This is a genomic window from uncultured Comamonas sp. (genome assembly GCF_964277875.1).
GTDB lineage: Bacteria > Pseudomonadota > Gammaproteobacteria > Burkholderiales > Burkholderiaceae_C > Comamonas > Comamonas sediminis.
Genome location: NZ_CAXYJV010000050.1, coordinates 55,736 through 110,903, shown reverse-complemented (window position 1 = coordinate 110,903; position 55,168 = coordinate 55,736). Strand labels below are relative to the sequence as shown.

Below are 55,168 nucleotides of genomic sequence, written 5' to 3'. Positions count from 1 at the left end.
TGCTCATGGGGCGTAACGGCGGCCAGCGCGTCGTCGACCATCACGGTGGCGTAGTCCAGCATCATCGCGTCGCGCGCAGTCGATTCGCAGCAGACATTGGTGACGGTGCCGCCGATCAGCACCGTGCGCACGCCCCGTGCCTTGAGGACGGCGTCCAGGTCCGAGGCGCCGGGGGCGAGGGCGCTGTAGCAGCGCTTGACGACGGTGAGATCGCCCGGCATTACCTCCAGCGCTGGCGGCATCGCAAAGCCGGCGTGGCCACTGCCCAGCTCCCGCAGCCGGCGTGCGCTGCGCTCGGGCGTCAGCATATGGCGGTGGTGGTGGGACCAGAACTGGTCGGCGCCGTCGGCACTGGTCTTGATCCACACGACGGTGCCGCCCTTGGCGCGCAGCGCCGCAGCCAGCTTGTTGACCTGGCCAAAGATGGCGCGGGCCGGTGCGCATTCGCCCTGAAAACCGGGCTGGGTGTAGTAGTTCTGCAGATCCACGATGACAAAGGCCGTGGTCGCGGCATCGAACTGGTCATAGGGGTGGAGCACCCCCTGGCGGGCCAGCACGCGTTCTTCAATCCAGGGTTCAAACTGCATGGGTTGTCGTTTCTTGAAATGGGGGATCATGATCAGCGCTCAGGCGTAGCGGTGCTGCACGCTTTTCTCCAGCCGGGTGACCGCCATGTACATCACCGCTGACAGCAGCGCCAGCACGACGATCGAGGCCATCACCACATTGAGCTTGAACACCTGGCTGCCATTGACGATCAGAAAGCCCAGCCCGGCGCTGGAGGACTGGAACTCGCCGACGATGACGCCGATCAGCGACAGGCCGATGTTCATCTTGATCGCGGCGATCACTGCCGGCACGCTGCCCGGGAAGACCACGTACTTCATCACCTGGAACTTGCTCGCGCCCAACGTGGTGGCCAGCTTGATCTTGTTGGGGTCGATGGCCTGAAAGCCTTCATAGACCACCATGATGGTGATGAACAGCGAGATGGCAACGGCCATGCCGTAGACCGAATATTCCGAGCCCAGCCAGATGTAGAAGATCGGGACAAAGGCAATCTTGGGCATGGCGTTGGCAATCACCAGGAAAGGATCCAGTACCTTTTTGACAAAGCTGCTCCACCACAGCAGGGCGGCCATGCCGATGCCCAGCAGCATGCTGATCGCAAAGCCGATCACCGTGGCCTTGAAAGTGACCCAGGTGTGGCCCAGCAGGTCGCCGCTGCGGGCCAGATCGACCAGGGTGGGCAGTACCGCAGACGGGTAGCTGGTGAGCATGGGGTTGAGGATGTGGCTGCGCGCCAGTACCTCCCAAATCAGCAGGAATGCCAGCAACAGGCCGGCGCGGCTCAGCGCCACCAGGCGCTTGCGGCGCTGGATCTGGGCCAGCCACTGGCGGTATTCGGGGCTGCGGGTGTCGGCCTGGGCCGGGGCCGCCGTGTTGGTGGTGTTCATGACGGTGCTCATGCTTATCCTTCCACGTGGGCGTCGATCTCGTCCCACAGCACATTGAAGTAGTCGTTGAATTCCGGGCAGCCCCGGGCCTCGAAGGGCGTGGGCCGTTTGCCTCCCTGCGAGGGGAAATCCATGTGGTGTACCGATTTGATGCGCCCGGGCCGGCGCGAGAGCACGATGACACGGTCGGTCATCGCAATGGCCTCGCCAATGTCGTGTGTCACCAGGATCACCGACTTGCCTTCGTCGCGCAGCACATCGACCACCTCATCGGCAATCGACAATCGGGTTTGCGAGTCGAGCGCGGAGAACGGTTCGTCGAGCAGCACCACATCCGGGTTGGTGACCAGGGTGCGGGCCAGCGCCACCCGCTGGCGCATGCCGCCCGAGAGCTGGCGCGGGTAGTGGTGCAGGTAGTCGCCCATGCCGCATTTGTGCAGCAGTTGCGTGGCGCGCTTTTCGGCGGCGGCCAGGTCCTTGTTCTGGATCTGGGCGCCCAGCAAGGTGTTCTCCAGAATGGTGCGCCATTCGAACAGGTAGTCCTGCTGCAGCATGTAGCCGATGCGCGGGTTGGGGCCGATGATGGTCTGGCCGTCCACCAGCACCGAGCCGCTGGACGGCGGCAGGATGCCCGCCAGGATCGACAGCAAGGTGCTCTTGCCGCAGCCGGACTGGCCGATCAGGCTGATGAATTCCCCGGCCTTGACAGAGAGGTTGATGTTCTGCAGCGCCTGGGTTTCGCCCTGGGGCGTGAAGTAGCGCAACGAGACGTTGTCGACATGGATACGGTAGGGGTGGTTCATCGCACTTCCTTATTTTTGGGCCAGGCTCTGCACCAGGCCCATGTCCACAAAACGCGCGTAGTCGACTTTCTTGCTCGCCTCCAGCACACCGCCTTGCACCAGCATCTCTTGCAGCTGGTCCATCGCCTGCTTCTCGACCATCGGGGTTTTCTTCCACAACTGCAGTTGCTGGTAACGCTCGATCGCACTGACCAGTTCAGCCTTGTTCACGCCGGTGAAGTACTCACCCACCAGGTCCGCCAGCTCGCCTGCTGGAGCGGCCGCGGTGTACTGCTGGGCCTTGGCCACCGCCTGGGTCCAGGCCTGCACGGCGGCGCGGTTTTTCTTCAGGTAGGCATCGGTGGTGGTGAACACCGTGTAGTCGACCATGCCGGCTTCCTTGCCCACCGACCCCAGCGGAAAAGCCTTGCCTTGCTTCTCCAGGCTGCTGGCCTCGGGCTCCAGGAAGGTCGCATAGTCGTTTTGGCCGGCCAGCCAGGCACCGGTGCGGGCGGCCGGGCCGATGTTGCTCACGAGCTTGACATCCTTCTTGGGATCCAGCCCCTTCTTGCGCAATGCCGCTTCCAGAAAGATATCGGGGTTGGAGCCTGGACGGAAGGACATGATCTTGCTGCCCTGGAGCTGCTTCCAGTCAAAGTTGGGCTCGGGCTTGCGGCCCATCAGCAAGAAGCCGTCGGTGGCGGTCAACCCGGCAAAAACAATGGGTTTGACGGGCGACTCGCTGTTGGCGACATAGATCGAGGCCTCGGGTCCTATCAGCACAATATCGGCGCTGCCCGAGAGCAGGGCGGCCATGCCCTTGTCGGTGCCCTGCGAGGTTTTCATGCTCATCTCGATGCCGGCCTCCTTGAACATGCCTTTCTGGATACCCACATACATGGGAACATAGAGCACGGAGCGCACCACCTCTTCGTAACGGATCTTGTGTGTTGCCTGCGTCTGCGTCTGGGCCTGGGCCTGGGACAGCGGCACCAGTGCTGCCAGCATGGAAGCGAAGACGGCCGCACGGCGGCTGAACATGAACGTCATAACCCACTCCTTGTATACAGAAAATGCAAACTGACGAATGAAAAACAGTTCCATGCAAGAACAGTGCCTAAATAATTGCTAATAATTTCGGTTCAAAGTTCTTTTATGTATTCAGTATCCAATTTATCGTGCTGCCCGAGGATCGGTGTTAACCAGCAGCCGGATTACCCAGGGCGGCTTTGGCGGGCTGGCGCAGAGCGTTCCAGCAGGAGCGCCTGTTGACCGGGGCACGATCGACCCGCGCATGGCTGCCAAGGCTGCGGCGCGCACTGTTTTGGTCCCGGCCGCTGAACGCGGCGGAATGGGCGCTGCTGGCGCGCTACTTTGGCCAGCCGCAGCACCCGGGCTGGGCGCGCATGCGGCTGCACCTTCGCCGTCTCGGCGATACGCGGCGGGCGCTGTCGTTCAATGGCGGCTTTGTGTCGATGCCGGCCAGCTGCTTTACCAGATCGGACCCCCGGCAATGCCTGCGCCTTGACGAGCCACTGATGGCCGGATGGCTGGCCCATGAGGCTTTTCACCACTGGCAGCGGCTGCAGGGCCGCGCGGTGACCCGGCAGGCGCTGCATCTGCAGTGGCGCTTCTGGCGCCATGGCATCAACCCCTATGCCTACACCCCGGGCGAGTCGCCAGCGGCCTTGCTGGCCCAGTTCCAGCGCGCCCAGGTGGAGCAGCAAGCGCAGATGTGGCAGGACGCCGTGATGGCCGACATCGCCTGGCGCCAGGCCGACCCCGGTGCGGACCTGCAGCGCCTGGCCGCCGCCGCCCGGCGCTGGCATGCGGTGTTGCATTGGGTGCAGATGCAGGCGGAGCCCCCGCTGGTCCCCTAAGCGACGGGGTGCTGCCCCGGCCGCTGGGCATACTGGCCTGAACCTCGCTTTTCGACTGTTCGGAACACGCCATGACCTCTGCTGCAGACCTGCCTGCACCGACCTCCACTTCCCCGTTCTGGCCTGGGCGCGTGCCCCGGCGGTTGACGGTGCCGGCCACCTCGGTCTGGGACAACCTGGCCGTCAACGCCCGCCGCTATCCGGACCATGCCGCACTGGTGTTTTTTGACCAGTCCATCAGCTATGGCCAGATGTGCGAGCAGACCGAGCGCCTGGCCGCCCATTTGCACCAGCAGGGCGTGCGCAAGGGTGACCGGGTGATCCTGCTGATGCAGAACTGCCCGCAGCTGGTGCTGGCGCACTATGCCGTCCTGCGTGCCAATGCGGTGGTGGTGCCCGTCAACCCGATGAATACCGCCGCCGAGCTGGCCCACTACATCAGCGACGCCGATGCACGCGTGGCCATCACCACCGCCGATCTGGCGCCTGCACTGTGCGAGGCCAGCGCCAGTCTGCCACCTGCGCAGCAGCTGGTGCATATGCTCATCAGCCATCTGTCAGATACGATGCCCGCAGATGCCGCAGCGCAGCCGGATTTTCCACCGGGCTGGGTGCCCTGGTTGCTGGGCAACCCGCCTTTGCCAGCTGCGGACCGGCTGGGTGCGACCACCGTCAGCCGCTGGCGGGATGCGGTCCAATGCACTGCCGAGCCACCGGCGATCGCGGTGGCGGCGGGCGACATGGCCATCCTGCCCTATACCAGCGGTACCACAGGCCTGCCTAAGGGCTGCATCCATGCGCACAGCCATGTGCAGCATGCGGCGATGGCGGGCGTGCTCTGGGGCCGGCAAAGCACCGAGAGCGTGAACCTGGTGGTGGCGCCGATGTTCCATATCACCGGCATGGTCTCCATCATGCATGTGCTGGTCTGTGCCGGGGCCACCTTGGTGATCATGCCGCGCTGGGACCGGCAACTGGCGGCTGCACTGATGGCGCGCTACCGGGTAACGCACTGGGCCAATATCCCGACGATGGTGGTCGATCTGCTAGCCAGCCCGAACCTGGCGCAGATGGATACCCGCAGCCTGGTCTACATGGGCGGCGGAGGCGCGGCGATGCCGCAATCGGTGGCGCAAAGGGTCAAGGAGGTCTGGGGCCTGGACTATATCGAGGGCTATGGCATGACCGAGACCTGTGGTGCCTCCCACGCCAACCCCTATGAGCACCCCAAGCAGCAGTGCCTGGGGCTGCCGCATATCGGCATGCAGTCATTGGTGATCGACCCCGAAACCGCGCAGCCCATGGCCGACGGCGAGGTGGGAGAGATTGTGGTGCAGGGCCCGCAGGTGCTGCAGGGCTACTGGAAGCAGCCTGCGGCCACGGCCGCCAGCTTTGTCGAGGTGGCGGGTCAGCGCTTTTTCCGCACCGGTGACCTGGGTTACCGCGATGCCGATGGCTATTTCTTCCTGACCGATCGCTTGAAGCGCATGATCAACGCCAGCGGCTACAAGGTCTGGCCGGCCGAGGTCGAGAGCCTCATGTACCGCCACCCGGCGATCCTGGAGGCCTGCGTGATCTCCGCCCGCGATGACTACCGGGGCGAGACCGTCAAGGCCGTCGTGGTATTGCGGCCAGAGCAGCAGGGCATGGTCAGTACACAGGACATCATCGATTGGTGCCGCGAACACATGGCGGTGTACAAGGCGCCGCGCCTGGTGCAACTGGTGGACCAGCTGCCCAAGAGTGGCAGCGGCAAGGTGATGTGGCGCCTGTTGCAGGAAAAGGAGCGGTGACTGGCGGGCAGGCGGCCCGTCTGCGCATTGGAGGAATGCGCTACCACCAGCGCATCAGCTACAGCGCCCTGTGCCAGAAACCATCGCCATAGTGGAGCGCGAGCCAGGCGCAAACCGCTGCGCAGATGACGCACAGCAAGGCCCATGCCGTCCAGCTGGGTTCGGCATGAAAGCCGATGACAGCGGCAATGAACAAGCCCAGCAGGCTACCAAAAAAGAGGCGTACGTTGCGCTCGCTGCTGTCGCGGGGTGGGTCTTCATGCATGGCTTGGAGAGGCAGTGCCGGGCCTGGCAGTGTAGGCGGATGCAGTCTGCGCTGCCAAGCCTGACGTAGGGTGCAGGCTACACGCTGCCCGCCTTTTCAATCACCAAGATGCGTGCCTCGCCCTGCGGGTGGGCCACATGCTCGCAGCCCACGCCAGCGTGGAAGATATCGCCGGCCTGCAAAAGCGCTTGCTTTTCTTCGCCGGCCTCGCGCCAGTGCATCACCACCTGGCCCTGCATCACCGCAAAGACTTCCTCGCCGTCGTTGACATGCCAGATGTAGGGCTGGTCCGTCCAGTGCAAACGGACGCTGGTGCCGTCCATCTGGGCAATGTCCTGGGCGCCCCAGGGGCGTTCGGCAGTGAAGTCCTGGCTGCGGATGATGCGTTGCATGGTGTCTTCACGCCCTTTACGCGGTCGCGTTCAGCTCCTGGCTGATCGCCTCGATCTGCTCGGACAGTTCCAGCCAGCGCTCTTCGAGCTGCTCGATCTCGCCATTGACGGCGCTCAGCTGCTTGCCGGCGTCGACGATGTCCGCGCCCGACAGACCGGGGGTTGCCAGCTTGGTCTCCAGCGCATCGCGCTGGGTGTTGAGCTGGGGCAGCTTCTTGTCGATCTGTTCCAGCTCTTTCTTGAAGGGCTTGGTCTTGTCGGCCAGTTGCTGGCGGGCCAATGCAGCGAGGCGGCGCGCTTCCTTGGGGTCGCCCACGGGCTCGGCCTTGGCGGGGGCAGGCGCGGGGGCGGGCGCGGGTGCTACTGCCACCGGTGCGGCGACAGGCGCAGCCTGGGGTGCGGGTGCTGCATCCTTGCTGCGCGATTGCATATCGGCCTGGCGGGCCTCTTCGCGCAGGCGCTTGGATTCGTCCAGCAGGTAGCGCTGGTAGTCGTCCAGGTCGCCATCGAAGGGGCCGACCTGGCCCCGGCCGACCATCCAGAAGTCTTCGCAGACGGCGCGCAACAAATGGCGGTCATGGCTGACCAGCATGACGGTGCCGTCAAAGTCGTTCAGTGCCATCGCCAGCGCTTCACGGGTGGCCAGGTCCAGGTGGTTGGTTGGCTCATCGAGCAGCAGCAGGTTGGGGCGCTGCCAGACGATCATCGCCAGCACCAGACGGGCTTTTTCGCCACCGCTCATGCTGCCCACGGCCTGCTTGACCATGTCGCCGCTGAAATTGAAGGTGCCCAGGAAATTGCGCAGATCCTGCTCGCGGGCGCTGTTGCCTTCGCTGCCGATTTCCTTGGCCAGGCGGATCATGTGCTCCAGCGGGTTCTCGCTGGGGCGCAGCACGTCCAGCTCCTGCTGGGCAAAGTAGCCGATGTTGAGGCCCTTGCCCTCAGTCACGGTACCGGCCAGCGCCTTCATCTCGCGGGCAATGGTCTTGACCAGGGTCGATTTACCCTGGCCGTTGGCGCCCAGAATACCGATGCGCTGGCCTGCCAGCACCGAGCGGTTGACACCTTGCAGAATCGTGGTCTGCTTGCCGTCCTCGTCCTCGTAGCCAAAGGCGGCATCGGTGATGGCCAGCATCGGGTTGGGCAGGTTGGCCGGTTCCTTGAACTCGAAGGTGAACTCGGCCTCGGCCAGCACCGGCGCAATCTTTTCCATGCGGTCGAGCTGCTTGACCCGGCTTTGCGCCTGCTTGGCCTTGCTGGCCTTGGCCTTGAAGCGGTCAATGAACTTCTGCAGATGCGCCATCTTCTCTTGCTGCTTGGCAAAGCTGGCCTGCTGCAGCTCCAGCTGCTGGGCACGCAGCTCTTCGAAGCGGCTGTAGTTGCCGCCGTAGCGCGTCAGCTGCCCACCCTGGATCTGCAACGTGACATTGGTGATCGCATCGAGAAACTCGCGGTCGTGGCTGATGGTGATCAGGGTGCCGGGGTAGCGCTTGAGCCAGGCTTCGAGCCAGACGAGGGCGTCCAGGTCCAAGTGGTTGGTCGGCTCGTCGAGCAGCAGCAGATCGCTGGGGCACATCAGCGCGCGGGCCAGCTGCAGGCGCATGCGCCACCCGCCCGAGAAGCTGTTGACCGGGTGTTCCAGCTCCTGCACCTTGAAGCCCAGGCCCAGGATCAGCGCCTGTGCGCGGGGCACGGCATCGTGGGCACCGGCATCGGCCAGGTCGGCATAGGCCTGGGCCAGGGCCATGCCATCGCCAGAGGCCTCGGCAGCCTCCAGCTGGGCCTGCACTTCGACCAGACGGGTATCACCTTCCAGCACGAACTGGGTGGCTGATTCATCGGTTTCGGGCATGTGCTGGGCCACCTGGCCCATGCGCCACTGGGCGGGGATGTGGAAATCGCCACCGTCCTCCGTCAGCGAGCCGTTGAGCAGCGCAAACAACGTGGACTTGCCGGCGCCGTTGCGGCCGACCAGGCCCACCGATTCGCCCGGGTTGATGGTGGTGGTGACGCCGTCAAGCAGCACTTTGGTGCCGCGGCGCAGGGTGATATTTTTCAGCGTAATCATGAATGGCTCCGATTATCGCCGCCCTGGGCTTGGCCCAGGGGCTTGGAGGGCATAGTCGTTGGTGGGCCGGCCCTAGCGCTGGCGCTTGCAAAATGCGTGTAGGCCGCCGCCTCGACCTGTTGTCAGTGGAAATGGGAGTAGGAATCAGTCACATGCTCAGGCTATCCAAGCGGCTGCAGCAGGGCCATACTGCCATGTGCAAACGCCATATTTCAGCGATGGCAACCACAAGGACAGTGCTATGACGACAGCCTCTGAAATACATGGACGGTCCGCCGATGGCCACCAGGATGCAGGAGAGGCGGTTTCCGCCCGGCACCACTGGCGGCTGGCCGACATTGACTATGCGCATATCGACCATGCTGCGGTCGCGCAGGACGAGGACATGTTCTACCTGCTGATGAGCGCCTCCTTTGTCGAGACCGGCTCGGACACGTATGCGGCCAACCTCGGCGCGCACTACGCCCGCTACCCGGACATCCAGCACTGGCTGGAAGACCGCTGGGAGCATGAGGAACTGCAGCATGGCGAATCGCTGCGGCGCTATGTGGAGACCGTGTGGCCCAGTTTTGACTGGCAAAAAGCCTATGACAGCTTTTTTGCCGAGTATTCACTGCTGTGCACGCAGGAAGCGCTGCTGGAGGATCCGCGCCTGGAGATGGTGGCACGCTGCGTGGTGGAGACCGGCACTACCGCCTACTACCATACCCTGCGCTCGCTCAGCAACGAGCCGGTGCTCACGGGGCTGCTGGGCCATATCCGCAATGACGAGGTCGGGCACTTCAAGCATTTCCTGGCCTACTTCAAAAGCCTGCAGGCCCAAGAGCCCGTGGGCCGGTTGCGCATTGCCCAGGCGCTGTACAGCCGCCTGAAGGAATTGCGCGAGAGCGACTCGGACGTTGCGCTGCGCCATGTGTATGCCAACAAGGGCCAGCTGTTCAGCGACCGGCAGCGCAGCTTCGATGCGGTGGCCCAGCGCATCTACCACCTGATCAGCACCGGCCTGCCGGCCCAGCTGGCGGTGCAGATGCTGCTCAAGCCCATGCTGCTGCCGCCCAAGCTGGAATCCTGCCTGCACCGGCCGATCAGCCGGCTGGCCTGCCGAATGCTGGCTTACTAAGGGCCGCTAACACAACCCTTGATACATCGTTGCCTCGCCGGCCGCGCCAAGCCTTGTCGTACGTCTGTACTGCCTGCGGCTTGACACCTCGTCTCAATCGCAAACCTTCGGTTTGCTGGGTCGTGTTAGCGGCTCTAAGGCAAACCTGGATCCGATTAGAGCTGCGTGGGTTGCTCCTGCGACCAGTGCATCAGCGCCTCGCGGGTCAGCAGCAGCACCTGGTCGTCGCCGGCGCTGGTGTCCATCCAGAACACCGGCAGGCCGGGAAAGGCGGCCTCGAAAAAAGCACGCTCGTTGCCGATCTCGAGCACCAGCACACCGTCTTCGCTCAGGCGCTGGGGCAGCTCCAGAATCAGGCCGCGCACAAAGTCCATGCCATCCTCGCCACCGGCCAGCGCCAGCACAGGCTCGGCCTGGTATTCCAGCGGCAGGCTCGCCATGCTCTGGGCATTGACATAGGGCGGGTTGCAGAGGATCAGATCCCAGGGGCCGTGTGCGTTGGCCATGCCGTCCGACTGCACCAGCTGCACACGCTCCTGCAGGCCATGCTGGTCCACGTTGATGCGGGCCACGGCCAGCGCATCGGCCGACAGGTCGGCGCCGGTGACCTGCACATCGGGGTAGGCCATGGCCGCCAGGCAGGCCAGGCTGCCATTGCCGGTGCACAGGTCCAGCACCAGGCGGGTCTTGTCGCTCAGCCAGTCGTCAATGCTGCCATCGGCCAGCAGCTCGGCGATCAGGCTGCGCGGCACGATGGAGCGCTCGTCGATGTAGAAGGGCACGCCCTGCAGCCAGGCCTGCTGGGTCAGGTAGGCGGCGGGCTTGCGGCTGCGGATGCGCTCGGCCACCAGTTGTTCGAGCTTGACGCGCTGTTCATCGCTGACCGCCTGGTTCGCGACCGAGTCGGCGCCATCCGGGCTGGTGTCGCTGTCCACCGGCAGGCCCAGCGACCAGAGCACCAGCCAGCTGGCTTCGTCTTCCGCATTGGTGGTGCCATGGCCAAAATGCACACCAGCAGTGCGCAGTGCATCTGCGCTGTCATCAATCAGGGTGCGGATGGTGGTCATGGCTCAACTCAGGCAAAAATCAAAGACCGCCATTGTAGGCTTGATGACAGCCGCAAGGCGCCACGGCTATCCGACTGCTGGCTTAGCGTGCCAGGTTTTCCAGAATGCGGCGGTAGATGTTTTTCAGCGGCTCGATATCGGCCACGGCCACGCACTCGTCGATCTTGTGGATGGTGGCGTTCGACGGGCCGATCTCGATGACTTCCGGGCAGATGTCGGCGACAAAACGGCCATCGCTGGTGCCGCCGGTGGTCGAGAGGGCGGTTTCCAGACCCACCTCGTCGCGGATGGCCTGCTGCACGGCAGTCACCAGCACGCCTGGTGTGGTCAGAAAGGGCTTGCCGCCCAGCGTCCATTTGAGGTCGTACTCGAGCGCATGGCGCTCCAGGGTGGATTTGACACGGGCCTTGAGGTTCTCGGCCGTCGATTCGGTGCTGAAGCGGAAGTTGAAGTCCACCACCATCTGGCCCGGGATCACATTGCCAGCACCCGTGCCTGCATGGATATTGCTCATCTGGAAGCTGGTGGGCGGAAAGAAGGCATTGCCTTCGTCCCACACCGTGGCGGCCAGCTCGCCCAGCGCGCCCAGGCCCTGGTGGATGGGGTTGCGGGCCAGCTGCGGGTAGGCGATATGGCCTTGCACGCCATGGATGGTGAGCTTGCCGGTCAGGCTGCCGCGCCGGCCGTTCTTGACCATGTCCCCCAGCTTCTGCACCGCAGTGGGTTCGCCCACCAGGCAGTAGTCCAGCACCTGGCCGCGCTGGCGCAGCTGCTCGACGACCACCGCCGTGCCATCCACGCTCGGGCCTTCTTCGTCGCTGGTCAGCAGCAGCGCAATATCCAGCGGCGCTGCAGCGTTCTGGGCGACAAACTCCTCGGCGGCCACGACAAAGGCGGCGATCGAGGTTTTCATGTCGCTGGCGCCACGGCCGTAGAGCTTGCCATCGCGGTGCGAGGGGGTGAAGGGGTGCGAGTTCCACTGTTCCAGCGGACCGGTGGGCACCACATCGGTATGGCCGACAAAGACCACGGTCTTGGCGCCCGCCACGCCGCTGCGGCGCAGCGCCCAGAGGTTGCTCACCCGAAAGCTGTCGGGGCCGCTGTCCATGCGCTCGCAGGCAAAACCCAGCGGTTGGAGCAGGTCGGAAATCATTTCCAGACAGCCCTCGTCGTTGGGCGTCACGGAGGGACGGGCGATCAGTTGCTCGGTCAGTTGCAGGGTGCGGGACATGGCGTCAAAAGGGTGGGGCGGAGAGGTCAACAACAATGCGGCCCGCAGGCCGCATTCAAGGCGTATTGCCACGGGGGCGTGGTGCAGGGCAACGGCCGCTATCTTACTCTTGGTTCACGTCGAGCACGATTTCCGTGAACGAGGCCGCGTCGTCCAGCTCGGGCTTGGCGGCCACCTGGGCCTTGGCCGCATTGGCCGCCATCTGGAAGTCGTTTTGCAGGCGCCACATCAGGTTGGTGGGCGAGTCGGAATTGGCCAGGCCTTCCTCGCGGCTGATCTTGCCACTGTGGATGAGCGCGGCCAGCGCGCCTTCAAAGGTGACCGAGCCTTCGGCCATGGACTTTTCCATCGCCTCGCGCACGGCCGAGAAGTTGCCTTGCTCGATCATCTCGCCCACCAGCTTGGTGTTGAGCATCACCTCGATGGCCGCGGTGCGCTTGCCGGTGACGGTCTTGACCAGCCGCTGCGACACGACGGCGCGCAGCGCCGATGCGAGGTCGCCCAGCATCGTGGGCCGGACTTCGACAGGGTAGAAGCTCAGGATCCGGTTGAGCGCGTGGTAGCTGTTGTTGCCGTGCAAGGTGGCCAGGCACAGGTGGCCCGATTGCGCATAGGCAATGGCGGCCGACATGGTTTCGCGGTCACGGATTTCGCCGATCATGATCACGTCAGGCGCCTGGCGCAGTGCATTCTTCAGCGCGGTTTGCAAAGAGGCGGTATCGCTGCCCACTTCACGCTGGTTGATGATGGAGCGGCGGTTGGAGAACTGGTACTCGATCGGGTCTTCCACCGTCAGGATGTGGCCGCTTTGCTGGCCATTGCGGTGGTCGATCATCGCCGCCAGCGAGGTGCTCTTGCCCGAGCCGGTGGCACCGACAAACAGCACCAGGCCGCGCCGGGCCATGATGAGTTCCTGGAAGATCTCGGGCAGCTCGAGCTGCTCCAGGCTCGGAATGTCCTGCGGCACATAGCGGATGACGACGGCGCAGCTGCCGCGCTGGTGCATCGCGCTGACCCGGAAGCGGCCCACGCCTTCGAGTGGCACACCGATGTTGAGCTCACCGGTTTCGTCGAGCTCTTCAATGCGCTCGGGCGGTACGATCTCGGCCAGCAAGGTGCGTGGCGCATCGGGCGTCAAGGTCTGGTTGTTGAGGGGAATGCACTCGCCCTGGATCTTGACCAGCGCGGGCGCATTGGCTGACAGATAGACATCCGAGGCTTTGTTGTCCGCCATCAGGCGCAAGATTCGCTCCATGGTTCCCATGTCAGATCCCTCCAGTGATTTGTGCTTAGAACGTGTTTACAAATTCACTCCAGTCCGCAGGGACCGTGGCGTTGAAATGCCCGGCCAGGTGCCGCCCGAGCGTGTCCCATCCCGCAAAACTGCTGTCGCGGCGCGAGGACATCGTAAACACGATCTTGGATTGTAGGCTTAGCCAGGCGCTGAATAAACGATGTTGCATCCTCGCCGCAGCCTGGCGGGGCGCAAAGCGGCGACAAAAAAGCCCTGCAGCGCAAAGCTTGCAGGGCTGGTTGATCGCCTCGGCGGCAGATCAGTCGCGCAGCAGGTCGTTGATGCTGGTCTTGGCGCGGGTCTCGGGCGTCACTTGCTTGACGATCACCGCGCAGTACAGGCTGTGGCTGCCGTCCTTGGCAGGCATGGAGCCGCTCACCACGACCGAGCCTGAAGGCACGCGGCCGTAGCTGACTTCGCCGGTCATGCGGTTGTAGATCTTCGTGGACTGGCTGATGTACACGCCCATCGAGATGACGGAGTTTTCTTCGACGATCACGCCTTCAACGATTTCGGAGCGGGCGCCGATGAAGCAGTTGTCTTCAATGATGGTGGGGTTGGCTTGCAGGGGTTCGAGCACGCCGCCCAGGCCCACACCGCCCGACAGGTGAACGTTCTTGCCCACTTGTGCGCACGAGCCCACGGTGGCCCAGGTGTCGACCATCGTGCCTTCGCCCACATAGGCGCCGATGTTCACGTAGGAAGGCATCAGGATGGCGCCCTTGGCCACAAAGCTGCCGCGGCGTGCCACGGCAGGCGGCACCACGCGCACGCCGGTGGCGGCGATGTCGGCTTCGGACATGCCGGCGTACTTGGTCGGCACCTTGTCGTAGAAGTTCAGGTCGCCGGCCTGCACCAGCGCGTTGTCCTTGAGGCGGAACGACAGCAGCACGGCCTTCTTGATCCACTGGTGCACGGTCCATTGGCCCACGCCTTCACGGGTGGCCACGCGCAGCTCGCCCTTGTCCAGGGCGTTGATGACATGGTCGACTGCATCGACGATTTCTTTGGGTGCCGAGGCAGGCGAGAGCGTCGTGCGGGCTTCCCAGGCGGATTCGATGATGGTTTGCAGTTGTTGCGTCATGGTTTAGGCTTTTTTCCAGGATTGAATGAATTGGGCAATGCGCTGGGCGGCTTCCAGGCATTCGGCGGTCTGGGCGACCAGGGCCATGCGGATGCGGCCAGCGCCAGGATTGCTGCCATTGAAGTCACGGGCCAGATAGCTGCCTGGCAGAACCGTGACATTGTATTGGGCATAGAGTTCGCGCGCGAACTCGGTGTCTGACAAGCCCATATGCGCGGGCACGCCGGCCCAGAGGTAGAAGCTGGCATCGGGCAGTTGCACGTCCATCACTGCTGACAGCACCGGCGTGACTTCGGCAAATTTGCGGCGGTACTGCTCGCGGTTGTCCTCGACATGGCGCTCGTCGCCCCAGGCCGCAATGCTGGCCGCCTGCACCGGCGGGCTCATCGCGCCGCCCTGGTAGGTGCGGTAGAGCGTGAAGGCCTTGATCAACTCGGCGTCACCGGCGACAAAACCGCTGCGCAGGCCCGGCACATTGCTGCGCTTGGACAGACTGGTGAAAGAGACCAGGCGGCGGAAATCGCTGCGGCCCAGCTGCGCTGCCGCCTGCATGCCGCCCAGCGGTGGCTCGTCGCGGAAGTAGATTTCGCTGTAGCACTCGTCCGAGGCAATGACAAAGCCATAGCGGTCGGAGAGTTCAAACAGCTTTTTCCACTCGTCGAGCGGCATCACGGCGCCGGTGGGGTTGCCTGGCGAGCAGACAAAGATCAGCTGGGTGCGCTGCCAGATGTCCTCGGGCACGCTGGCCCAGTCCACCGCAAAGTTCTTGCTGGCGATACTGGGCACGTAATAGGGCGTGGCGCCTGCAAGCAGGGCCGCGCCTTCGTAGATTTGGTAGAAGGGGTTGGGGCAGAGCACGACCGGGTCGGGCTTGCTGCTGTCCACCACCGTTTGCGTGAAGGCAAACAGCGCCTCACGGCTGCCATTGACCGGCAGGGTGTGCTTTTGCCCATCGACCTGCAGGCCGTAGCGGGTCGATAGCCATTTGGCAAAAGCCTCGCGCAGTGCCGGCGTGCCAGCGGTGGCAGGGTAGACCGACAGGCCGGCCAGGTTGTCCGAGAGCGCTTGCTCAATGAAGGCGGGGGTGGGGTGGCGGGGCTCACCGATACCCAGGCTGATGGGCGACTTGTCTGCGGACGGTGTCACACCGGCAAACAACTGGCGCAGGCGCTCAAACGGGTAGGGCTGCAGTTTCTGGAGCAAGGGGTTCATAAGCCAGCCATTATGGTGCAGAGGCGCTCGTTTTTTTTGCGCCGTTCTGTCATGCCCGGTAGGGGCTTGGCGGCCTTTGCCAGGCCTCCAGCGCCTTGCAGCCATTAAGACGAGGGCTTGCCGCCTTGTTGCTGCTTGGCTTTGGCCAAAATGGCGGCCAGGATTGCCTTTTTGTCGGCTGCGGCTGGCGCTGCGAGGTTGGCCTTGCTGGCCGCGTTATTTTGCGCTGCCGCCGCACTGACGGCAGCCGCCTGAGCCGCTTGGGCACTTAGCCCTGCAGGGGCAGCGCGCGGCGCGCTGGTTGCGCTGGCCGCTGGGGCGGATGCCTGCGGGCGGTAGGCGCCGTCCAGGCGCTGCTGGTGCCTGTGGTAGCGCAGCCGGGCCTCGTCGGCCTGCGCCGGGCTCCAGGCGGCCCAGCCGGTGGCATCACCGCTGGCATTGTCCAGCTCGATGCAATCCACCGGGCAAACCGGCAGGCAGAGCTCGCAGCCGGTGCAGGCCTCGGGAATCACGGTGTGCATGCGCTTGTTCGCGCCCAGGATGGCATCGGTCGGGCAGGCTTTGATGCACAAGGTGCAGCCGATGCACCAGTTCTCATCGATCCTGGCGATGACGCGCACGGATTCCAGCCCGTTGTCGGGGTTCAGCGGCAGCGCGGCCTGGCCGGTGATGGCCGCCAGGCGTACCACGCCTTCCTGGCCGCCGGGCGGGCATTGGTTGATCGGCGCCTGGCCCTGAGCAATGGCCTGGGCATAGTGGTGGCAGTCGGGGTAGCCGCAGCGCGTGCACTGGGTCTGCGGCAGGGCCGCATCAATGGCGCCAATGAAAACAGCCAGCGCAGAGGCTGGCTGGTGGCTTGTTTTGAGAAAGTCGGTCACACCGTGTGCAAGGTATTTTGCTTGGAAGTCGCCGATTTTACGTTGCCTGGGCGCTCCTCGACACGGTTGTTGGCGAGGATGAAGTCCTTGAGCATCGGGTAGACCATGGTGCGCCAGCGCTTGCCGCTGAAGATGCCGTAGTGGCCCGCGCCCTTGACCTCGAAGTGACGGGTGTCGACCGCCTTGAGGCCGGTACACAGATCATGCGCCGCCTGGGTCTGGCCGGAGCCGGAGATGTCATCGAGCTCGCCTTCGACCGTCAGCAGCGCGCTGTGGCGGATGTCCTGCGGCTTGACCAGCTCCAGGTTGCCTTCGGGGGAGCGCACCTCCCAGGTGCCCTTGACCAGTGCAAAGTCCTGGAACACGGTCTTGATGGTTTCCAGGTAGTAGGCCGCATCCATGTCAAGCACGGCGTTGTACTCGTCGTAGAACTTGCGGTGGTGCTCGGCGCTGTCTTCGTTGCCCTTGAGCAGGTCCTTGAAGTAGTCGTAGTGGCTCATCGCATGGCGGTCGGGGTTCATGCTGACAAAGCCCATGTGCTGCAGGAAGCCGGGGTAGACCAGGCGGCCGGCACCCGGGAAGTTGCCTGGCACCGGATGGATCACATTCGACTCGAACCACTGCAGGTCGTGCGTGGTGGCCAGGTTGTTCACCGTGGTGGGCGATTTGCGGGCATCGATGGGGCCGCCCATCATCGTCATCGACAGCGGTGTCTTCTCGCCACGGCTGGCCATCAGCGACACGGCAGCGAGCACCGGCACCGTGGGTTGGCAGACGCTCACCACATGGCAGTTGCCATAGATACCCTGGATGTGGCGGATGAACTCCTGCACATAGTTCACATAGTCATCAAGGTGGAAGATGCCTTCGCTTTGCGGCACCAGGCGCGCATTGGTCCAGTCGGTGATGTAGACCTTGTGGTCCGCCAGCATGGTGCGCACGGTCTCGCGCAGCAAGGTGGCGTAATGGCCCGACAACGGTGCCACAACCAGTACCACGGGCTGCTGCTTCATCGCCGCCAGGCTGGTCTGGTCATCGGAGAAGCGCTTGAAACGGCGCAGCTCGCAAAAGGGCTTGGTCAGCTCGACGCGCTCGTGGATCGCGATCTCATGGCCATTGGCCTCGACAGTGTTGATGCCGAAAGCGGGCTTCTCATAGTCCTTGCCGAGCCGGTAGAACAGGTCAAAGCCCGCCGAGGCGCGCTGGGCCGTGTTGGTCTGGCTGATCGGCCACAGCGGATTGCTCAGCATCTTCGATGTGGCGTGGGCGTATTCTGCGAAGGGCTCCATCAGGGCCCGCTGGGTTTCATACAGTTGGTACAGCATCAAAACTCCGTGGATGTTGCGTTGCAATATAGCAGTAGCCTGTGTCAAAAAGCACGGTCGTGCATGCTCGTAAACACGGGGAGGGGGCTGAAAACCGGGTTCTGCGCCTTTGTCTGCATTGTGCTAACCGCGCCTGGCAGCCGCATGGCCGCTGCAATGCGGCAGGGCGGCTGGCCCGGTTGACAAAGATTGACTTTAGCTAATGGCTGAGGGCCTTGCTAGAGTATTGTTCCGGCGTATGCGTAGGCTCCTGGCGCACGGCCTGAGGCGGCCAGCGCTGCGGTGCTTAATCTTCGCTGGTGCTGTTGGCCGGCTGCCGCTGCAGCCACTCTTCAAAGGCCTCGCGGGCGGAGTTGCGCAGCGTTTTGCGAAAGCGCTGCTTGTCTTCCAGATAGAGGCAGTGGCGCATGACCGTGAAGGGGTTGAAGCTGCTGGATGGATAGCGGTGCTGGAAGTCTGCCTTGTAGTGTCGCACTGTGGTGACATGCTTTTGCACCACGGCAAACAGCCAGCCCGCGTGGCGCACGGCAAAGTCATGCAGCAGCTCGTCGAGGAAGAACTCCACCTTCTGCGGGTCGAACTCATAGCCCGGAAAGTGCTTGTGGCCAAAGGCGACAAAGCTGAAGGCATCGAGCGGTTCGTTGTTGTCGCTCAGTCCGTCGCCAAAGGCGCCCTCGGCCTCGTCCTCGGCCCGCGAGAGCGCCAGGGCCTGGCTGGTTTCGTTGCGGATCTGCAGGAACTCGCGGTCCGCCAGTTCAAACAGCGCAGACAGGATGTTGATGCGGCGCTTGAGATTGGTCGGGATGGACTTCTTGTACTTGATCTTGTGGTCCAGCTCGCTCCAGGAGTCCTGGATGATCGTGCGGATCTGCAGCTCGAACGCCTGGTCGGCATAGGCCTGGTGTTCGGTCAGCTGCGCTTGCTGCGCATTGAGCCGCAGGTCCATGTGGATGCCCTTGTAGCCAAACTCGGACTCCGAGTCTTCCATTGGCGAGGTCTTGTCGGTGATCTCGATCACATCAAAGTACTCGCGCACGCGGGACATGATCGCCGGTGGTTCGTCCTCATAGAGACAGACCACGCGCACGCCGATCAGGTCGGTGATGTAGTCCTGGATGGCATAGTCTTCGGACTGGTCTTCGACGAAGTTGCGGTACTTGCGCTTGAACTTGCGCACGCATTCGTCGGCAGTCTTCACCCGGCACTCGAACTTGGCGATGTTGACGCCTTCGAGGTTGCTCAAAATGGCGTGGATCAGCGCATTGAACGAAGCCGCCGCTGCCTTGAGGGTGGGCAACTGGGCGGCATAGAAATCCAGGAACTCCTGTTTGCGGGATTCAAAATCGCGAGCGGGCATGGGTCGGGGCAGCAAAGAAAGGGCAGGCGCCGTGCGCCCACCAGAAGAAAAGGTTACCTGGCGCTATTGTCTACCTCTGCGGAATCGCTGATGTGGGCCTGGGGCGCAAAAAGATCCCAGACGGCAATGAACAGCGCGGCAATCAGCGGGCCGATGACGAAACCGGTGAGGCCGAACAGCGACAACCCGCCCAACGTGGAGATCAGGATCAGGTAGTCGGGCATCTTCGTGTCCTTGCCCACCAGCAGCGGCCGCAGCACGTTGTCGACCATGCCCATGATGCCGGCACCGTAGGCCGCCAGAATGAGGCCTTCGGTCGTGGAGCCTGTCGCAAAGTAATAAATGGCGACGGGGCCCCAGACAATGGCTGCACCGACGGCAGGCAGCAGCGACAGGAAGGCCATCACAACGCCCCACAGCAGCGATGCCTCAATGCCCAGAATCCAGAAAATGATGCCGCCCAGCGCGCCCTGGGTGGCAGCAACGGCCAGGTTTCCCTTGACCGTGGCGCGCACCACGGTGATGAATTTGGCGCCGAGCTTGCGCTTGTGCGCATCATCGAGCGGCGTGGCGGCCAGGATCTTGCGGATCAATGTCTTGCCGTCGCGCAGGAAGAAGAACAGCAGGTAGAGCATGATGCAGAAGCTCACCAGGAAGCCCATCGTGTTCTGGCCGATGGCCAGCACCTTGGTGGCCACATACTGGCTGGCCTGCACCGAGATGCCCGAGACCTTCTCCTGCACGACCTTGGGATCGTTCAGGTTGAAGCGGGCCAGCAGGTCCAGCACCCACTGGGGCATGGCGTTGTAGATCTGCTGGAAGTACTGGCCGAAATTCATTTCGCCCGAGTGCACGCTTTCATAGATAGTGGCCGCTTCCTTGGCCAGGGAGATGCTCAGCAGGATCAGCGGCAGGATCACCAGCACCAGGCACAGAATCAGCGTAATCAAGGCCGCGATAGTCGGGTATTTGGGGAGGCGAACCAGTATTTTTTTGTGTAGAGGCGTAAACACAACAGCGAAGATCACGGCCCAGAAAACGGCGCCCTGAAAGGGGAAAAGCACGGCAAAAAAAGCAATGCTGACGCCTATTAGCAGCAAGATGAATGCTTTGTCGTGAAGAGAGTGGTTGTTGAACATCGAGCGCATCGGTGTGAATGGATAGCGCAAATGTATCTGGTTCCTGCATAAACCTACGCTATTCCAGGCCTGTGTCCGCTGGCGCAAGGCCTTCGAAGGACAAGCCCAGACGGAAGTGGCACAATACCGGTTGATCGGCCCTTCCCAGCCACAGTCGCATCCGCCAATCGGTTCAGCCGTGTCGCGGAAGGTTGTTTATATGCACCAGCTAATGCTTTCCAGAGGAAAGCGGAGGTCAGCGGAGAAAATGAGCGATACAAACTCTGTGTATCAAGCCTACCAAGGCAACACCTATCTTTTCGGCGGCAATGCCCCCTATGTCGAAGAGATGTATGAGAACTACCTGGCCAATCCAGGCAGCGTACCAGACACCTGGCGCGCTTACTTTGATGCACTGCAAAACGTCCCCGCATTGGACGGCAGCAACGCCAAGGACGTCCCTCATCTTCCCGTAGTCAATGCCTTCGCCGAGCGCGCCAAGCAGGGCGTGACCAAGGTGGTGGTAGCGTCTGGTGCTGATTCGGAACTGGGCCGCAAGCGCACCGCAGTGCAGCAGCTGATCGCTGCGTACCGCAACGTCGGCGCACGCTGGGCCGATCTGGATCCGCTCAAGCGCCAAGAACGCCCCGAAATTCCTGAGCTCGATCCCGCCTTCTACGGCTTCACCGACGCCGACCAGGAAACCGTGTTCAACATCAGCAACACGTTCTTCGGCAAGGAATCGATGACGCTGCGCGAGCTGCTCAATGCACTGCGCGAAACCTACTGCGGCACGCTGGGTGCGGAGTACATGTACACCGCCGAGCAGAACCAGAAGCGCTGGTGGCAGCAAAAGCTCGAAACCATTCGCAGCAAGCCCGCCTTCAACGCCGACCAGAAAAAGCGCATTCTCGATCGCCTGACGGCGGCCGAAGGCCTGGAGCGTTTCCTGCATACCAAGTATGTGGGTCAGAAGCGCTTCTCGCTCGAAGGCGGCGAGTCCTTCATCGTTGCGATGGACCAGCTGATCAATGCCGCTGGCCAGACCGGCGTGCAGGAAATCGTCATCGGCATGGCCCACCGTGGCCGTCTGAACGTGCTGGTCAACACCTTGGGCAAGATGCCCAAGGACCTGTTTGCCGAGTTCGACCACACCGCTCCTGAAGAGCTGACCGCGGGCGACGTGAAGTACCACCAGGGCTTCAGCTCCGACGTGTCGACCGTGGGCGGCCCCGTCCACCTGTCGCTGGCCTTCAACCCCTCGCACCTGGAAATCGTCAACCCCGTGGTCGAAGGCTCGGTGCGCTCGCGCATGGACCGCCGCAACGATCCCCAGGGCAAGCAAGTGCTGCCCGTGCTGGTGCACGGTGACGCGGCCTTTGCCGGCCAGGGCGTGAACCAGGAAACGCTGGCACTGTCCGAAACCCGTGGCTACACCACGGGTGGCACGGTGCACATCATCATCAACAACCAGATTGGTTTCACGACCTCCGATCCCCGCGATCTGCGCTCAACCACGTATTGCACGGACATCGTCAAGATGATCGACTCGCCCGTGCTGCACGTGAACGGCGATGATCCGGAAGCGGTGGCGCTGGCGATGCAGATGGCTTTGGACTTCCGCATGGAATTCTCCAAGGATGTCGTGGTCGACATCATCTGCTACCGCAAGCTCGGTCACAACGAGCAGGACACCCCTGCGCTGACCCAGCCGCTGATGTACAAGAAGATTGCCCAGCACCCCGGCACGCGCAAGCTGTATGCCGACAAGCTGGCCACGCAAGGCCTGGGCGAGACCTTGGGCGACGACATGGTCAAGGCCTACCGCGCTGCCATGGATGCGGGCAAGCACACGGTGGATCCGGTGCTGACCAACTTCAAGAGCCAGTACGCCGTGGACTGGAGCCCCTTCCTCAAGCAGAAGTGGACCGACAGTGCCGACACCGCCATTCCAGTGGCCGAGTGGAAGCGTCTGGCCGAGCGTGTCACAACCCTGCCTGACTCGGTGAACCCGCACCAGCTGGTCAAGAAGGTGTACGACGACCGTGCAGCGATGGGCCGTGGTGACATCAACGTCGACTGGGGCATGGGTGAAACCATGGCCTACGCGTCGCTGGTGGCGTCGGGCTACCCCATCCGCCTGTCGGGTGAAGACAGCGGCCGTGGCACCTTTACCCACCGCCACTCGGTCGTGCACGACCAAAAGCGTGAAAAGTGGGACGAAGGCACCTACATCCCACTGCAGAACGTGGCCGACAACCAGGCTCCGTTCACCGTGATCGACTCCATCCTGTCGGAAGAGGCAGTGCTGGGCTTCGAATACGGCTACGCGTCCAACGATCCCAACACCTTGGTGATCTGGGAAGCGCAGTTCGGCGACTTCGCCAACGGCGCCCAAGTGGTGATCGACCAGTTCATCGCCTCCGGTGAAGTCAAGTGGGGCCGTATCAACGGTCTGACTCTGATGCTGCCTCACGGCTACGAAGGCCAGGGCCCTGAGCACAGCTCGGCTCGCCTGGAGCGTTTCATGCAGCTGTCGGCTGACCAGAACATGCAAGTGACCCAGCCCACCACGGCTGCGCAGATCTTCCATTTGCTGCGCCGCCAGATGGTGCGTCCGCTGCGCAAGCCGCTGATCATCATGACCCCCAAGTCGCTGCTGCGTAACAAGGACGCGACTTCGCCCGTGTCGGAATTCACCTCCGGTGGCTTCCAGACGGTGATCGGTGAGCGCGATGAGGCCATCGTCGCCAATGCCGCCAAGGTAAAGCGCGTGATCGCCTGCTCGGGCAAGGTCTACTACGACCTGGTCAAGAAGCGCAGCGAAGAAGGCAGCACCGATGTGGCCATCATCCGCGTCGAGCAGCTCTATCCGTTCCCCCACAAGGCCTTTGCCGCTGAACTGAAAAAGTACAGCGCCGCCAAGGAAGTAATGTGGTGCCAGGACGAGCCGCAAAACCAGGGTGCATGGTTCTTCGTGCAGCACTACATCCACGAGAACATGCTCGACGGCCAAAAGCTGGGCTACTCCGGCCGCGCCGCTTCGGCATCGCCTGCAGTGGGCTATTCGCACCTTCACCAAGAGCAGCAAAAGGCGCTGGTCGAAGGCGCATTCGGCAAGCTCAAAGGCTTTGTGCTGACCAAGTAAGCACGAGTTCAGCATTTAACGAATACAGAAAGAATTGTTATGGCAATCGTAGAAGTCAAAGTCCCACAGCTGTCCGAGTCGGTCGCTGAAGCCACCATGCTCACCTGGAAGAAGAAGGCCGGTGAAGCTGTTGCTGTCGACGAAATCCTGATCGAGATCGAAACCGACAAGGTCGTGCTCGAAGTGCCAGCCCCCGCCGCTGGCGTGCTGACCGAGATCGTGCAAGGCGACGGCGCTACCGTCATCGCTGACCAGCTGATCGCCAAGATCGACACCGAAGCCGTGGCCGGTGCCGCTGCCGCCCCTGCAGCCGCAGCGCCTGCCCCAGCTGCCGCCGCTCCCGCCCCCGCCGCTGCGCCTGCAGCTGCCGGTGGCAACAAGGGCGACGTCGCGATGCCTGCCGCTGCCAAGCTGCTGGCGGACAACAACCTGTCGGTCGGCGCCGTGGCCGGCTCCGGCAAGGATGGCCGCGTCACCAAGGGTGATGTGCTGGCCGCTGTGGCCGGTGGCGTCAAGTCCACTGCTGGCGTGATCCCGACCGGCGCACCGACCAAGTCGCTGCCCCAGGTGGCATCGCCCGCCGCTGCCCAGGACCTGGGCGAGCGTCCAGAGCAGCGCGTGCCGATGAGCCGTCTGCGTGCCCGTATTGCTGAGCGTCTGCTGCAATCGCAGTCGACCAACGCGATCCTGACCACGTTCAACGAAGTGAACATGGCACCGGTGATGGCGCTGCGCAAGAAGTTCCAGGACGACTTCACCAAGGAACACGGCGTCAAGCTGGGCTTCATGTCCTTCTTCGTGAAGGCCGCAGTGCACGCACTGAAAAAGTACCCCGTGCTGAACGCCTCGGTCGATGGCACCGACATCATCTACCACGGCTACTTCGACATCGGTATCGCCGTGGGCTCGCCACGCGGTCTGGTGGTGCCCATCCTGCGCAATGCAGACCAGATGAGCTTCGCCGACATCGAAAAGAAGATCGCCGAGTTCGGCAAGAAGGCTGCTGACGGCAAGCTGGGCATCGAAGACATGACCGGCGGCACGTTCTCCATCTCTAACGGTGGCACCTTCGGCTCGATGATGTCCACCCCCATCATCAACCCGCCCCAATCGGCCATCCTGGGCGTGCACGCGACCAAGGACCGCGCTGTGGTCGAAAACGGCCAGGTGGTGGTGCGTCCGATGAACTACTTCGCGATGTCCTACGACCACCGCATCATCGACGGCCGCGAAGCCGTGCTGGGCCTGGTGGCGATGAAGGATGCGCTGGAAGATCCATCGCGTCTGCTGTTCGACCTGTAATCGGGTCGCCGGGCAGTGATGCTACGTGTTCTGGTGGCTGCAGCGTCCGCACTCGTGCTGGGCGCCTGCGGCACCTTGCCCCGTCCTGCTGCGCAGGATGTGGCCACGCAAAGCTGGAGTGGTGACTACCGCTTCCAGTGGGCAGCAGGCACACAGGCCGCGCGCCGTGGTGTGCCCGCTCCCGCACAGGTTCGCATCCGCCCGATCACATCCGCCAAGGAGGTGCCCGGCGCGAAGGCGGACGGAAATGGCCCGCAATGGGCCATTTCATTTGTCGGTGAGCCGGGAGCGCCGCTGCCGCTCATCCCTTTCAAGGCCAGGGGCTATGAAGAGATGGGCTGGGCCGCGATGCGCGCTGGCGGCAAGATTGTGTGTCTGGAGTCCGGCTCCTTCATGTTCGTCTGCCGCACCCATCCCGGCACCACCTTGACGTTCGGTCGCCAAAACGACGAACAACTGACTACCAAGACGGGCCTCTTCGGTGTGGCATTGCACCAGGGCAGTTTTGAACTAACACCATTGGATTAATCATGAGCAAGCAATTTGATGTCGTCGTGATCGGCGGCGGCCCCGGCGGTTATGTAGCGGCCATCCGTGCAGCCCAGCTGGGCATGCAGGTGGCATGTATCGACGAGTGGAAGAACGCAGCCGGCGGCCCTGCACTGGGCGGCACCTGCACCAACGTCGGTTGCATTCCGTCGAAGGCACTGCTGCAGTCGTCCGAGCATTTCGAGCACGCCAATCTGCATTTTGCGGACCACGGCATCTCGACCGGCAAGGTCAGCATGGATGTGGCCAAGATGATTGCCCGCAAGGATAACGTCGTCAAGCAGAACAACGACGGCATCCAGTACCTGTTCAAGAAGAACAAGGTCACCTTCTTCCACGGCCGTGGCTCCTTCGTGAAGGCCGCCGATGGCGGCTATGAAATCAAGGTCGCGGGCAAGGAAGAGGAATCCATCACCGGCAAGCAGATCATTGTGGCCACCGGCTCCAATGCCCGCGCGCTGCCTGGCGCGCCTTTCGACGAAGACCGCATCCTGTCCAACGATGGCGCACTGCGTCTGGGCGCCGCGCCCAAGAAGCTGGCCCTGATCGGTGCTGGCGTGATCGGCCTGGAAATGGGCTCGGTCTGGCGCCGCCTGGGCACCGAAGTGACGGTGCTCGAAGGCATGGACAAGTTCCTGCCAGCCGTGGACGAGCAAATCGCCAAGGAAGCCAAGAAGTCCTTTGACAAGCAAGGCCTGAAGATCGAGCTGGGCGTCAAGGTCGGCGACATCAAGGCCGACAAGAAGGGTGTGCAGATCAGCTACACCAACGCCAAGGGTGAAGCCCAGCAACTGGACGTGGACCGCCTGATCGTGTCCATCGGCCGCGTGGCCAACACCATTGGTCTGAACCCCGAAGCAGTGGGCCTGGCGCTGGACGAGCGTGGCGCGATTGTCGTCGACGAGAACTGCAAGACCAACCTGCCCGGCGTGTGGGCGGTGGGCGATGTGGTGCGTGGCCCGATGCTGGCCCACAAGGCCGAGGAAGAGGGCGTTGCCGTGGCCGAGCGCATTGCCGGTCAACACGGCCATGTGAACTTTGCGACCATCCCATGGGTGATCTACACCAGCCCTGAAATCGCCTGGGTGGGCCGCACCGAGCAGCAGCTCAAGGCCGACGGCGTCGCCTACAAGGCAGGCACCTTCCCGTTCCTGGCCAATGGCCGCGCACGTGCGCTGGGCGACACCACCGGCATGGTCAAGTTCCTGGCAGATGCCACGACCGACGAAATCCTGGGCGTGCACATGGTTGGCCCGATGGTCTCGGAGCTGATCTCCGAAGCCGTGGTGGCGATGGAGTTCAAGGCATCGAGCGAAGACATCGCCCGCATCTGCCACGCCCACCCATCGCTGTCGGAAGCGACCAAGGAAGCGGCACTGGCCGTGGACAAGCGCACCCTGAACTTCTGATCCTGAAGATTTAGGTGAAAATAGCCTCTGGTGCAGATGGGTTCTGCGCCAGAGGCTATGTCATTTAGAAGACCGTCAACAGGTTCTTAGAGCAACAAGAGATTGAGACACCCATGGGTACAGCGGTAAGAGATGCATACGAGGCCGAACTCAAGGCCAAGGGTTTTCAAAGTGATCCGGCACAGATGCGTGCGGTGGAGGCCTTGCAGCGCTGTGCCGATGCCTGGGAGCAGTACAAGAACAAGCGCTCGAACCCGATCAAGAAGCTGATCAACCACCCCGACATTCCGCGCGGGGTCTACATGTACGGCGGGGTGGGGCGCGGCAAGAGCTTCATCATGGATTGCTTTTTCAATGCCGTGCCACTGCGCCGCAAGGTGCGTCTGCATTTCCATGAGTTCATGCGCGAGGTGCAGCGCGAGCTGACCTTGCTCAAGGGCACGCAGGACCCGCTCGATGTGCTGGGCGCCAGGATCGCCAAGAAGTACAAGCTCATCTGCTTTGATGAGTTCCATGTGGCGGACATCACCGATGCGATGATCCTCTACCGCTTGCTGTTGGCGCTGTTCAACAACGGCGTGGGCTTTGTCACCACCTCCAACTTCACGCCCGATGGCCTCTACCCCGACGGCCTGCACCGCGACCGCATCCTGCCGGCCATCGATCTGCTCAACGAGCGCATGGATGTGATCAACGTCGACAATGGCACGGACTACCGCCGCCGCGCACTGGAGCTGGCCCAGCTCTACCATTGCCCGCTGGGGCCCGAGGCCGATGCGGCGATGGAGCAGACCTTTGGCCAGCTCGCCGAAGTGCCCGACGAGAAGCCGGTGTTCAAGATTGAGTCGCGCGAGCTCAAGCCGCGCCGGCGTGCGGGCGGCGTGATCTGGTTCGATTTCCATGAGCTCTGCGTCAATCCGCGCTCGCAGAACGACTACCTGGAGCTGGCCACCCAGTTCCACACCGTGCTGCTGTCCAATGTGCCGCAGATGTTCGTCAACATGGCCTCGCCCGCCCGCCGCTTCACCTGGCTGGTCGATGTGCTCTATGACCGCCGGGTCAAGCTCATCATGTCGGCGGCGGTGCCACCGGAGCAGCTCTACACCGAAGGGCCGCTGTCCCATGAGTTTCCGCGCACCGTCTCGCGCCTCAACGAGATGCAGTCGCAGGAGTATTTGTCGCTGGAGCGGCGCGTGGTCGACACCGCGCTGACCTGACAGGAGAGGGCACCATGCCTCGTTTGAACACCCTGACTTTGTTGCTGCTGCTGACTGCCGGCAGCCTGGCCCATGCGGCCTCCGGCAAGACCTCGAATGCGCAGGAGCGCACGCAGGCGCGGGCCCAGATTTCGCAGGAGCGCAAGGACAGCGAAGCGCGTCTGGCCAACAATGAAAAGATCTGCTACCAGCACTTTGCGGTGACGGACTGCCTGCAGAAGGTGCGCAGCCAGTACAACACCGAAGAGCGCGCGCTGCGCCAGCGCGAGCTCGCCATCAACGCGCAGGAGCGCGAAGAGAAAACCGCCAACCAGCGTGCTTCGCGTGCGTCCAAGCAAAACGATTTTGAGCGCAAGCACCCCACACTGGATGGTGGTGCGCTGAATCAGCCCGATCTGGAACAGCGCCAGAAGGAGCATGACGAGCAGGCGGCCCAGCGCAGCAGCCATGCGCCCAAGCGCAATGCCGAGAGTATGGCCGAGCAGCAGCAGCGCCGCGAGCAGGACGCTGCCCGCCGCGCTACCAGCCAGGCGGGCAAGCTCGACAGCAAGCAGCGCGCGCAGCAGCGCCAGAATGCAGAGCGCCCCGACAACATCAGTCAAGCCCAAGAAGAATACGATGCCAAGCAGCAGGCCGCGCAGCGGCGGCTGGAGGCCCATGAAAAACGCATGAAGGAGCACGAGGGCAAGCGCAAGGCGGCTCCTCTGCCCGTGCCCCAGTAAACCGCAGCGCAGGGCCCGGTACGGGCTGCGCCTCTGGTAACGACCAAACCCTATAATGGAAGATTCGCGCCTGCACCGCTTCAACGGAAGCCGGGCAGGCGCCACCACCGCTTCACACCATGAGTACACCCACTTTTTCCGTCGCTGAGATCCGCAAGACCTTTCTGGACTTTTTCGCGTCCAAGGGGCACACCATTGTTCCGTCCAGCCCGCTGGTGCCGGGCAACGATCCCACGCTGATGTTCACCAACTCCGGCATGGTGCAGTTCAAGGATGTATTCCTGGGCACCGACAAGCGCCCCTACACCCGGGCGACCAGCGTGCAGACCTGCCTGCGCGCCGGTGGCAAGCACAACGACCTGGAAAACGTGGGCTATACCGCGCGCCACCACACCTTCTTCGAAATGCTGGGCAACTGGTCGTTTGGCGACTACTTCAAGCGCGAATCGCTGAAGTGGGCCTGGGAGCTGCTGACCGAGGTCTACAAGCTGCCGGCCGAGAAGCTGCTGGCCACCGTCTACGAAGAGGACGACGAGGCCTACGACATCTGGACCCAGGAAATCGGTCTGCCCCCCGAGCGCGTGATCCGCATCGGTGACAACAAGGGTGGCCGCTACAAGAGCGACAACTTCTGGATGATGGCCGACACCGGCCCTTGCGGCCCTTGCTCGGAGATCTTCTACGACCACGGCCCGCACATTGCCGGCGGCCCTCCCGGCTCGCCCGATGAAGACGGTGACCGTTTCATCGAAATCTGGAACAACGTGTTCATGCAGTTCGACATGGCCGAAGACGGCTCGGTCAAGCCGCTGCCCGCCCCTTGCGTCGATACCGGCATGGGCCTGGAGCGCCTGGCCGCCATCTTGCAGCACGTGCACAGCAACTACGAGATCGACCTGTTCCAGGCACTGATCAAGGCCGCTGCACGCGAGACCCATATCGACGATCTGGAAACCCCATCGCTGAAGGTCATCGCCGACCACATCCGCGCGACCGCGTTCCTGGTGGCCGATGGCGTGATCCCGTCGAACGAAGGCCGCGGCTATGTGCAGCGCCGCATCATCCGCCGCGCGATCCGCCACGGCTACAAGCTGGGCCAGAAGACGCCGTTCTTCCACAAGCTGGTCAAGGACCTGGTCGCCGTCATGGGCGATGCCTACCCGAAGATCCGCGAGCAGGAAGCACGTATCACCGAGGTGCTCAAGGTCGAGGAAGAGCGCTTCTTCGAGACCCTGGCCAATGGCATGGACATCCTGGACAGCGCGCTGGCCGGTGGCGCCAAGGTGCTGCCCGGTGATGTGGCCTTCAAGCTGCACGACACCTACGGCTTCCCGCTGGACCTGTCCAACGACGTGGCGCGCGAACGCGGCCTGAGCGTGGACGAGGCAGGCTTCCATGCAGCGATGGAGCAGCAAAAGAGCCAGGCCCGCGCAGCGGGCAAGTTCAAGATGGACCGCGCGCTCGAATACACCGGTGCCGCCAATGCCTTCACCGGCTACACGCAGCTGAGCGAGCCCGCCAAGGTGGTGGCGCTGTATGTCGATGGCAGCAGCGTCAACGCGATCGAAGCGGGCCAGACGGCCGTGGTGGTGCTGGACACCACCCCGTTCTACGCCGAATCGGGTGGCCAGGTGGGCGACCAGGGCGTGATCTCGGCCGGCGCGAACCGCTTTGTCGTGGAAGACACGCTGAAGATCAAGGCCGATGTGTATGGCCACCATGGCCAGCTGGCTGCGGGCAGCCTCAAGGTGGGCGATGCGGTGCAAGCCGAGGTGGACACCGCCTTGCGCGCCGCCACCATGCGCAACCACTCGGTCACCCACATCATGCACAAGGCGCTGCGTGAAGTGCTGGGCGACCATGTGCAGCAAAAGGGCAGCCTGGTCAACGCAGAACGCACCCGTTTTGACTTTGCGCACAACAGCCCGGTGACCGATGCGCAAAAGCGCGAGATCGAAAAGCGCGTGAATGCCGAGATCCTGGCGAACACTGAAACCGGCGCGCGCGTGATGGACATCGAGAGCGCGCAGAAGACCGGCGCAATGATGCTGTTTGGCGAAAAGTACGGCGAGACCGTGCGCGTGCTGGACATTGGTTCGAGCCGTGAACTCTGCGGCGGCACCCATGTGCAGCGCACCGGCGACATTGGCCTGTTCAAGGTCGTCGCCGAAGGCGGCGTGGCCGCTGGCGTGCGCCGTATTGAGGCGGTAACTGGCGAGAACGCGCTGGCCTACCTGCAGTCGCTGGAATCGACCGTGGACGAAGCCGCCGCCACGTTGAAGGCGCCTGTGGCCGAGCTGAACCACCGCATCGGTGGCGCGCTCGACCAGATCAAGGCGCTGGAGAAGGAGCTGGCGCAGCTCAAGGGCAAGCTGGCTTCGAGCCAGGGCGATGAGCTGGCCGGCCAGGCGGTGGACGTCAAGGGCATCAAGGTGCTGGCTGCCACCCTGGATGGCGCCGATGCCAAGGCGCTGCGCGACACGATGGACAAGCTCAAGGACAAGCTGGGCACCGCCGCCATCGTGTTGGCGGCTGTAGACGGCGACAAGGTGCAGCTGGCCGCAGGCGTGACCAAGGACAGCATTGGCAAGGTCAAGGCCGGTGAGCTGGTGAACTTTGTGGCCCAGCAAGTGGGCGGCAAGGGCGGCGGCAAGCCAGACATGGCGATGGCTGGCGGCACCAACCCAGCGGGCCTGGCGCAAGCGCTGGCGGGCGTTCAGGCCTGGGTGGCCGAGCGGGTCTGATCGCGCTTCAACCCGCTTCGCACTCCCCAACGAGCCTCCTGCAGTGCAGGGGGCTTTTTTGCGTCTGCACGGCAGCCATCCCTTCGCCACTCTGACTATTTCGCATGGCGGTACGTAGTCGCACTTAACGAAATTGACCTGCCCGCGTGAGAAGATCGCCGCGCTTTGAATTTAACGAGAGACAGAAAGGTGACTATGTCGGTGCAATTGGAAGAGAGCCGTTCGGCGCGGTTTGCGATGCGGTGTGCGGCTTGGGCCGAGAAGTGGTTTCCCGATTCCTGGGTGTTTGCGGTCGTGGGTATTGCGATCGTGGTGCTGGCTGCGCTGGCCATCGGTGTGCCGGTGCAGGAGACCAGCAAGGCCTTTGGCAAGGGTTTTTGGAGCCTGATCCCGTTCACGATGCAGATGGCATTTGTGGTGATTGGCGGCTATGTGGTGGCCAGCTCCAAGCCTGCATCGCGGCTGATTGAAGCGCTGGCCAAGGTGCCGGGCAATGGCCGCAGCGCGGTGGCCTGGGTGGCACTGATCTCGATGGTCGCCTCGCTGCTCAACTGGGGCTTGAGCCTGGTGTTTGGTGGCCTGCTGGTCAAGGCACTGGCCCGCCGCACCGATCTGAAAATGGACTACCGCGCCGCTGGTGCCGCTGCCTACCTGGGCCTGGGCGCTGTCTGGGCGCTGGGCATTTCCTCGTCGGCAGCGCAGCTGCAGGCCAATCCGGCCAGCCTGCCGCCATCCATCCTCGCGATCACCGGTGTGATCCCGTTCACCGAGACGATTTTTCTGTGGCAATCGGGCGTGATGCTGCTGGCCCTGGTGCTGATCTCGCTGGTGATTGCCTACGTGACGGCGCCCGGCGCTGCCAACGCCAAGGATGCCGCCGCCTGCCAGGTGGACATCAGCGCCGAAGCGCAACCGGTGAGCAAGCCCACCCGCCCGGGTGAATGGCTGGAGCACAGCCCGATCCTGATCATTTTTCTGGTGCTGCTGGCGGTCGGCTGGATGGTGGAAGAGTTCTCCAGCAAGCCGGCGATTCAGGCCATCTCCGGCCTCAACACCTACAACCTGATTTTTCTGATGGTGGGTGCCTTGCTGCACTGGCGCCCGCGCAGCTTTCTGGATGCGGTGGCGCGCGCCGTGCCGACCACCACCGGCGTGCTGATCCAGTTCCCGCTGTATGGCTCCATTGCCGCGATCATGACCGAGGTCAAGGGCGTGGATGGCCATACGATTGCGCACTACATCTCGACCTTCTTCACCCAGATCGCCACGCATGACACCTATGCGCTGCTGATGGGCGTCTACTCGGCCATCCTGGGCTTCTTCATCCCCTCGGGCGGCGGCAAGTGGATCATCGAGGCACCGTATGTGATGCAGGTGGCCAACGACCTGCAGTACCACCTGGGCTGGGCCGTGCAGATTTACAACGCCGCCGAAGCCTTGCCCAATCTGATCAACCCCTTCTACATGCTGCCGCTGTTGGGCGTGCTGGGTCTCAAGGCACGCGATCTGATCGGCTTCACCTTTGTGCAGCTGCTGGTGCATATCCCGGTGGTGCTGTTCCTGCTGTGGTTCCTGGGCCAGACGCTGGCCTATATTCCGCCGGTGATGCCCTGAGCATTGTTGGGTGACAAACCACCGTGACCCAGGCGAGCTGCGGCTCGCCTTTTTTGCTGGCTTGGCTTACAAAACCGCCGCTGATTTCGGGTTAACCTTGGCCCCCATCGACGACAACAACGAGGAGAGAGCAATGGCGACAACGACATGGAGCGGCGCCGCGCTGGGCGCGTTGGCACTGGCATTGGCGGCCATCGCCCCTGCGGCGCAGGCGCAATACGGGCGCGATGGTGAGGTGACCTGCGAGAGCCAGGACGGACGCACGCGCGAATGCCGCACTCCCTTCCGCGACCCGGTGGTGAGCGAGACCTTGTCGAGCGCCTCCTGCGTGGAAGGCCGCAGCTGGGGCCACCGTGGCGGAGGCGTGGTCTGGGTGACCGACGGCTGCCGCGCCCGTTTTGCAGACGGCCGAGGGGGTGGCGGCTGGAGTGGCGGTGGCTGGGGAGGCGGCGGCAGCAACCAGCTGGTGCGCTGCGAAAGCAATGACGGCCGCATGCGCGAGTGCGCGATTCCACGTGGCACCCGGGTCGAGGTCGCCCGCCAGCTCTCGGATTCGCGCTGCGATGAGGGCCGCAGCTGGGGCCAGAGCGGTGATTCGGTCTGGGTCAGCCGTGGCTGCCGCGCCGACTTTGCAATCAGCAGCGGCTACGGTAGTGGCCGGCCCAATCCCGGCTATGGCCAGGGCCGTGAGCTGACCTGCAGCAGCGATGACCGCCGCGACAACAGCTGCGAGTGGAATGCGCGCTGGGGCCGCCCGGTGCTGCTGGAGCAGCTGTCCAGCGACAGCTGCCGCGAAGGCTACACCTGGGGCTATGACGACCGCGCGCGCCGCATCTGGGTCACGCGCGGTTGCCGTGGCCGTTTTGGCAGCCGCTGAGCCAGGCCAACGATGACGAAGCGGTCAGCGTCAGCTGGCCGCTTTTTTCATCGCGTCATCCATCGGCTGCAGCACCAGCAGCGCCCGAAAATCATTCACATTGGTGTGGGTCGGGCCGGTCACCACCAGGTCGCCCAGCGGGCCAAAAAAGCCATAGCTGTCATTGCGGTCCTGGTAGGCGGCGGGTTTGAGCTGCAGCGCAGCGGCCCGGGCCAGCGTGTCCGGCGTCACCACTGCGCCGGCATTGTCTTCCACTCCATCAATGCCATCGGTATCAGCGGCCAGCGCCCATACGCCGGGCACGGCCTGCAGCGCCTGGGCCAGGCCCAGGCAGAACTCGCCCGCACGGCCGCCCCGGCCCCGCGCGGCGCCGTCGGCCGGTTTGCGCACTGTCACCGTGGTCTCACCGCCAGACAGAATCACACAGGGCCGGGCAAAGGGCTGGCCATGCAAGGCCACGGCACGGGCCAGCGCCGCATGCACCTTGGCCACCTCGCCCGATTCACCCTCCATCTCGTCGCTGAGCACATGGCAGGCGATGCCGGCATCGCGTGCGGCAGCGGCCGCTGCCTGCAAGGACTGCTGCGGCGTGGCGATCAGTTGCACCTGGTGGCCGGCAAAGCGCGGGTCGCCGGGCTTGGGGGTTTCCAGCGCGCCGCTGTGCAGCGCTGCACGCACAGGCTCGGGTAGCGCAATCGCATAGCGCTCCAAAATCGCCAGCGCATCGGCGCAGCTGCTGGGGTCGGGCACCGTGGGGCCGCTGGCGATGATGGCGGGCGAATCACCAGGCACATCGCTGATCAGCAGGCTGACCACCTGCGCCGGGTGGCAGGCGGCACCCAGGCGCCCGCCCTTGATGCGCGAGAGGTGCTTGCGCACGCAGTTCATCTCGCCAATATGGGCGCCGCTCTCCAGCAGCTCCCGGTTGATGCGCTGCTTGTCGGCCAGGCTGAGACCTTCGGCCGGCAAGGTCAGCAGCGCGGAGCCGCCGCCCGAGATCAGGCAGACCACCAGGTCATCGGCGCTCAGCCCCTCAGTCAGCGCCAGCATGCGCTCTGCCGCAAGCAGGCCGGCGGCATCGGGCACGGGGTGGGCGGCTTCCACCACCTCGATGCGCTGGGCCAGGCCCGGCGGGCGCGGCGGAATATGCCCGTAGCGGGTAACAACCAGGCCCGACAGCGGCGCCTGCAGGGGCCAGAGCTGCTCCATCGCCTGCGCCATTGCCGCGCCCGCCTTGCCCGCGCCAATCACCAGGGTGCGGCCCTTGGGCACTGCGGGCAAATGCTGGCGCAGGCCTTCGAGCGGCAGTGCATCGCGCACCGCCACCTGGTACAGATACTGCAGGAAGGGCAGGGGATGCAGATGGGGATCGGGCACAGGCTGGGCGCCATCGCTGCCATGGATATCGATCACGTGGGCCGCAAAGGCTGCGGAGGGGGTAGAGGTCATGGGCTGGGAGCGTCGCTGAGTGAGCCGTTTTGCGAAGGCGCGGCTGGTCGCCCTTGCGCAGGATTGTCGCTGTGCCCCCGGGGTATGGGCAAGCAGCGATAATGCTGCCCTATGTCATCCCCCAAAGTGTTGTTCGGCTTCCATGCCGTTGGTGTGCGCATGAAGACTGCGCCCAAATCGATCATCGAAGTCTATTTCGAGTCCACGCGCCGCGATGCGCGCATGCGCCAGTTCCTTGAGCGCGCCAAAGAGGCGGGGGTGCGGCTGATCGAAGCGGATGCCCCACGCATCGCGAAGCTGGCAGGCTCGCATGGCCACCAGGGCGTGGCTGCCCGCGTCGAAGAGATCAAGGACACCCGCACCTTGGATGAGCTGCTCGACGACCTGGAAGAAGCCGGCGTCACCTCGCCGCTGCTGCTGGTGCTGGACGGCGTGACCGACCCGCACAACCTGGGTGCCTGCCTGCGCGTGGCCGATGGTGCCGGCGCCCATGCAGTGATTGCGCCCAAGGACCATGCCGTGGGCATCAACGCCACGGTGGCCAAGGTGGCCAGTGGTGCCGCCGAGACGGTGCCGTATTTCATGGTGACCAACCTGGCGCGTACCTTGAAGGAGCTCAAGGAGCGCAATGTCTGGATCATTGGCACCAGCGACGACGCCCCCAACACCTTGTACCAGGTGGACCTGAAGGGCCCCGTGGCCCTGGTGCTGGGCGCCGAGGGCGACGGCATGCGCCAGCTCACGCGCAAAACCTGTGATGAGCTGATCGGCATCCCGATGATGGGGGCCGTCTCCAGCCTCAACGTGTCGGTGGCCAGCGGCGTTTGCCTGTACGAAGCGCTGCGCCAGCGCACGCCTGCCAAGGCAGGTTAACAACCCCTTCCCACTGCGCAGCGTCCCAGGCGCTGCGCCATAAAAAAAAGGCTGAACCCCATCGGGCTCAGCCTTTTACTTTTATGGGGGCCGACTTAGTCGTCCAGCTTTTCACGCAGCACCACACCGGTTTCGGGGTGGATCTTCAGCTCCACGCGGAAACCCTGGGCATTGATCGCATCGGCTTCCCAGATGCCGTCATCGAGCTCCAGGTCGCGGATATGGGTATAGCCCGCCTGGGTCAGCAGCTGGTGGATTTGCGCTGCGCTCAGCATGGCGCTGCCCGCACCGGCACCCGGGTTGGGGGCAGGCTGGCCGGGCTGGGACAGCACCTCCAGGCTCACCGGGTGCAGCACCAGCTTTTGCTTGATGCCATTGGCGCCGCGCACCTTGGCTTCCCAGAAGCCATCGTCAAACTCCACTTCCTTGATCTGGCCGTAACCCATGGCCTGCAGCTTGGCAGCAACCTGGCTGGCGCCCGGGTAGGTGCTGCCCAGCTCGGCCTTGCGGATGGCCAGCAGGCTGCCGTCAGCATCGTTCACCAGCACATAGGCGCGGTTGCCGTCCTGCTGGGTGGCCTTCGCGGTCCAGTAACCGTATTGCTTTTCCAGGTCCTGGGGGGCAACCAGACCGCTGGCGGTGATGCTGTTGAGCACTTCCTGGGCGTTGTAGGCCTGGGCTGCAAACGGCAGGCTGGCAGCGACGCTGGCGGCACCCAGGATCCAGGCAATGGTGGTCTTCTTCATGGTTCAATCCCTTCAATGTGTTGGCATGCAAACCAGCAGGTGGCTGGTTCGTCATGGCCTGAAGTATTGAAAAACGGCCCTAAACGCCGTGTGAAGCGGCTGTTCATGGTCTGTTTAATCGCGCTTGTCATAATGCCAGCCATGGCGCAAATTCCACCCCGCTTTTCTTGCATCGCTGCCTGGTCGCTGGCCGGCAGCTTGCTGCTGGGCGGCGCCAGCCAGGCCGCCGAGCATGATGCCGTGCGTGCGGCGGTAGCCACCGGCCAGTACAAGCCCCTGTCGGCCATCCTGAGCGATATTGCCGCCAGTCAGGCCGGCCGCGTGGTGGATGTCGAGACCAAGCGCGGCCCCAAGGGCGAGCTGCGCTACGAGATCAAGCTGGTGGACCACCAGGGCCTCAAGCAAGAGCTGCTGATCGACGCGGCCAGCGGCCAGACCGTGCAGCAAGTTGCCAAGGACCGCTCGCAGGCACTGGGCATGCTGGAGCTGGCCCAGTACCTGGCCAAACTGGCCCAGCAGCATACCAGCCGCATCACCGATGTGGAGTTCGAGCGCGATAGCCAGGGCCGGGGCGTCTATGAAATCAAGCTCAGCGCGGACCAGCAGGGCTACCGCAAGCTGGTGATGGATGCGGCCACTGGCCAGGTGCTGCCATCGGCCCAGGCCAAGGCCCGCAACCCGGCGCCGCTCAAGCGGGTGGACGAGGTATTGCACGCGCTGGCGCCCCGGTTTTCCGGCCAGGTGCTGGAGGTGGAGCTGGAGCATGACGAGAGCCAGGGCTCTTATTACGACATCGAGTTGCTGCAGGGCAACGGCAACACCTTGAAGCTCAAGGTAGACGCTCGCAGCCTGCAGGTGCTCAAGCAAAAAATAGAGGATTGACGGCGGATGCGCATTCTGGTCGTGGAAGACGATGCCGAACTGGCGGCACAGATGGAGCAGGCGCTGGTGCGTGCTGGCTTTTCGGTCGATGTGGAGGCCGATGGCGATGCCGCATCCTTTGCCGGCAGCACCGAGCAATACGATGCAGCCGTGCTGGACCTGGGCCTGCCCCAGCGCGATGGTTTGACGGTGTTGCGCGATTGGCGCGAGGCGGGCTGCCAGTGGCCCGTGCTGATCCTGACCGCCCGCAACCGCTGGAGCGACAAGGTGGCGGGATTTGGTGCGGGCGCCGATGACTACCTGACCAAGCCCTTCATGCTCGATGAGGTCGTGCTGCGCCTGCGCGCCATGCTGCGCCGCACCTCGGGCAGTGCTGCCACGGTACTGCGGGCGGGCTGCCTGGAGTACGACGTGACGGCCGGCCGCTTCTTGCAGGACGGCCAGAGTCTGCAACTGACGGCGCAGGAGCACAAGATTCTGGCCTATCTGATGCACCACCCCAACCGGGTGCTGACGCGCACCGAGATCAGCGAGCATGTCTATGCCCGCGATCTGGACCCGGACTCCAACACCATCGACGTGCTGATCGGCCGCATACGGCGCAAGCTGCGCCAGTCCGATCTGCTGGTAACCGAGCGCGGGCAGGGCTTTCGCCTGAACGCGCCCAGCTAGCGCTGCCGATGCCCAGCACCATGGTCTTGCCTCTCAGCCCTGCCTCCCGGCGCCCGCATGTGCGGCGCTGGTCGCTCGCTGCGCGCATGGCTGCGTTGGTCATCGTGCCCAGCCTGCTGGTGATGGTGCTGGGCGGCTGGTGGCTGCGCTACGAGGTGCATGCCAGCCTGCTGGGCAGCATGTCGCGCACCTTGGAAGAGAAATCCGAGCGCATCAACGCCCGCCTGGCGTTGCTGCCCGATGGCAAGGTGCAGGAGGCGGCCGGCGGCAGTGACGAGTTCAGTGCCATTTTCTCAGGCTGGTACTGGCAGCTGCAGGGCCAGGCACCGGCGCAGTTGCGCACGGCGGCTGCACCGGTAGTGCTGGCCCGCTCACGATCGCTGTGGGACCAGCCGGACCTGGTGGTGGAGCAGGGCGGGCTGTGGGGCAGCGAACGCCTGCAGCTGGCGACCGGCCCACAGCGGGAGGCGCTGTTGGTGCAGCATTTTCCGGTGGCACCCGGCGCAGGCGCAGCGCCGATGTATTTGCAGGTCTTTGGTCCCGCGCAGCCGTTGATGGCCAGCTTGCGCCGCATCGACCAGATCCTCGGGGTCACCGGCGCGGTACTGCTGTTGCTGATTGGCGCGCTGGTCTGGCTGCAGCTGCGCGTGGGCCTGGCCCCGCTCAAGCGCCTGGTCGATGTGATTGCCGGCCTGGGCAAGCCGTTGCCAGGGGCGCCGTCTGCCACCGAGCAGATTGCCCAGTTGCCGCTGGGCACGGACTTGCAGCCCTTGCAGCAGGAGTTGGCGGCCTTGCTGGCACGCAACACCCAGGTGGTGGAGCGCTCGCGCTCGCACGCGGCCGATCTGAACCATGCGCTGAAAAAACCTTTATCGCTGCTGATGGCCCATGCCGGCAGCCGCGCAACCGTACCAGCGCAGCTGGTGCAGCAGCAGACCACGGCGATGGCGCGGCTGATTGACCGCTACCAGGCCCGTACCTTCAGCGATGCGACCTTGGTACATGGCGCAAGCGCGGGCTTGCCGATCGATGTGCTGGCCTGCGCGCGGCAGATGCTGGCGATGCTGCGCCAGCTGCACCAGGCCAGCGGCCTGGACTGGCAGCTGGTGGAAGCGGGCAACGCCTTGTGGTGGCGGGGTGAGCGCGCCGATCTGGAAGAGTTGCTGGGCAACCTGCTGGACAACGCCGGCAAGTGGGCTGCCTCCCAGGTGCGGCTGACGGTGCAGGGCAACGCCACCCAGGGCCTGGTGCTGCAGGTAGAGGACGATGGACCGGGCATGACGGGCGCACAGATGCAGGCGGCCGGTGCGCGGGGCAAGCGCTTTGACGAGACGGTCGCAGGCACGGGCCTGGGCCTGGCGATTGCGCAGCAGATTGTGCACGGCTATGAGGGCCAGCTGCAGCTGCGCAAGAGCGAGGCCTTGAAAGGGCTGCTGGTGCGGGCCGAGATGGCCGGGGTTTTGGGCTGACGGCGCTCAGCCCGGCTTGGCTTGGCCGGGGCCGGGGCTATCAGGTCCCCAGCTGCACGACCGGTGTAAAGCCGCCAAAAATCATGCGCTTGGCATCGAACGGCATGTTCGCCGGTTGCATGTCGGCCAGACGCGGGTCGGCCATCACCGCGGCATTGATGCGGTCGCGCTCGGCGCGTGAGGTGTAGACGATCCAGGAAAAGCAGGCAACCTCATCAGGCTGCAGCTTGACGGCCATCGGGAACGAGGTGACTTCGCCATCGGGCACATCGTCGCCCACACATTCCCAGTACTGCAGCGCGCCATGTTCCATCCAGACTTTGCCGGCTGCCTCGGCCATGGCACGGTAGGCCTCAAGATTAGCGCGGGGGACGGGTAATACAAATCCATCGACATAGGGCATGGTGGTCTCCTGGGCGCTCAACGGCGCCGTTTTATCTGCAGGCGCTACATGGCAGCGATCACGCCGTGGCTACAGCGTGGCAGCCAGGGCCACCAGCTGGTCGGTGGCCAGGCCCCAACCGGTGTGAAAGCCCATGGCCTCATGCTGCTTGCGGGTCTCTTCGCTCCAGTGCCGCACGGTAGCGGTGTAGCGGGTCTGGCCGCCATCGGGCTCAAACTCGATGATGGCGGTCATGAAAGGTTTGGTACTGGGCACCCAGCCAGCGGTGTAGGCATCGGTAAAGACCAGCCTGCGGTCCGGCACCACCTCCAGGTACACGCCGGCATTGGGGTACTCGTTGCCTTGCGGGTCGCACATGACGATCTGGCTGCCGCCGCCGACGCGCACATCGATGTCGGCGCTGGCAATCGTCCAGGGTTTGGGTACAAACCATTGGCTAAGCAGTGCAGGCTCGGTCCAGCAGCGGTAGAGGGTGGCGGCGGGGGCGTTGATCAGGCGGCTGAGTACCAGATCATGGAGATGGGGCTGTACAGACATGGGGGGTGGCTCGGTTCGGTGGTTGGGCCTCAGACAGCGGGATCAGGCAGCGGGCTGCGTTTGGACGTTCACCATCCACGGCGTGCCAAAACGGTCGGTCACCATGCCAAAGCCCGGTGACCAGAAGGTGGCGGAGAAGGGCATCGCGACCTGGCCACCGTCCGCCAGGCCGTTGAAGATGCGCTGGCCATCGGCTGCGGAATCCACACCGATGGACACCCACATGCCCTGGGGTTTGACATAGCCGCCACCACAGGTCTCGGGACCGCCGCCTGGCACTGCAGGCATCGTGTCCGAGGCCATGATGGCCTGGCTGCCCACCTGCAGATGCGCGTGCATCAGCCGGGATTGCGCTTCAGGCGGAAGCGGCGGCATGCCCTCGCTGGGCGGCATGTCGCTAAAGCGCATCTGGTGCATGATCTGGCCGCCAAACAGCTGGGCGTAAAAAGCCATGGCCTCGGCACAATGGCCATCGAAGTTCAGATAGGGGATGAATTGCATCTGTGTCTCCTTGTTATGGTCAGCCATTCTGGGCGCCCGCGCGGGTATCTGTCCATCACCAAATGGCAGCGGCCGTTTCAGAATGTAAGTCGCGTTGCGGTGGCAGCCAACACCAAGCCGCAGTGCGGCGGCAGTGCTTGCGGCTTGCCGTATGCTGGGCACTCCGTGTTTGACTTGGCATATATGACTTTTGACTCCTTGCATGCGCCCGCAGGCCCGCCTCTTGCTGATACAGAAATTGCCAGCCTGCGACAGCGCTTGCAAAACGCGCGGCATGTGCTGGTGCTGACGGGCGCGGGGGCAAGTGCCGAGTCGGGTGTTCCCACGTTTCGGGATGCGCAGACGGGCTACTGGGCCCAGTTCAGACCGGAGGAGATGGCCAGCGAGGCGGGTTTTCTGGCCCATCCGCAGCGGGTCTGGGACTGGTACCAGTACCGCCGTGATCTCATCGGCCGGGTGATGCCCAATGCCGGCCATGTGGCGCTGGCGCAATGGCAGGCGCGCCATCCTGATCGGATGACCCTGGTCACACAGAATGTGGATGGCCTGCACCAACGTGCCGGCAGCAGGCCGGTGCTGTGCCTGCACGGCAACCTGATGGACAACCGCTGGCTGCTGCCGCCCAAGGCCTGTTGCGATGCCCGTTTCACCGAAGGCGATGCGCCGCCCCAGTGCCCTGGTTGCGGCAACTACCTGCGCCCGGGTGTCGTCTGGTTTGGCGAAGCTCTGCCACAGGCCGAGCTGCAGCAGGCGCAAGATGCGGCCAAGGGCTGTGACCTGATGCTGGTGATTGGCACCTCTGGCCATGTGTACCCTGCGGCTGGCCTGGCCCATATTGCGGCCCGCGGTGGCGCCCATGTGGTGGTCATCAACCCCGAGCCCACCGAACTGGACAGCGTGGCTGACCAGTGCTGGCGCCAGCCTTCGGCGCAGATTTTGCCGGCTCTGCTGGCCTAGCCTGTCTAGCCCAGGGGCTTCAAGCCTCGGCGCTGGCGGCGTTGAGCGTGGCCATGGCATCGGCATCCAGCTGCAACTGGCTGGCGCGGATCAGCGACTGCAGCTGCTCCAGGTTGCTGGCACTGGCAATCGGCGATGCAATGGCCGGCTGGCGCATGACCCAGGCCACAGCCACTTCGCCCATCGGTGCAGCGACACGGGCGCTGACCTGTTCCAGCGCAGCCAGAATGCGCAGACCCCGGTCGTTGAGGTAGAGCTGGGTGGTCTTGGCGCCGCGCGGGCTTTTGCTGGCATCTTCGGCCTTGCGGTATTTGCCGGTCAAAAAGCCGGCGGCCAGGCTGTAGAAATTGATGACGCCTACGCCATGCGCAACGCACAGCGGCTGCAGCTCTTTCTCGAACACGGCACGGTCGTAGAGGTTGTAGAGCGGCTGCAGACTCTCATAGCGGGCCAGACCATGCTGTTCGCTGGTCTGCAGCGCCTCTGCCAGCCGTGCAGCGCTGTAGTTGCTGGCACCTACCGCCCGCACCTTGCCTTCGGCGATCAGCTCGCCAAAGGTGCCCATCACATCGGCCAGCGGCACCTGCGCGTCGTCGTCATGCGATTGGTAGAGGTCGATGTAGTCGGTCTGCAGGCGCTGCAGTGAGGCATCGACCGCCTGGCGAATGTACTCCGGGCGCAGGCCGACCTTGCCATCGCCCATGTCCTTGCCGACCTTGGTCGCCAGCACCACTTGCGCGCGTTTGCCCGAGCTGCGCAGCCATTTGCCCAGCACGCGTTCGGACTCGCCACCGCTGTGGCCTGGCGCCCAGCGCGAGTACACGTCAGCGGTATCGACAAAGTTCATGCCGGCATCCAGCCAGGCGTCCAGCAGCCTGAAACTGGTGGCCTCGTCGGCCGTCCAGCCAAATACATTGCCACCCAGGCACAGAGAAGAGACCTGCAGCGGGGATCGACCGAGAGGGCGCAGTGGTGTTGTCATGGTTTTAAGAGGCGTAGCTACCCAGCAGGGCGGAGCAGACATTATGCGGCGCGGGCAGCGGGCCCGGCCACCCTTTGATGCAGCGCAAACCCCGCGCAACCACTGCAGGGCGCTGCCGCGCAACCGGTGCGCGTCCGTTTGCCGGGGCATGCGTTTTAGAGTAAGTTATGCATGGAACAACTAAAAGGAGTGACACTATGTTCAAACATATTCTGGTGCCGGTCGATGGGTCTGCCACCTCCATGCTCGCAGTCAACAAGGCCGCCGGTCTTGCCAAGGCCTTTGGCAGCCAGGTCACTGCGGTGTATGTAATCGATCCCTATCCCTTCACCGGCGTGGGTGCTGATTTTGCCTACGGCCAGGCGCAGTACCTGTCGGCCGCCACGGCCGATGCGCACACCGCGCTCGACGCCGTCAAATCTGCGATGGAGCAAGCGGGCATCCCCGTCGACACCGTGATGGGCGAAGGCCACTCCGTACACGACGGTGTGATGGAAGCCGTCAAAACCACCGGTGCCGACCTGATCGTCATGGGGTCGCATGGCCGCAAGGGCCTCGAAAAGCTGGTGCTGGGCAGCGTGACCCAGCGGGTGCTGAGCGACAGCCTGATCCCGGTGCTGGTCGTGCGCCAGTAAGACCGCGCGCGCCGCCCGGCGACAGGGATGGCGCGAACCGGGCCCCATGCGCGTGCTACGGCATACCAGCGGGCAGTGCTGCGGCGCTGCCCAAAGTTGTGTAGCACGCAATGCTTTTGAGACCGCCGTAAGCTCGCCCGCTTGACGGAGTTTTACATGCAGTCCTTTCCCCCTCCCTATTGCGATGCCGACACAGTAGACGGCACTTTGCGCGCCTATGGCTATGCGGTGCTGAGCCCCGCAGCGGTTGCACAGTGGGCCGCTTGCCAGCCAGAGGAGCTGGCGGCGCTCAGCGGCCACTGGGAGGCGATGCCCCACGATGCGTACCTCAAGGATGGCGGCCGGTACCGCAAGCGCCGCCATTCCTGCTATGTGGTGCAGGATGACCAGGTGCAGGCGGTGGCCCACCGTGCCCACTGGCAGCCGGTGGAATACAACGCCTTGCATGGCGGCATGCAGCGCTGGTTTGAACCGGTGACGGACACCACGCAGGCGCTGCCGGCATGGAGCCAGATCATGCGGGCGCTGGGGCACACGGCGCAGGCGCTGTTTCCCAGCGCTGAACACGCGCGTTGGTACACCGAGGCCCACCAGTTCCGCATCGACACCGCCGAAGGCATTGGCCGGCCCACCCCCGAAGGCGCGCACCGCGATGGCGTGGACCTGGTGGCGGTGTTTCTGGTGGCACGCGAAGGCATCAAAGGCGGGGAGACCCGGGTGTTTGATGCGCAGGGCCCGCAAGGCCTGCGCTTTACGTTGACGGAGCCCTGGTCGCTGATGCTGCTCGATGATGCCCGCATGATCCATGAGAGCACGCCGATCCAGCCCCTGGGCGAGGCTGCCGGCCACCGCGACACGCTGGTGGTGACCCTGCGGCGCGAGGCATTCCAGGGCGACGGCGCCTGAGCGCCTGCACCGCCGTGGGCCACTGGGCGTGGCCACAAAAAAAGGGCACCTGCAAGGCGCCCTTGTCGTGCCGAAGCCTTCGGGTTACTGGATGGTCGCGCCGGAGGCTTCGACGATGGCCTTGGCATCCTGGAAGTCCTTGTGGAAGAACTTGTCAAAGTCAGACACCGACATGGCTTGCGGCTCGGCGCCCTGGGCCAGGATGGAATCCTGCACTTCCTTCTGGCCCAGCAGCTTGTTCACCTCGGTGTTGAGCTTGCTGACGATGGGGGCGGGCAGGTTCTTGGGGCCAAACAGGCCATACCAGGTGCTCACATCAAAGCCTTTCATGCCCAGCTCGGCGACGGTGGGCACATCCGGCAGCGACGTGCTGCGCTTGGCCGAGGTGACGGCCAGCGGACGCAGCTTGCCAGCCTTGATCTGACCGATGGCCGAGGGCACCGAAGAGACCAGCAGGTCGACGTTGCCGGACAAGGTGTCGAGCAGCGCGGGGTTGGAGCCCTTGTAAGGCACATGGGTCAGCTTGACGCCGGCCGCCTTCTCAAACAGCACGCCGGCGATGTGGATGCTCGTGCCATTGCCGGGAGAGCCGTAGGTGATCTTGCCGGGATCGGCCTTGGCTGCGGCGATCACATCGTTCAAGGTCTTGAATTTGCTGTTTTCCGACGTGGCGATGATCACCGGCGAATAGGCCACATGGGCAATGGGCGTCAGGTCCTTGCCGGGGTTCCAGGGCAGGCCCTTGTACAGGTAGTAGCCCAGCACCACATTGTCCTTCTGGCCCATGACGATGTCATAGCCGCTGGGCTGGGCCTTGGCCACTTCGCTGATACCGATGGTGCCGCCGGCGCCCGCACGGTTGTCAGCCACCACGGTCCAGTGGTTCTGCTCGCTGAGCTTTTGTGCAATGATGCGCGCGAGGATATCGGTGCCGCCGCCTGGCGGAAAGGGCACGACCATGCGTACGGGCTTGCTGCCGGGGTAGTCTGCCCCCGGGCCCTGGGCCATGGCACCCGATGCTGCACCCACCGTAAGGGCCACGGCGGCGCATTGCAGAATCTGTTTCATCATTGTGTTGTCTCCTTGAGAGTGACACCTTCGCATGGCTTTCGCAGAGGCGGCCAAGGAGGTAGTTGCATAAACGGTCAAAGGGGTGATGATGCATGCCATCACGCCAGGTGGCATATTCTAGGGGCTGTGGTGTTGGGCGATGTTGCGCAGGCAGGTTGCAGCATGCAAAACATGACAAGCGGCTGACAGCCCCGCCTTGGGCGTATGCAGATGACAACAGTGACAACAGAAGGATCGACTATGAAAGCAAAACTCGCGGGGGCGCTTGCCTCGGTAGTCATGGGCTGTGCGGCCTTGGTCAGCCTGCCCAGCCATGCGGCGCTGGCTGTTGGCGCCCAGGCGCCGCTCTTCAGCACCCAGTCGGCATTGGCCGGCAAGGTGCAGCGTTTTGACATGGCCGACGCCTTGAAGCGCGGCCCCGTGGTCCTGTACTTCTTCCCCAAGGCCTTCAGCCAGGGCTGCACCATCGAGGCGCATGCGTTTGCCGAAGCCACGCCTGCTTTTGCGGCATCCGGTGCCCAGGTCGTCGGCATCTCGCACGATGACATCGCGACGATGCAGCGCTTCTCCAGCGAAGCCTGCCGCGACCAGTTCAGCGTTGCGTCCGATCCCGATGCCAAGGCCATCAAGGCCTATGACGCGGGCTCGGCCGCACGGCCCGGAACAGCATCGCGCATTTCCTATGTGATCGCTCCGGACGGCAAGGTGATCTATGCGCATGAGGGCAGCGATCCGCTGGAACACGTGCAGCAGACCTTGAAGGCGGTGCAGGACTGGAAGGCGCGCCAGAAGTCCTGAGCTGCTGCAGCAGCGGGCGGCGGCCATGCTGGGCGCTGCCGGCATGCTGCTGAACACTGCCCATGCTGGCATCTATCGCCTATGATCGCCTGATGCTGGCAAGTCTGCTCCAACCCCAATGGCCCCACCGGACCTGGCGCACCGCGCGCCGCTGGGCGGTGGCCTGGTGGCGCATTTTCTATCTGGGCGCCGTGGTGCTGGTGATGCTGATGTCACCCAGCAGCTATGGCCCGCAGACGCGCGCGCGCCTGATGCGCCGCATGTATGTCGACACGGCGCCCATCCTGCTGGGCTTTACCGCACTGGCCGCGTTGCTGTGCCTGGTGGTGGCGCGCATCGTCTTTGTTACCGCGACCAGCTATGGCCTCTCGCGCGTGGCCGTCGAGATGGTCATCCGCGTGCTGGTGCTGGAGCTGATTCCGCTGACGGCCGCGCTGTTTGTGGCGATGCGCTGCTCCATCCCTGCGGGTGCCTCCTTGGCCAAGATGCGTGAGGACGGGCATTTTGAGCGTCTGCGCCAACACGGCTATGACCCCGTACGCACCGAGATGCTGCCGCTGGTGGTGGCCAGCATGTATGCCTCGATCACGTTGGCGGCCTTGTCCTGCGTGGTGTCGCTGGTCATGGTGTATTTCAGCGTTTATGGGCTCAGCTGGGTCGGGTTTGATCTCTACACGCGCATGTTTGCCAGTGTATTCACACCGATGGTGACCTGGCTGTTTGGGCTCAAGACCGTGCTGTTCGGACTGGCCGTGGCGTTGATCCCCACCGCATCGGCCATGTACCGGCCTTACGGCATGGACCGCAACGAGACCCTGGGCCCCGCATCCGACCTCAGCGGTCTGGCGCGCATGTTTGCGGTGCTGCTGCTCATTGAGGTCGGGTCGCTGCTGGGGAACTACTACTAGCGAATCACCCGGCCGGCCGCCGCGCGTGGCGGCAGCGGCCCAGCCCTAGCGCGCAAAGCGCCCAGGCCTACCAGATCAGCCACCGCCAGCGGTTTGCTTTTGTGTACGACCCGCAGCAGGTCTTCGTCGTACAGATCTGCATCGTCCTGCGGCGCGCGTCCAACATGCAGCGCCACCGCGTTCGACAAAGCTGGGCCCCCGGGTGGCAGAAGGCGCATGCGCAGGCCTTTTTGAGGCCGGTCAGCGCCCGGGTGGCGCAACATTTAAAATACACCATTGCCTGCATGAGTTCCTGCCTCAACTGCACGCCACCCCTTCTTGGGCCATGCATTGGCCGCGCAACCACCATGACTGATTCTCTCTCCCACAGCCCTTGGCGCATGTCCGTCGCGCCGATGATGGACTGGACTGACCGCCATTGCCGCTATTTTCACCGTCTGCTGACCCGCCAGACCTTGCTCTATACCGAGATGGTGACCACGGGCGCGCTGATCCATGGGGATGTGGCGCGGCATCTGCGCTTTTCTGCGCAGGAGCACCCGGTCGCATTGCAACTGGGCGGCAGTGAGCCGGCGGACCTGGCCCAGTGCGCCCAACTGGCGCAGGATTGGGGCTATGACGAGGTCAACCTGAACTGCGGCTGCCCCAGCGAACGTGTGCAGCGCGGAGCCTTTGGCGCCTGCTTGATGAACGAGAAGGAGCTGGTCGCCGATGGCGTCAAGGCCATGCGGGATGTGGTGGACATCCCCGTGACGGTGAAGCACCGCATTGGCATCGACAAGAACGAAAGCTATGACTTTGTGCGCGACTTCATCGGAACGGTCGCCGATGCGGGTTGCGAGGTGTTCGTCGTGCATGCCCGCAATGCCTGGCTCAAGGGGCTCTCGCCCAAGGAGAACCGCGAGATCCCACCGCTGCGTTATGACGTGGTGGCGCAGCTGAAAAAGGATTTTCCGCATCTGACCATCGCCATCAACGGCGGCATTGCCGATGACGCCACGGTGCTGGCACAGCTGGAGCAGGTTGACGGCGTGATGGTTGGGCGTGAGGCCTACCACAACCCCTGGTGGCTGGCGACCTGGGATGCGCAGTTCTATGGCGCCGAACCCGACAACGGCATCAGCCGCGAATCGGTGGAAGAGGAGATGGTGCGCTATATGGAGCGCGAGGCGGCCGAGCATGGCACGCACTGGTACGCCATCGCACGCCATATGCTGGGCCTGCGACAGGGTATGCCCGGTGCGCGCCGCTGGCGCCAGGTCTGGAGCGACCACCGCATGAAGCATCTGCCACCGCACGAGGTGATGCAGGCCGCCCGCACCAAGCCGGAACGCCACGCCGAAGCCACCGCATCGGCAAGTATGTGACAGGGCAACGCCGGTGCCCCCTTGGCGATGGCGGCCGGCTTCATGCAGAGTTTTTTGCCGCGATTGGCGTCTGTGCTGCACGCCTATGCATGCTGGGCGGCAGGCCCGAAATGCTCTCCTGGCCACTGCAGGGGCCGCGCGTACCGGCAGCCCTCGCGTGGCCGATAGCGGTTGCTATACTTCCCGCGATACAGGCCGCCCCGGGAGGCGCCAATACGGTGCAAGTCCCGGTCGTAAAGTGCAGAGCCAACAAAGCACAAGGGAAGAGGGATGGGAGAGAAGAATCCGCGATGGGCCTTGGGCCTGTTGTTGGCGGTGGGCTGGCTGGGCGCCCACCGCTTTTATTTGGGGCGCCATGCAAGCGCCGTCGCGCAGCTGGCCGTGTCCCTGCTGTGCGCGGCGCTGTGGCTATGGGGTGGACCAGCTGCACGCTACGCGCCTTATCTGCTGGGCCCGATTGTTTTTTGGCTGCTGCGCGATGGCTTTTGGCTGTTCGACTATTTTCGGGTCGAAGAAGACATGGACTCGCGCTTGTCGGCCTTTGCCCAGTCGCAGCTGGATGAGCAGACATCGATGCCTGCAGCCAAGGCACAGGTGGCCGCTGCGCCTATACCCGTCTCGGTGGCCCAGCCTTCTATAGCCGCCGCTCTACCGGCTGATCCGCCACCCAAACCCGCCACCGATCCGCAGATTGACAAGAAGTCCTTGGCCATCCAGATGGCGCAAAAGCATATTGGCGATGCGCTGGCAAGCCAGGATGTGCAGACTGCCCACGCGGAGGCGGACACACTGGTCAGATACCTGGCAAAGCGCAGCCGCAAGCCCCAAAGCGACCCGCACCTGGCGATGGCCTATCTGCTGCAGGGGATGACTTTCTACCAAACAGGGCAACTGGATGCGGCGCGCAAAAAGCTGCAAATGGGTGTGCACCTGGGCGCTGCCTTTGCCGAGCTGGCGCAGCCCGTGCAACAGGCCCAGGTGCTGTTGCAGCGCCTGCGCTCACCCCAGATGGCGCCGGGGGGCGCTACGCTGCCGGCGCTGCAGCCGGGACAGTATCCGCTGCTGATGCAATCGCAGGACTGGGCCCAAGCGCTTACCTGGTGTGAACAGACCATTGCGATGCGCCAAGCGGGCCAGGACGGGGATGTGCACGACCTGGCACAGCACCACCTGCATGCGATGGAGATCGCCCAGCACCTGGGCGATGCAGAGCGCCAACGTGTGCATGGCCAGGCGGTGCTGGCGCTGTCGCTGCGTGACGGTGGGGGCGTGCCCGCGCCGATGCAGCGCAGTGCGTTGCAACAGCTGGGCGATCTGTACCTGGCCCAGGGGGAACACCGCCGGGCCAATGGGCACTATGCACAAGCGCTGGCGCTGGTGGATCTGCGCAGCAGTGGCAACGCCGCCGCGCAGGCCTTGGGACTGTGCATGCTGTTGCAGCGCCTGGCCAGCACCCATGCGGCGCTGGGTGAGACGGCACAGGCCCTGCAATGCTGGCAGCGGCTGGCGCTGTACCTGGACAGCCTTGACCGGCTGGACCAACAAGGCCAGCACATGCCCGATCCGGAGGCGGTGTCGTTCATGCTGGCCGACTACGCAGCCTTTGCCATCCGCCACCAGCCCACGCGGGTCAAAGCGCTGGTGCAGCAGGCCTTGCGCATACAGCAGCGCAGTTGCCGGGGCTATTCGTTGGCGGCTGCGCGCGCCTATGAGGTGTTTGCAGATTTTCTGGCGGCCCACGGGCAAACCGACGCGCGCCGCAGCGCGCTGAAAAAAGCACTGTTGCTGGTGCAGATCTGTGACCCGGACAACAACGCTCATCTGCTGCAGCTGAAAACATCCATCAGGGAGGCCGCATGAGCGTGCAAGGACTTTTTTATGCGATGCCGCGCCATGGCTTGCGGGCTTTGCTGATTGAGCCTTCGGCGATGGATGACTACCTGCAGCGCGGTGCTGAACAAGGCGGGCCGCTGGCCGTGCTGGACCAGGGCAGCTGGTGGCAGCAAGACATGCAACGCCTGCCCGAGATCGAACCCGGCGTGGCGGTGGAAGGCACCTTGGCTCAGCATTGCTGGGCCTGGCCGGCCGATATGGTGAACGACAGCGCGCAAGGCTTGGCGGCGATCAGCGCCAGCGAACTGGTGCAGCGCATGCATGCATGGCAAAAGGCGCAGGATGGAGCGCCGGCTGATATCGACGCGCTGCGCCACTGGGTGCGCCGGCAGGCCGCGCTGCGCAGCTTCTGGCAGGCAGCGGCCCAGCGGCGTGATGCTGTGCTGCTCTACGTGGTGTAGCGGGTTAGGGGATTAACCCATCAGCGCCATCAAGTCGGCGGCAGCCGCCTCCGGGTCGTCCGCGTTGACGATGGCACGCACCACGGCGATCGATCCCACGCCGCTCTCGCGCACCTGCGGAAACTCCGCTGCCGAGATGCCGCCAATGGCGACCTGGGGGTAGCTGCGCGTCAGGGCGGCATAGCGCTGCAGACGCGCCAGGCCTTGCGGAACGGTGGCCATTTTCTTCAGGGTTGTCGGGAAGACCGCCCCCATCGCGATATAGCTGGGCTGCGCCTGGCTGGCACGCACCATTTCGGCATAGCCATGGGTGCTGACACCCAGGCGCACGCCGCTGGCACGCAGCTCGGCGAGTTCTGCAGCGCTCAGCGCATCCAGGTCTTCCTGGCCCAGATGCACGCCATAGCTGCCAGCGGCAATGGCCTGGCGCCAGTGGTCGTTGATAAAGAGCAGGGCGCCAGTCCCCGCCACTGCGGCAATGGCCGCGTCGATCTCCGCAGCAATGGCCTGGGCATCGTCGGACTTGAAGCGCAGCTGCACGGTGGGCACGCCGGCGCGGGCCATGCGGCCGACCCATTCGGCCGTTGGCAGTACCGCATACAGGCCCAACTGCGGGGGACAGGCCGCAAAGGCCTGGGGGCCGCCGCCGGTCACCAGGCCAAAATCGGCCGCTTGCGTGGGCCAGGCCTGCGCGTCGAACCGGCCAGTGCGTGTGCTCTGCGCGCTCCAGGCGCTGGCCAGGCATTCGGCATCAATAGCGATAAAGCCCAGCGTGCTGCAAGCGGCCAGGGCGCCGGCATAAACGGCATCCTGCTGACGCTCTGCGGGCAGCGCAGGGGCAGGTTGGGGCGGAAAGCTGGCAAACGCGGCCTGGTGGGCGGCGGTAATCGCCTGCGCGATCTGGGTGGCGGTGGGGGTGGCGTGCATCGGCTCGGTCTCTCAGTGGCTCTGGTGCCAGAACGGCGTGCCCAGCACCGGCGTGCTGGGTTGGGCCATGTCCTGTGCCTGCATCGCGCCGGCGCGGTAGGCGGCGTGGCCGGCGGCGGTGGCGTCGGCAAAGGCGCCGGCCATCGCGACCGGGTCTTGCGACAAGGCGACGGCCGTGTTCAGCAACACGCCGTCAAAACCCCATTCCATGACCTGGCAGGCATGGCTGGGCAGCCCCAGGCCTGCATCGCAGATCAGCGGTACGTCCAGGCGCTCGCGCAAGGTTTGCATCGCATAGGGGTTGACGGGGCCACGGCCGGTGCCGATCGGCGCGGCCCAGGGCATCACGGCCTGGCAGCCCACATCGACCAGGCGCTGGCAGAGCACCAGGTCCTCGGTGCAGTAGGGCAGCACCTGGAAACCGTCCTTGATCAGGATGGATGCGGCCTCCACCAGGTTCAAGGTGTCGGGCTGCAGGGTGTAGTCGTCGCCAATCAGCTCCAGCTTGATCCAGGGTGTCTCAAACACCTCGCGCGCCATCTGGGCCGTGGTGATGGCCTCTTGCAGGCGCATGCATCCGGCGGTGTTGGGCAGCACCGGCACATTCAGACGCTTGAGCAGCGCCCAGAAATCGCTGCCGGTCTCTGCCGCATTGCTGCCCTGGCGGCGCAGCGATGCGGTCACCATGGCCGGCTGGGCGCGGGCGACGGCCGCTTCCAGCACGGCAGGCGATGGATAGCGCGAGGTGCCCAGCAGCAAGCGGCTTTGAAAACGCTGGCCATACAGCACCAGCGCGTCATCGGGAGAGGAAAGGGCGTTCATGGCAAAGGCCTTGGTAAATGCGGGACAGGGGCGCGGAGGGTGTCGAACCGCGCGGAGGGCGTTGGGCAGCCTAACCGCCGGTGACCGGTGAGATGACTTCCAGTTTGTCGCCTGCGTGCAGCTGGCGGCTGTCGTACTGGCCCTTGGGCACGAATTCGGTATTGACGGCGACCGCAAACGGCGGGCGCGGCTGCAACTGGGCCAGCGCCACGGCAATGGTGGCGCCTTCGGGTAAGGCCGTGGCCTGGTTGTTCAAGAGAATCTGTATCGTCATCGTTCTAGGCTCATCATAGGGCTGCGGTCCATCAGGCGGCCGCGAGCAGGCGCACATCCATGTCAAAACGCGTGGCCAGCGGGGCTTGGCCGGTCAGCAGCAGCTCGACCGCGCAGTCCAGCACGGCTGGCGAGATCATGAAGCCATGCCGGTACAGGCCATTGATCTCCAGCACCCGGGGGCGTACCTGGCGGATGGCTGGCAGATTATCGGGCAAAGTCGGGCGGCACTGGGTGTTGATCTCCAGGATGCGCGCCTCGGCAAAGCCGCTGTGCACGGTGTAGGCCGCGCTGAGCAGCTCCATGGCCGAGCGCACACTGGCCGGTGACATGTCGTCGGACTCGATCTCCGTGGCGCCGATGACGAAATGGTGGTCCTGCTTGGGTGCAATATAGATCGGGTAGCGCGGATGCATCAGGCGCGTGGGGCGGCGCAGTTGCACTTCAGGGGCATGCACGCGCAGCACTTCGCCGCGCACGCCGCGCAACTGGCTCCACTGCGGTTTGGCGCCCAGGCCACGGGTGTCGATCAGCAGGTCGGGCTGGCCCTGCTCGCCGGGCGCAAAGTCATCGAGCCCGCGCGCCTGGTGCCAGTGCAGGCGCACGCCCCGGGCCTGCAGCGCAGGCACCAGCGCAGCCAGCAGCTGGCGGTTGTCCAGCTGCCCTTCGCCGGGCAGGTAGTAGGCGGCCTGGAAATGCCCTGCCAGCGCTGGCTCCAGCTCGGCGATCTGGGGGCTGCTGAGCGTTTGCAAAGGCGGCAGGTCGGGGATGGCCGCCTGGGTGCGCTGCAAAATGCCGCGGAAGCGCTGCGCTTCAGGCGCATCCTGGCGGTGCCAGACCACCATGGTGCCAGCCTGTTGCAAAAACACCGGCGTATCGAGCTGTGCAAGCAGCTGCGGCCAGCGCTGCAGCCCATACTGGCCCATGCGCACGACGCCGTGCTCGGTCACGGCCGATTCGGCCAGGGGCGCGAGCATCGCGGCGGCCACGCGCGCTGCGGCGTGTTCGGCTTCCGGGCCGCCCCGGTCGTACAGGTCGATGGACAATCCCCGGCCCGACAGCTCCAGCGCCATCAGCCGGCCCAGCAAACCACCGCCCAGGATGGCGATGCGGGCTTGGGGAGAAATGAATGGGTGAGAGGACATGTTTTGTGCTTGGCAATAGACAAAACAGTGCGCGCAGCTGCCGAAAACTCCCCACGCCAGCATGACCTGGATCGGGTTGCGGAGCGCTGCCGTGGTGGCTCGCTCCAGGGTCTGATCTCAGTCGCGCTGCAGCCAAACTGCTGCAGGGACACCCCTGTTTCGTCTCAGGCTGCATTACAACACAGCGTTGCGCCGGGGGCATGGGCCTGCGTCAAGCCGTCGTCACAATCGTGGATAATTTTGGCCAGGCCGGGCCAGTGTTGCCCGGCATTGTTTTTGGACTGCTGCCATGGCCTCACTGAATCCTTCTTCTCCCGTCTCCTTGCCGCGCTATGCACGGGTGCTGTCGATTGCGGGTTCCGACAGCGGCGGCGGGGCCGGTATCCAGGCGGATCTGAAGACCATGTCGGCGCTGGGCTGCTTTGGCATGACCGCGATCACGGCGCTGACGGCGCAAAACACGCAGGGCGTGCGCTCCATCCATGGCGTGCCGCCGGCTTTCCTGCAGGAGCAACTGGACGCCGTGCTCGAGGACATTGGCTGCGATGCGGTCAAGATCGGCATGCTGCACGCGCCCGAGATTGTGGCGGTCGTTGCCGCTGCGATTGACCGCTATGCCTTGCCCCATGTGGTGCTGGATCCGGTG

The 55,168-nt window shown here is 64.1% G+C and carries 52 protein-coding genes (2 of these 52 cut by a window edge); 25 read left to right on the top strand and 27 right to left on the bottom strand.

Annotated features, from left to right (window positions below; genetic code table 11):
* The 4 genes in view from ACHWUQ_RS21460 to ACHWUQ_RS21445 are tightly spaced (at most 39 nt apart) and all read right to left on the bottom strand, a layout consistent with a single transcriptional unit that may run on beyond the window.
* Positions 1–587 carry the 5' portion of a cysteine hydrolase gene (locus ACHWUQ_RS21460; protein ID WP_239812178.1) on the bottom strand. Its footprint begins 79 nt before the window's first position, so 587 of the gene's 666 nt are visible here — the first part of the coding sequence; the start codon lies at positions 585–587; its stop codon lies off the left edge, out of view.
* A 39-nt stretch (positions 588–626) separates the two neighbouring features.
* Positions 627–1,469, bottom strand: a complete 843-nt coding sequence (locus ACHWUQ_RS21455; protein ID WP_239812177.1) for an ABC transporter permease — start codon at positions 1,467–1,469, stop codon at positions 627–629.
* Between the two features lie 2 nt (positions 1,470–1,471).
* Positions 1,472–2,260 carry an ABC transporter ATP-binding protein gene (locus tag ACHWUQ_RS21450; protein WP_312451375.1) on the bottom strand — a complete coding sequence of 263 codons (789 nt, stop codon included), beginning with the start codon at positions 2,258–2,260 and terminating at the stop codon, positions 1,472–1,474.
* 9 nt (positions 2,261–2,269) lie between these two features.
* Positions 2,270–3,289 (bottom strand): ABC transporter substrate-binding protein, encoded by a 1,020-nt coding sequence (locus ACHWUQ_RS21445; RefSeq protein ID WP_394682397.1) that lies wholly within the window; start codon positions 3,287–3,289, stop codon positions 2,270–2,272.
* Positions 3,290–3,507: 218 nt separating this feature from the next.
* Here ACHWUQ_RS21445 and ACHWUQ_RS21440 point away from each other — a divergent pair, with 218 nt between their 5' ends.
* Together ACHWUQ_RS21440 and ACHWUQ_RS21435 are read left to right on the top strand one after the other, a co-directional pair.
* Positions 3,508–4,119, top strand: coding sequence for a hypothetical protein (locus ACHWUQ_RS21440; RefSeq protein WP_394682396.1), 612 nt, complete (start codon positions 3,508–3,510; stop codon positions 4,117–4,119).
* Between the two features lie 71 nt (positions 4,120–4,190).
* Positions 4,191–5,912: a long-chain-fatty-acid--CoA ligase gene (locus ACHWUQ_RS21435; RefSeq protein WP_394682395.1), complete on the top strand. Its 1,722-nt coding sequence runs from the start codon at positions 4,191–4,193 to the stop codon at positions 5,910–5,912.
* 58 nt (positions 5,913–5,970) lie between these two features.
* Here ACHWUQ_RS21435 and ACHWUQ_RS21430 read toward each other — a convergent pair whose 3' ends face one another.
* From ACHWUQ_RS21430 to ACHWUQ_RS21420, 3 genes are all read right to left on the bottom strand, one after another.
* Complete coding sequence (locus ACHWUQ_RS21430; protein WP_394682394.1) at positions 5,971–6,177, bottom strand: hypothetical protein; 207 nt, start codon at positions 6,175–6,177, stop codon at positions 5,971–5,973.
* A gap of 77 nt (positions 6,178–6,254) precedes the next feature.
* Complete coding sequence (locus tag ACHWUQ_RS21425; RefSeq protein WP_312836285.1) at positions 6,255–6,569, bottom strand: cupin; 315 nt, start codon at positions 6,567–6,569, stop codon at positions 6,255–6,257.
* 16 nt (positions 6,570–6,585) lie between these two features.
* Positions 6,586–8,637, bottom strand: coding sequence for an ATP-binding cassette domain-containing protein (locus tag ACHWUQ_RS21420; RefSeq protein WP_312451392.1), 2,052 nt, complete (start codon positions 8,635–8,637; stop codon positions 6,586–6,588).
* Between the two features lie 241 nt (positions 8,638–8,878).
* Between ACHWUQ_RS21420 and ACHWUQ_RS21415 the strand changes: the two genes are divergently transcribed.
* Positions 8,879–9,757, top strand: a complete 879-nt coding sequence (locus ACHWUQ_RS21415) for a ferritin-like domain-containing protein (protein WP_373448988.1) — start codon at positions 8,879–8,881, stop codon at positions 9,755–9,757.
* A gap of 155 nt (positions 9,758–9,912) precedes the next feature.
* Here ACHWUQ_RS21415 and prmB read toward each other — a convergent pair whose 3' ends face one another.
* From prmB to ACHWUQ_RS21370, 9 genes are all read right to left on the bottom strand, one after another.
* Positions 9,913–10,824 carry a 50S ribosomal protein L3 N(5)-glutamine methyltransferase gene (prmB, locus tag ACHWUQ_RS21410; protein ID WP_394682393.1) on the bottom strand — a complete coding sequence of 304 codons (912 nt, stop codon included), beginning with the start codon at positions 10,822–10,824 and terminating at the stop codon, positions 9,913–9,915.
* An 82-nt stretch (positions 10,825–10,906) separates the two neighbouring features.
* Positions 10,907–12,055 (bottom strand): succinyl-diaminopimelate desuccinylase, encoded by a 1,149-nt coding sequence (gene dapE, locus ACHWUQ_RS21405; protein ID WP_239812167.1) that lies wholly within the window; start codon positions 12,053–12,055, stop codon positions 10,907–10,909.
* Positions 12,056–12,158: 103 nt separating this feature from the next.
* The gene (locus tag ACHWUQ_RS21400) at positions 12,159–13,319 is read right to left on the bottom strand and encodes a PilT/PilU family type 4a pilus ATPase (protein ID WP_230778243.1); all 1,161 of its coding nucleotides are present in this window, start codon (positions 13,317–13,319) and stop codon (positions 12,159–12,161) included.
* A 289-nt stretch (positions 13,320–13,608) separates the two neighbouring features.
* Positions 13,609–14,433 carry a 2,3,4,5-tetrahydropyridine-2,6-dicarboxylate N-succinyltransferase gene (dapD, locus tag ACHWUQ_RS21395; protein ID WP_312409189.1) on the bottom strand — a complete coding sequence of 275 codons (825 nt, stop codon included), beginning with the start codon at positions 14,431–14,433 and terminating at the stop codon, positions 13,609–13,611.
* 3 nt (positions 14,434–14,436) lie between these two features.
* Positions 14,437–15,645: a succinyldiaminopimelate transaminase gene (gene dapC / locus ACHWUQ_RS21390; RefSeq protein WP_394682392.1), complete on the bottom strand. Its 1,209-nt coding sequence runs from the start codon at positions 15,643–15,645 to the stop codon at positions 14,437–14,439.
* Between the two features lie 104 nt (positions 15,646–15,749).
* Positions 15,750–16,523: an RnfABCDGE type electron transport complex subunit B gene (locus tag ACHWUQ_RS21385; RefSeq protein WP_394682391.1), complete on the bottom strand. Its 774-nt coding sequence runs from the start codon at positions 16,521–16,523 to the stop codon at positions 15,750–15,752.
* Entirely contained in the window at positions 16,520–17,848 is a 1,329-nt protein-coding gene (locus ACHWUQ_RS21380; RefSeq protein WP_312409188.1) for a polyhydroxyalkanoate depolymerase, read from the bottom strand. The genes ACHWUQ_RS21385 and ACHWUQ_RS21380 overlap by 4 nt, the downstream gene beginning before the upstream one ends.
* A 286-nt stretch (positions 17,849–18,134) precedes the next feature.
* A complete protein-coding gene (locus tag ACHWUQ_RS21375) occupies positions 18,135–19,205 on the bottom strand; it encodes a GTP pyrophosphokinase family protein (protein ID WP_239812163.1) in 1,071 nt (356 codons plus the stop codon).
* A 53-nt stretch (positions 19,206–19,258) separates the two neighbouring features.
* Entirely contained in the window at positions 19,259–20,344 is a 1,086-nt protein-coding gene (locus tag ACHWUQ_RS21370; protein ID WP_239812700.1) for an AI-2E family transporter, read from the bottom strand.
* Between the two features lie 247 nt (positions 20,345–20,591).
* On the opposite strand from ACHWUQ_RS21370, the gene ACHWUQ_RS21365 reads away from it, so the two are divergent.
* From ACHWUQ_RS21365 to ACHWUQ_RS21325, 9 genes are all read left to right on the top strand, one after another.
* Positions 20,592–23,471, top strand: a complete 2,880-nt coding sequence (locus ACHWUQ_RS21365) for a 2-oxoglutarate dehydrogenase E1 component (RefSeq protein ID WP_394682390.1) — start codon at positions 20,592–20,594, stop codon at positions 23,469–23,471.
* 39 nt (positions 23,472–23,510) lie between these two features.
* A complete protein-coding gene (gene odhB, locus ACHWUQ_RS21360; RefSeq protein ID WP_312530614.1) occupies positions 23,511–24,773 on the top strand; it encodes a 2-oxoglutarate dehydrogenase complex dihydrolipoyllysine-residue succinyltransferase in 1,263 nt (420 codons plus the stop codon).
* 18 nt (positions 24,774–24,791) lie between these two features.
* Positions 24,792–25,301, top strand: a complete 510-nt coding sequence (locus tag ACHWUQ_RS21355) for a hypothetical protein (RefSeq protein ID WP_394682389.1) — start codon at positions 24,792–24,794, stop codon at positions 25,299–25,301.
* A 2-nt stretch (positions 25,302–25,303) separates the two neighbouring features.
* A complete protein-coding gene (gene lpdA, locus ACHWUQ_RS21350; RefSeq protein ID WP_230778264.1) occupies positions 25,304–26,731 on the top strand; it encodes a dihydrolipoyl dehydrogenase in 1,428 nt (475 codons plus the stop codon).
* Between the two features lie 113 nt (positions 26,732–26,844).
* The gene (gene zapE, locus ACHWUQ_RS21345) at positions 26,845–27,948 is read left to right on the top strand and encodes a cell division protein ZapE (protein WP_239812158.1); all 1,104 of its coding nucleotides are present in this window, start codon (positions 26,845–26,847) and stop codon (positions 27,946–27,948) included.
* 14 nt (positions 27,949–27,962) lie between these two features.
* Positions 27,963–28,670 (top strand): hypothetical protein, encoded by a 708-nt coding sequence (locus ACHWUQ_RS21340; RefSeq protein ID WP_312836275.1) that lies wholly within the window; start codon positions 27,963–27,965, stop codon positions 28,668–28,670.
* Between the two features lie 119 nt (positions 28,671–28,789).
* Positions 28,790–31,414, top strand: coding sequence for an alanine--tRNA ligase (gene alaS, locus ACHWUQ_RS21335; protein ID WP_394682388.1), 2,625 nt, complete (start codon positions 28,790–28,792; stop codon positions 31,412–31,414).
* A gap of 195 nt (positions 31,415–31,609) precedes the next feature.
* Entirely contained in the window at positions 31,610–33,028 is a 1,419-nt protein-coding gene (locus ACHWUQ_RS21330; RefSeq protein ID WP_394682387.1) for a short-chain fatty acid transporter, read from the top strand.
* A 133-nt stretch (positions 33,029–33,161) separates the two neighbouring features.
* The gene (locus ACHWUQ_RS21325) at positions 33,162–33,905 is read left to right on the top strand and encodes a DUF3011 domain-containing protein (RefSeq protein WP_394682386.1); all 744 of its coding nucleotides are present in this window, start codon (positions 33,162–33,164) and stop codon (positions 33,903–33,905) included.
* 30 nt (positions 33,906–33,935) lie between these two features.
* Here ACHWUQ_RS21325 and ACHWUQ_RS21320 read toward each other — a convergent pair whose 3' ends face one another.
* Entirely contained in the window at positions 33,936–35,354 is a 1,419-nt protein-coding gene (locus ACHWUQ_RS21320) for a glycerate kinase (protein WP_394682385.1), read from the bottom strand.
* A gap of 111 nt (positions 35,355–35,465) precedes the next feature.
* Here ACHWUQ_RS21320 and rlmB point away from each other — a divergent pair, with 111 nt between their 5' ends.
* Positions 35,466–36,227 (top strand): 23S rRNA (guanosine(2251)-2'-O)-methyltransferase RlmB, encoded by a 762-nt coding sequence (rlmB, locus tag ACHWUQ_RS21315; RefSeq protein WP_116925577.1) that lies wholly within the window; start codon positions 35,466–35,468, stop codon positions 36,225–36,227.
* Positions 36,228–36,322: 95 nt separating this feature from the next.
* Here the strand turns inward: rlmB and ACHWUQ_RS21310 are convergent, their stop codons facing one another.
* The gene (locus ACHWUQ_RS21310) at positions 36,323–36,973 is read right to left on the bottom strand and encodes a PepSY domain-containing protein (protein ID WP_394682384.1); all 651 of its coding nucleotides are present in this window, start codon (positions 36,971–36,973) and stop codon (positions 36,323–36,325) included.
* Positions 36,974–37,114: 141 nt separating this feature from the next.
* Between ACHWUQ_RS21310 and ACHWUQ_RS21305 the strand changes: the two genes are divergently transcribed.
* From ACHWUQ_RS21305 to ACHWUQ_RS21295, 3 genes are read left to right on the top strand one after another with little or no spacing between them, the layout of a single operon-like run.
* Positions 37,115–37,855 (top strand): PepSY domain-containing protein, encoded by a 741-nt coding sequence (locus ACHWUQ_RS21305; RefSeq protein WP_394682383.1) that lies wholly within the window; start codon positions 37,115–37,117, stop codon positions 37,853–37,855.
* 6 nt (positions 37,856–37,861) lie between these two features.
* Positions 37,862–38,527, top strand: a complete 666-nt coding sequence (locus ACHWUQ_RS21300) for a response regulator transcription factor (protein ID WP_312530632.1) — start codon at positions 37,862–37,864, stop codon at positions 38,525–38,527.
* A 20-nt stretch (positions 38,528–38,547) separates the two neighbouring features.
* Positions 38,548–39,996 carry a sensor histidine kinase gene (locus ACHWUQ_RS21295; protein WP_394682382.1) on the top strand — a complete coding sequence of 483 codons (1,449 nt, stop codon included), beginning with the start codon at positions 38,548–38,550 and terminating at the stop codon, positions 39,994–39,996.
* Positions 39,997–40,036: 40 nt separating this feature from the next.
* Here ACHWUQ_RS21295 and ACHWUQ_RS21290 read toward each other — a convergent pair whose 3' ends face one another.
* The 3 genes from ACHWUQ_RS21290 to ACHWUQ_RS21280 all read right to left on the bottom strand — a co-directional run bounded on the left by ACHWUQ_RS21290 (position 40,037) and on the right by ACHWUQ_RS21280 (position 41,437).
* A complete protein-coding gene (locus ACHWUQ_RS21290) occupies positions 40,037–40,399 on the bottom strand; it encodes a DUF1428 domain-containing protein (RefSeq protein WP_394682381.1) in 363 nt (120 codons plus the stop codon).
* Positions 40,400–40,468: 69 nt separating this feature from the next.
* Positions 40,469–40,936, bottom strand: a complete 468-nt coding sequence (locus ACHWUQ_RS21285; RefSeq protein ID WP_394682380.1) for an SRPBCC family protein — start codon at positions 40,934–40,936, stop codon at positions 40,469–40,471.
* A gap of 42 nt (positions 40,937–40,978) precedes the next feature.
* Complete coding sequence (locus tag ACHWUQ_RS21280) at positions 40,979–41,437, bottom strand: VOC family protein (RefSeq protein WP_239812146.1); 459 nt, start codon at positions 41,435–41,437, stop codon at positions 40,979–40,981.
* A gap of 183 nt (positions 41,438–41,620) precedes the next feature.
* Between ACHWUQ_RS21280 and ACHWUQ_RS21275 the strand changes: the two genes are divergently transcribed.
* The gene (locus tag ACHWUQ_RS21275) at positions 41,621–42,394 is read left to right on the top strand and encodes an NAD-dependent deacetylase (protein ID WP_394682379.1); all 774 of its coding nucleotides are present in this window, start codon (positions 41,621–41,623) and stop codon (positions 42,392–42,394) included.
* A 19-nt stretch (positions 42,395–42,413) separates the two neighbouring features.
* Here the strand turns inward: ACHWUQ_RS21275 and ACHWUQ_RS21270 are convergent, their stop codons facing one another.
* Positions 42,414–43,376: an aldo/keto reductase gene (locus tag ACHWUQ_RS21270; protein ID WP_394682378.1), complete on the bottom strand. Its 963-nt coding sequence runs from the start codon at positions 43,374–43,376 to the stop codon at positions 42,414–42,416.
* A gap of 197 nt (positions 43,377–43,573) precedes the next feature.
* On the opposite strand from ACHWUQ_RS21270, the gene ACHWUQ_RS21265 reads away from it, so the two are divergent.
* Positions 43,574–44,011: a universal stress protein gene (locus tag ACHWUQ_RS21265; protein ID WP_239812143.1), complete on the top strand. Its 438-nt coding sequence runs from the start codon at positions 43,574–43,576 to the stop codon at positions 44,009–44,011.
* 156 nt (positions 44,012–44,167) lie between these two features.
* On the top strand, positions 44,168–44,917 hold the full coding sequence (locus tag ACHWUQ_RS21260) for a 2OG-Fe dioxygenase family protein (RefSeq protein WP_369459180.1): 750 nt from the start codon (positions 44,168–44,170) through the stop codon (positions 44,915–44,917).
* Between the two features lie 84 nt (positions 44,918–45,001).
* On the opposite strand, the gene ACHWUQ_RS21255 is transcribed toward ACHWUQ_RS21260, so the two are convergent.
* A complete protein-coding gene (locus tag ACHWUQ_RS21255) occupies positions 45,002–45,988 on the bottom strand; it encodes a tripartite tricarboxylate transporter substrate binding protein (RefSeq protein WP_312409173.1) in 987 nt (328 codons plus the stop codon).
* 240 nt (positions 45,989–46,228) lie between these two features.
* Between ACHWUQ_RS21255 and ACHWUQ_RS21250 the strand changes: the two genes are divergently transcribed.
* The 5 genes from ACHWUQ_RS21250 to ACHWUQ_RS21230 all read left to right on the top strand — a co-directional run bounded on the left by ACHWUQ_RS21250 (position 46,229) and on the right by ACHWUQ_RS21230 (position 51,355).
* Entirely contained in the window at positions 46,229–46,786 is a 558-nt protein-coding gene (locus ACHWUQ_RS21250; protein ID WP_394682377.1) for a peroxiredoxin, read from the top strand.
* 92 nt (positions 46,787–46,878) lie between these two features.
* Positions 46,879–47,694: an ABC transporter permease gene (locus ACHWUQ_RS21245; protein ID WP_239812699.1), complete on the top strand. Its 816-nt coding sequence runs from the start codon at positions 46,879–46,881 to the stop codon at positions 47,692–47,694.
* A 347-nt stretch (positions 47,695–48,041) separates the two neighbouring features.
* Entirely contained in the window at positions 48,042–49,061 is a 1,020-nt protein-coding gene (gene dusA, locus ACHWUQ_RS21240; protein WP_394682376.1) for a tRNA dihydrouridine(20/20a) synthase DusA, read from the top strand.
* 270 nt (positions 49,062–49,331) lie between these two features.
* Entirely contained in the window at positions 49,332–50,921 is a 1,590-nt protein-coding gene (locus ACHWUQ_RS21235) for an NINE protein (RefSeq protein ID WP_394682375.1), read from the top strand.
* Entirely contained in the window at positions 50,918–51,355 is a 438-nt protein-coding gene (locus ACHWUQ_RS21230) for a hypothetical protein (protein WP_394682374.1), read from the top strand. Before ACHWUQ_RS21235 ends, ACHWUQ_RS21230 begins: the two co-directional genes overlap by 4 nt.
* A gap of 12 nt (positions 51,356–51,367) precedes the next feature.
* Here the strand turns inward: ACHWUQ_RS21230 and ACHWUQ_RS21225 are convergent, their stop codons facing one another.
* The 4 genes from ACHWUQ_RS21225 to ACHWUQ_RS21210 all read right to left on the bottom strand — a co-directional run bounded on the left by ACHWUQ_RS21225 (position 51,368) and on the right by ACHWUQ_RS21210 (position 54,522).
* A complete protein-coding gene (locus ACHWUQ_RS21225) occupies positions 51,368–52,282 on the bottom strand; it encodes a thiamine phosphate synthase (protein WP_394682373.1) in 915 nt (304 codons plus the stop codon).
* Between the two features lie 12 nt (positions 52,283–52,294).
* Positions 52,295–53,104 carry a thiazole synthase gene (locus ACHWUQ_RS21220; RefSeq protein WP_394682372.1) on the bottom strand — a complete coding sequence of 270 codons (810 nt, stop codon included), beginning with the start codon at positions 53,102–53,104 and terminating at the stop codon, positions 52,295–52,297.
* Positions 53,105–53,174: 70 nt separating this feature from the next.
* On the bottom strand, positions 53,175–53,372 hold the full coding sequence (gene thiS, locus ACHWUQ_RS21215) for a sulfur carrier protein ThiS (RefSeq protein ID WP_133857360.1): 198 nt from the start codon (positions 53,370–53,372) through the stop codon (positions 53,175–53,177).
* A 37-nt stretch (positions 53,373–53,409) separates the two neighbouring features.
* Positions 53,410–54,522, bottom strand: a complete 1,113-nt coding sequence (locus ACHWUQ_RS21210) for an FAD-dependent oxidoreductase (protein ID WP_312409166.1) — start codon at positions 54,520–54,522, stop codon at positions 53,410–53,412.
* Between the two features lie 289 nt (positions 54,523–54,811).
* On the opposite strand from ACHWUQ_RS21210, the gene thiD reads away from it, so the two are divergent.
* Positions 54,812–55,168: the 5' end (the start) of a bifunctional hydroxymethylpyrimidine kinase/phosphomethylpyrimidine kinase gene (thiD, locus tag ACHWUQ_RS21205; RefSeq protein ID WP_312409165.1), read on the top strand. 498 nt of this gene lie beyond the right edge of the window; only the first 357 of its 855 coding nucleotides appear in the window; the start codon lies at positions 54,812–54,814; its stop codon lies off the right edge, out of view.

What these genes read in the sequence shown, in the direction of transcription:
- ACHWUQ_RS21370 (WP_239812700.1), bottom strand. Translation starts at nt 20,344, where the DNA reads ATGTTCAACAACCACTCTCTTCACGACAAAGCATTCATCTTGCTGCTA.
- ACHWUQ_RS21435 (WP_394682395.1), top strand. Translation starts at nt 4,191, where the DNA reads ATGACCTCTGCTGCAGACCTGCCTGCACCGACCTCCACTTCCCCGTTC.
- ACHWUQ_RS21280 (WP_239812146.1), bottom strand. Translation starts at nt 41,437, where the DNA reads ATGCAATTCATCCCCTATCTGAACTTCGATGGCCATTGTGCCGAGGCC.
- ACHWUQ_RS21300 (WP_312530632.1), top strand. Translation starts at nt 37,862, where the DNA reads ATGCGCATTCTGGTCGTGGAAGACGATGCCGAACTGGCGGCACAGATG.
- ACHWUQ_RS21415 (WP_373448988.1), top strand. Translation starts at nt 8,879, where the DNA reads ATGACGACAGCCTCTGAAATACATGGACGGTCCGCCGATGGCCACCAG.
- ACHWUQ_RS21265 (WP_239812143.1), top strand. Translation starts at nt 43,574, where the DNA reads ATGTTCAAACATATTCTGGTGCCGGTCGATGGGTCTGCCACCTCCATG.
- ACHWUQ_RS21235 (WP_394682375.1), top strand. Translation starts at nt 49,332, where the DNA reads ATGGGAGAGAAGAATCCGCGATGGGCCTTGGGCCTGTTGTTGGCGGTG.
- ACHWUQ_RS21340 (WP_312836275.1), top strand. Translation starts at nt 27,963, where the DNA reads ATGCCTCGTTTGAACACCCTGACTTTGTTGCTGCTGCTGACTGCCGGC.
- ACHWUQ_RS21285 (WP_394682380.1), bottom strand. Translation starts at nt 40,936, where the DNA reads ATGTCTGTACAGCCCCATCTCCATGATCTGGTACTCAGCCGCCTGATC.
- odhB (WP_312530614.1), top strand. Translation starts at nt 23,511, where the DNA reads ATGGCAATCGTAGAAGTCAAAGTCCCACAGCTGTCCGAGTCGGTCGCT.
- ACHWUQ_RS21380 (WP_312409188.1), bottom strand. Translation starts at nt 17,848, where the DNA reads ATGCTGTACCAACTGTATGAAACCCAGCGGGCCCTGATGGAGCCCTTC.
- dapC (WP_394682392.1), bottom strand. Translation starts at nt 15,645, where the DNA reads ATGAACCCCTTGCTCCAGAAACTGCAGCCCTACCCGTTTGAGCGCCTG.
- ACHWUQ_RS21230 (WP_394682374.1), top strand. Translation starts at nt 50,918, where the DNA reads ATGAGCGTGCAAGGACTTTTTTATGCGATGCCGCGCCATGGCTTGCGG.
- ACHWUQ_RS21365 (WP_394682390.1), top strand. Translation starts at nt 20,592, where the DNA reads ATGAGCGATACAAACTCTGTGTATCAAGCCTACCAAGGCAACACCTAT.
- dusA (WP_394682376.1), top strand. Translation starts at nt 48,042, where the DNA reads ATGACTGATTCTCTCTCCCACAGCCCTTGGCGCATGTCCGTCGCGCCG.
- ACHWUQ_RS21420 (WP_312451392.1), bottom strand. Translation starts at nt 8,637, where the DNA reads ATGATTACGCTGAAAAATATCACCCTGCGCCGCGGCACCAAAGTGCTG.
- ACHWUQ_RS21220 (WP_394682372.1), bottom strand. Translation starts at nt 53,104, where the DNA reads ATGAACGCCCTTTCCTCTCCCGATGACGCGCTGGTGCTGTATGGCCAG.
- ACHWUQ_RS21310 (WP_394682384.1), bottom strand. Translation starts at nt 36,973, where the DNA reads ATGAAGAAGACCACCATTGCCTGGATCCTGGGTGCCGCCAGCGTCGCT.
- ACHWUQ_RS21450 (WP_312451375.1), bottom strand. Translation starts at nt 2,260, where the DNA reads ATGAACCACCCCTACCGTATCCATGTCGACAACGTCTCGTTGCGCTAC.
- ACHWUQ_RS21400 (WP_230778243.1), bottom strand. Translation starts at nt 13,319, where the DNA reads ATGGGAACCATGGAGCGAATCTTGCGCCTGATGGCGGACAACAAAGCC.
- ACHWUQ_RS21250 (WP_394682377.1), top strand. Translation starts at nt 46,229, where the DNA reads ATGAAAGCAAAACTCGCGGGGGCGCTTGCCTCGGTAGTCATGGGCTGT.
- ACHWUQ_RS21430 (WP_394682394.1), bottom strand. Translation starts at nt 6,177, where the DNA reads ATGCATGAAGACCCACCCCGCGACAGCAGCGAGCGCAACGTACGCCTC.
- alaS (WP_394682388.1), top strand. Translation starts at nt 28,790, where the DNA reads ATGAGTACACCCACTTTTTCCGTCGCTGAGATCCGCAAGACCTTTCTG.
- lpdA (WP_230778264.1), top strand. Translation starts at nt 25,304, where the DNA reads ATGAGCAAGCAATTTGATGTCGTCGTGATCGGCGGCGGCCCCGGCGGT.
- ACHWUQ_RS21375 (WP_239812163.1), bottom strand. Translation starts at nt 19,205, where the DNA reads ATGCCCGCTCGCGATTTTGAATCCCGCAAACAGGAGTTCCTGGATTTC.
- ACHWUQ_RS21320 (WP_394682385.1), bottom strand. Translation starts at nt 35,354, where the DNA reads ATGACCTCTACCCCCTCCGCAGCCTTTGCGGCCCACGTGATCGATATC.
- ACHWUQ_RS21270 (WP_394682378.1), bottom strand. Translation starts at nt 43,376, where the DNA reads ATGACAACACCACTGCGCCCTCTCGGTCGATCCCCGCTGCAGGTCTCT.
- prmB (WP_394682393.1), bottom strand. Translation starts at nt 10,824, where the DNA reads ATGACCACCATCCGCACCCTGATTGATGACAGCGCAGATGCACTGCGC.
- dapE (WP_239812167.1), bottom strand. Translation starts at nt 12,055, where the DNA reads ATGTCCCGCACCCTGCAACTGACCGAGCAACTGATCGCCCGTCCCTCC.
- ACHWUQ_RS21355 (WP_394682389.1), top strand. Translation starts at nt 24,792, where the DNA reads ATGCTACGTGTTCTGGTGGCTGCAGCGTCCGCACTCGTGCTGGGCGCC.
- ACHWUQ_RS21260 (WP_369459180.1), top strand. Translation starts at nt 44,168, where the DNA reads ATGCAGTCCTTTCCCCCTCCCTATTGCGATGCCGACACAGTAGACGGC.
- ACHWUQ_RS21210 (WP_312409166.1), bottom strand. Translation starts at nt 54,522, where the DNA reads ATGTCCTCTCACCCATTCATTTCTCCCCAAGCCCGCATCGCCATCCTG.
- ACHWUQ_RS21425 (WP_312836285.1), bottom strand. Translation starts at nt 6,569, where the DNA reads ATGCAACGCATCATCCGCAGCCAGGACTTCACTGCCGAACGCCCCTGG.
- ACHWUQ_RS21445 (WP_394682397.1), bottom strand. Translation starts at nt 3,289, where the DNA reads ATGACGTTCATGTTCAGCCGCCGTGCGGCCGTCTTCGCTTCCATGCTG.
- ACHWUQ_RS21455 (WP_239812177.1), bottom strand. Translation starts at nt 1,469, where the DNA reads ATGAGCACCGTCATGAACACCACCAACACGGCGGCCCCGGCCCAGGCC.
- ACHWUQ_RS21255 (WP_312409173.1), bottom strand. Translation starts at nt 45,988, where the DNA reads ATGATGAAACAGATTCTGCAATGCGCCGCCGTGGCCCTTACGGTGGGT.
- ACHWUQ_RS21225 (WP_394682373.1), bottom strand. Translation starts at nt 52,282, where the DNA reads ATGCACGCCACCCCCACCGCCACCCAGATCGCGCAGGCGATTACCGCC.
- ACHWUQ_RS21330 (WP_394682387.1), top strand. Translation starts at nt 31,610, where the DNA reads ATGTCGGTGCAATTGGAAGAGAGCCGTTCGGCGCGGTTTGCGATGCGG.
- ACHWUQ_RS21275 (WP_394682379.1), top strand. Translation starts at nt 41,621, where the DNA reads ATGACTTTTGACTCCTTGCATGCGCCCGCAGGCCCGCCTCTTGCTGAT.
- ACHWUQ_RS21245 (WP_239812699.1), top strand. Translation starts at nt 46,879, where the DNA reads ATGCTGGCAAGTCTGCTCCAACCCCAATGGCCCCACCGGACCTGGCGC.
- ACHWUQ_RS21305 (WP_394682383.1), top strand. Translation starts at nt 37,115, where the DNA reads ATGGCGCAAATTCCACCCCGCTTTTCTTGCATCGCTGCCTGGTCGCTG.
- ACHWUQ_RS21295 (WP_394682382.1), top strand. Translation starts at nt 38,548, where the DNA reads ATGGTCTTGCCTCTCAGCCCTGCCTCCCGGCGCCCGCATGTGCGGCGC.
- dapD (WP_312409189.1), bottom strand. Translation starts at nt 14,433, where the DNA reads ATGACGCAACAACTGCAAACCATCATCGAATCCGCCTGGGAAGCCCGC.
- zapE (WP_239812158.1), top strand. Translation starts at nt 26,845, where the DNA reads ATGGGTACAGCGGTAAGAGATGCATACGAGGCCGAACTCAAGGCCAAG.
- ACHWUQ_RS21290 (WP_394682381.1), bottom strand. Translation starts at nt 40,399, where the DNA reads ATGCCCTATGTCGATGGATTTGTATTACCCGTCCCCCGCGCTAATCTT.
- rlmB (WP_116925577.1), top strand. Translation starts at nt 35,466, where the DNA reads ATGTCATCCCCCAAAGTGTTGTTCGGCTTCCATGCCGTTGGTGTGCGC.
- ACHWUQ_RS21325 (WP_394682386.1), top strand. Translation starts at nt 33,162, where the DNA reads ATGGCGACAACGACATGGAGCGGCGCCGCGCTGGGCGCGTTGGCACTG.